Origin of the sequence: Dyadobacter sp. 22481 (assembly GCF_052044875.1) — a bacterium.
Classification (GTDB): domain Bacteria; phylum Bacteroidota; class Bacteroidia; order Cytophagales; family Spirosomataceae; genus Dyadobacter; species Dyadobacter endophyticus.
On sequence record NZ_JBQENV010000001.1, the window covers coordinates 807,400 to 865,070 of the forward strand.

Below are 57,671 nucleotides of genomic sequence, written 5' to 3' on the forward strand. Positions count from 1 at the left end.
TACTATTAAATGTAATTTTCCACGACCGCCCGAAACGGTACGAGGCACTCATCCCGAAATATGCGGTGGAGTAAGTGCGGTGATAGTAAATATTGGTCGCCCCCACGCTGTATTTGCCGTGAACATGGCTTTTGTGAAAAATGTCATTGGCCGTGAGCCTGATTTTCAATGTGTTCCTGAAAAAATCCTTCTCCACGCCAACGGTTACGGTCGATCGGCTGAAATCATGGTAAAGTCCCTGTGACCTCTCGCTGAGGTACCAGGCCACGAGTTGGATTTTGAAAAGATGATTTACATCAAAAGCATTATTGGTGTAAGCATAAACCTGAGGCCTGGGTTTGAGGATTTCAAAGCCGTATTCATTGTCAACCAGTTTGTTGCGGCTGATGGTTACCGTGTTGGTCGTGCTCCACCAGTTAATGTTGAATGTGGCCGAGGCGGTGAGGAAAAGGGAATGTTCCTTTGCGAGGTTAATACCTTTGAGAATGTAGCTGTTCGGCGAATCTCCGCGTAATGCGGCGCCGCTGATTTTGTCCTTCGTGTAGGTATAACCTCCGCGGACGTCGATTTGCTTGTACTGCACACCGGTTTCAAAAGTATGAATCTTCTCGGGCTGCATATTGGGATTGCCTTCGATCGTCGTAAAAGGGTCCTGGTAAATTACAAACGGATTGAGGGCCTGGTAACGTGGGCGGGTGATTTTGGAAGAGTAAGAAATGCGGCTTTGCAGGCCATTAGCGAAGCTTTTACTGATAAATACATTGGGAAAAACATTGAAATACTTGTCCCCGATATTCTGTCCGCCCCGGGCCGTAGTGTTGAGGGTGTAGGTAGTGTACTCGCCGCGCGCACCCGCACCGAATTGCACATTATCTTTCAAACTTCCCTGGTAATTCAAATAAGCCGCTGGGATTTTTTCCCGGTACCGGAAATTGCTGCTAAGAGTCGGATCGGGCAGGAAAGGGCCATCTTCTGTGGAAATCATAAAGCCGGTACCCGAGCCATTGTCGGCAAAGCTGAATTTCGCGCCGGTTTCCAGCTTATGGCCGTTGCGGAATGCTCTGGTGTAATCGAACTGGGTGCTTGAAATGCTGATGCGGACCAGCACGTCGTTCAGCAGGTTACGGAGGCCGGTACTGTCGCCGCTGAGGCTGGTTTCCGCAATTCTGTCGTGCTGGTCGGTTTTGAAACGGGCATACTGGCTGCCGACGAACAATGCGGAGCCCAGCGTGTCGAGCGCCCGATGGAAATTGAGGGTAAGGGCATGGTTCCAGCGTTCTTCATCTTTGGCAATACGGCTTTGGTAAAAACTGCTTCCCGAAACGTCGGTGAGCGCATTGCTGCTGTTTTGGCTGCCGCCCTGGCTGTTCAGGTTGCCTTTGTAGGTCAATGATAAATAGCTGTTTTCTTTCAAATTGAACTGCACGCCCGCACCGAAATTGGAGTAGTTGCGCATTTTGCGTTGCCAGTCGGTGGTGAGGTCTGAATGCAGGTATTCGGTGGGAGAGGGGCGGGTGCGCATCGTATGCAGCACTTCACGGTTGTTGCCGGTCTGCAGGGCGTAGTTAGCTTGGAGCGAGAGCCGGTTGTGCATATATTGAGCATCGGCAAGGGTATTGAGTTCGCTGCCCGCGAATTTGGTATAGGCGTATTGCTGGGTTACCGAGCCTGTCATGCCGGCATTAACGATCGGTTTTGTAACGATATTGATCACCGCCTTGCCCTCGGCATCGTACTTTGCCGACGGGTTGGGGATCACCTCCACGCGGGTGATACGGCTCACCGGGATGGCGGCCATTTGCTCGTAGCTGATGGCCTGCCCATTCAGGAAAATCAATGCTTCGCCGCGCCCTGCAACACCCGCGCGCCCTTCGGCGAAAATAATGCCCGGCGACCTTTCGAGCAGTTCTCTGGCCGACGTGCTGCCTGCCAGAATGCTGCCGGCAATCTGTACCTCAGTGGTTCCGTTCGTGCCTTGCCGCACGAGCGGCGCCTGCCCGCGGACGGTTACGTCCGCGAGCGCCTGTACGTGCTCATGCAGGAGGATTGTGCCGAGGTCAATATGCGTGCGGCCTTCCCGACGGATGACGATGAGCGTGTCGGTAAGACCAATGCCGCTGACTCTTAGTGCAACCGTTTCGTGGTCGATGCCGGTGAAAACAATGCGGCCGTCTTCGAACGGGGCGCCTTGCAAAAGCGCCGAATCGGGCAGCGCCAGCAGCCGGGCGTAAACGGCGACCTGCTGCCGGTTTGCCCCGACGGCGTTACCCGAAACCGAGTAGCGGCTTTGGGCAATGGAGTTTTTAGTAAAAAGAAAAACAATGAGGATAAGGATACCGGAAAACTTCATGGCGGATACGATGGATCTGATTTGAAGCAAAAATCCAAAGTCGGCCGTTGCCGGAGGTATGTAAAAGGCGAATCAGGAGTACGGATTTATAAATCAGTACTGTGTTAATCAGCAATCGGTTGATTGATAGTTTGTTGATAAGACGACGGCGTGGCTCCTTTAACCTTCTTGAATGCCGCAAAAAAGGTCGATTTGGAATTAAAACCCACCTCATAACCGATTGCTTCCAATGTAAGGTGTTGCTCCGTGGCGATCATTTTGCAAGCCTCGGCGATGCGCCACTCATTGATATACGTCGTGAAATTCTTACCCAGCCGGTCGTTCAGCAATGCCGAGAGCTGGTGGCCCGAAATCTGTATTTCCCGGGAAAGGTCGTGTAGTTTAAGGTCCGGGTTTTTGTAAACTGCTTTTTCTGTCATGACCTTTTCCAGCCTGTCGAGCCATATTCCGGCATCGCTTTCATTGAGCTTTTTCGCGGCCGGTTTATCAGGCAAAAGCAAAAACAGCTCGTCGGTCTTCTTTTTGTAAATCACCAGCGTGATCATCAGGTAAAGGATCAGCGAGAAGGCAATGGAGCCGCTGATGTACGACGCGAACGGCGCGTTGATCAGCGAAGAAAAGTACAAAAGGAATATCAGCACATTACCCAGGAAGATCATCGAAATCCAGGTCTCTGCGGGCTTCATGGTATAGGAGCGGCTGAATTGTTTTCGGAGCAAACCCCGGACCAGAATCCCCGAAGCCAGCAGAAAGCCAAACCATTGCACATATATCGCCCTGGCAATCACCTTGTTCCATAAGGCCGGGTACTGTTCGTAAGGCCACGCCATGCCCACACCCAGGGTAACTACTGCGAAGGCTATGAGCGTCCATATCCAGCTTTTAGGCAGTTTTTCCAGCGGCGTTACAGCCGAACGCACGAAATAGTACAAAAACGGTCCGATGAAAAAACAGGCGGAAAGGCCTATTTGCAAATAAATTTTAGGCAAGGCCCCATCGAAATACAGGCATACCGACTTGGCGATCCGGATGCTGGACGCCAGTAGCAAGCCACCTAGGAAGCTGTTGGCGAGGTATTTTTTTTGGGTGAAAAATAGCAGGAATATCCCTAGAAGAATGCCGTTGAAAGCACCCAGCGCACTGAAAAAGAACAGGATCTCTTTACCTATATTCATGATGCAAGACCGATTGTATTCCAAATGTAACTGTTTGGCAACCGGTTTTCAAGCCGTATCTGCCACTTGTCCGGTTTGATACCACGGATGTTCGGAATCGGACATGCAACCGGCAGTTTAAATTCACAAAAACACCGTTTTGAAGGCCTTGGAGGATATTTTTCAAATTTGGCACGGCATTTGCTCGACATAATCGGAATAAATACTTTTGGCCATGAAAAGAACATTTTTGGGTGAACTGGAAGAGGTTATACTGCTGACGGTCGCGGTGTTGGCGGAGGAAGCCTATGCCGTGACTGTCGCGCAGGAGCTTGACCAGAAAACCGGGCGCGCTGTCGGGTTTAGTACCGTGCACACAACCTTGCAGCGGCTGGAAGAAAAAGGGTACCTGTCGTCTGAAATGGGCGGGGCTACTGCCGAGCGGGGCGGCAGGCGCAAACGGTTTTTCCGCGTTACTGCGTTTGGCCGCAAGGCTTTGCGGGACGTGAAAGAAGCGAGGGAGACATTATGGAATGCGATGTCGCCGCAGACACTCCAATTAATGGGCAATTGATATGAACCCGAAGCAACATGCTGATCCGGGCCCCGCTGGGCCCCGCCCAGTCGGCCCGCCTCGCTGGGCTGCCTGGCTGCTATCGCGCTGGTCGCATCCCGATGCCCGGGAAGAATTACAGGGCGATATGCTCGAAATGTATGCCTGGTGGCTGCAAAGCCTGGGCAAACGTGCCGCCGACCGGAAATATGCACTTACGGCGCTCCGGCTTATGCGGCCCCTCGCCCGCCCGAAACGCGCAACCGACTATTCCGAAACCTATTCATTCAGCCCGGCCATGATCCATAATTATTTCAAAATCGCTTTCCGTAACCTGCTCAAAAGCAAAACTTTTTCTGCTATTAATGTCTTTGGCCTCGCGCTGGGGATGGCTTGCAGCCTGATGATCATGCTCTGGATCCGCGACGAACGAGCCGTCGATGCGTTTCATACGAACAAAGACCAGCTCTACCGAATTTACATGCGGGAGTATTTCAGCGGCAAGGTGCAGGCCGTAATCTGGACGCCCGGGCCGCTTGCCGAGGAATTGAAAAAGTCGGTGCCCGAAATCGAGATGACTACGCCATTTTCGTGGACCAACCAGCACACATTCTCTGTTGGCAGCAAGATCCATAAGCAGGCTGCAAACTGGGCAAGCAGCGATTTTTTCAAGATGTTTAGCTACAAGTTGTTGCAAGGCACTGCGGAAGGCGCATTGCGCGACCGCGGCAACATAGCCATCTCGCGGAAGATGGCCGGGGCGTTCTTCGGAACCCCGGAGGCCGCAATAGGGAAGGCCATCCGCTTCGATAACCGCAAGGAAATGACCGTGTCGGCCGTTTTTGAGGATATCGGGGCCAACAGCACGCTTCAATTCGACTGCCTGATGACCTGGGATGCCTATGTCGACGACAATGGCTGGGCCAAAGACTGGGGCAGTACCGATCCGCTCACTTTTTTCAAGCTACGGAAAGACGCCGATCCTGCGAAAGTGCAAGCCAAAATGCTCCACTTGCTCGACAAGACCAACCGCGACGGGGGCAAGCCGTATAAAACGCAGCTTGCCATGCAGCCTTTTCAGGAATATTATCTTAACGGCAACATCAAAGGTGACAAAATGGACGGTGGGCGCATCGAGTATGTGCAGTTGTTCACCTTCGTGGCGGTATTTATCCTGCTGATCGCCTGCATTAACTTCATGAACCTTGCGACCGCGCGTTCGGCGCGCCGGGCGAAGGAAGTGGGCGTCCGGAAGGTGGTGGGCGCGATGCGTTCGATGCTGGCCGGTCAGTTCATGGGCGAGGCGCTTTTGATCGCCGGACTTTCGGCCGTATTGGCCGTCCTGCTGGTGGCATTGCTGTTACCTGCATTCAACAGCCTCACCAGCAAGCAAATGGCACTACCTTGGTCGCAGCCGTCGTTTTGGGGAGTGATCGTGGGCTTGCTCGTTGCGACAGGCCTGCTGGCGGGCAGCTATCCGGCACTGTTCCTGTCGTCGCTCAATCCGGTGCGCATTCTCAAAGGCGCGTTAAAATTCGATTCCAGCTCGGTGTGGGTGCGGCAGGGGCTGGTGGTGTTCCAGTTCGGCTTGTCAGTGATCCTGATCGTCGGGATGATCATCATTTACAGGCAGGTAGGTTTTGTGCAAAGCAAAAACCTTGGATTCGACCGTGAAAACCTGGTCTATTTCCCGATCGAAGGGGAGCTTTTCAATAAATTTAATCTGTTGAAAGAACAATTGACACAAATTCCCGGGGTAAAGCAGGTTTCGCATATGACCGCCACGCCCGCTTCCAACGGCAACGGTACCGAAGGCATTACCTGGCCCGGCAGCGACCCGAATGACCAGGTGAGGTTCACGCCGGTGGGAATAGGGTATGATTTTACCAAAACAATGAACCTGAAAATGGCCGGCGGCCGTGATTTCTCCAAGGAATTTCCAACAGATTCATCGGGAGTGCTCGTCAACGAAACGGCCGTGAAAGTAATGGGGCTTAAAGAACCGGTCGGCCGGGAAATCAACTGGGGCAGATCGAAAGTCCGCATTGTAGGGGTTTTGAAGGACTTCCACTTCCAGTCGCTGCACAATGCTATTCGTCCGCTGATCGCCTACCTGGGTGCCCGCGAGCCGCAGGGAAGTGTCGTGATTCGCATCCAGGCTGGCAAAACACCCGAAACATTGGACGCTATCGAGCGCATTTGCAGGAAACTCAACCCGGCAGTGCCATTTACCTATGCATTTACGGACCAGGAGTATGCACGCCAATACCAGAGTGAGCAAATCGTCGGGAAGTTGGCGGGTTACTTTGCTTTTCTGGCGATATTTATTTCTTGCCTCGGGCTATTTGGGCTGGCCACATTCACCGCCGAGCAGCGTACCAGGGAAATCGGCGTGCGTAAAGTGCTGGGCGCGTCGGTGGCGGGTATTGTGGGTCTGCTTTCCAAAGATTTTCTGAAACTGGTGCTGATGGCGATCGTACTGGCCTCCCCGGTAGCCTGGTATATTATGAAACAATGGCTGCAAGGTTTTGCCTATCAGATCGATATCGAATGGTGGATGTTCGCGCTGGCCGGGGTTGTTGCGGTGCTGATCGCCGTGTTTACGATCAGCTTTCAGTCGGTTAAGGCAGCGATGATGAATCCGGTAAGGAGTTTGCGGAGTGAGTAGGCCGCGGCGCGGTTAGTCGGTGGTTAGCCATCGGCAGTATACTTTTGGATACCGGGTCGACGGCCCGATTCTGGAATCTATATTTGGTGTTGCTGGTTTGATAATTGGGTGGGTTTTAGTCCCGCACAAACGAAAATCAGCACTTAGCAAACATCATGGAAATAGGAATCAGTATGTTCGGGGATTTGGCTTTTAATGACGCCACCCGCTCTTTTCAGTCGCCGCAAGAACGCTTGCGGGATATGTTGGAAGAAATCAAACTGGCCGATGAGGTCGGGCTCGATGTGTTCGGAATAGGCGAGCACCATCGGCCGGATTTCGCCGTTTCGACGCCCGAGATCATTCTCGCGGCGGCGGCTTCGGTTACCAAAAACATCAAACTAACCAGCTCGGTGACGGTATTGAGCTCGGCGGACCCGGTACGCGTTTACCAGAATTTCTCGACCGTCGACCTCATTTCGGGCGGCCGTGCGGAGATCACGGTGGGCAGGGGTAGTTTCATCGAGTCGTTTCCGCTTTTTGGGTACGATTTGAACGATTACAATGGCCTGTTTTCCGAAAAGCTGCAATTGTTAAAGGAAATCAATGAAAATGACGTGATCACCTGGAAAGGGAAGTTCCGCGCGACGCTCGACAGGCAGGAGGTATTGCCCCGGGCCGTGAACAACAAACTGGAAATCTGGGTGGCAGTTGGTGGCACGCCGCAATCGGTAGTGCGCGCTGCAAGGCTCGGCCTGCCGCTGATTATCGCGATCATCGGTGGTATGCCGTCGCAATTCCAGCCGTTTTTTGAACTATATAAAACTGAATATCTGGAGGCCGGCCACGATCCGGCGAAAATGCAGGTAGCTACGCATTCGCACGGATTGGTAGGGCTGAATGGGAAGGCGTTGAGCGATACGTATTTTCCCTCTTATGCTGCGCAGATGGACCGGGTGGGCCGCAGCCGTGGCTGGGCCCCTTACACTCGTGCCCAGTTCGAAGGCGGACAAGGTCGCGACGGCGCATTGTTCGTAGGCGAGCCTAATGAGGTGGTGGATAAGATATTGTACCATCAGGAGATGTTTGGCCTCACGCGCTTTCTCATGCATACGGACGTGGGTGCGCCTGCGCACAAGGACCTTATGAAGTCGATCGAACTGCTCGGAACGCACGTTGCTCCGGCGGTAAAAAAGGCTCTGGCAGTTAATTCATGACGCTTTTTTGAGCGGGTGACGCAAATGCACCCGCTTTTTGTCGCAACAGGCATCGCTCCGTTTCCCGGAAACCCGGCAACTTTGTAACATCAATCATCAATAAAAAACACAAAGAGAAATGGAAGCGACAACACAACCTGTAACAGTACAAGCGAATATCAATGCACCGGTAGCGGACGTATGGAATAAATGGATTGCGCCGGAGCATATCACCCAATGGTGTTTCGCATCCGACGACTGGCATGCGCCTTTTGCTGAAAACGATGTGCGTGTAGATGGAGATTTCAAAACCACCATGGCAGCGAAGGATGGCAGTTTCAGCTTCGATTTTGGCGGTACTTATACCGAAGTGGAGGAAAATCGCTACCTGGCCTATACCATGGGCGACGGCCGCAAAGTGACGGTATCGTTCGAACAGCAAGGCGACGGAACCAAAGTTGTAGAAGTATTCGATCCTGAAAATACGCATCCGGTTGATTTTCAGCAGGCTGGCTGGCAGGCGATTCTTGACAACTTCAAGAAATATGCGGAACAGTAGATCTTCCGGATCTTAACAACTTATCAGGCCAGCGGCCCGGTCAGCACGACCGGGCCGCTGTTTTGTTTACCTAAATACAATACTTTTTGATCATATCCAGGTCGTACCCTTTCTCGCGCGCAAGGCGGTAGAGGAATGGGAGGAACGGGTTGATCAATGCCTTTGTGCCGGAAAGACGCATGTCGGAGATCATCAGGATTACGGATGCGCGCAGAAGATCGTCCCAGGTCCTTATTTCTGCCCTGCCGTCGTTAGCGAGGCCGTAAAGCATTCGTAATGAATATTCAAATCCTTTATGGCCCGGCTCGATCACGACGCGGAAGCGGATAGGCTTGCTGCCGGGGTTAGCGAAGTTGTGCGGCATGCCGATGGGTACCGTGTATTGTTCGCCGGGTTCGAGTAATAGTTTGTTTTTCCCAATCTGCACTTCGAGAGCACCTTCGATGGGAATGAATGTCTCCGTAAAATTCAAATGCTTGTGCAGGCCGTTGCCGCCACCGGGGCGCAGCTCGATCTCCATGTCTGTCAGTCGGTTACCGCTCTCGGCGGCTGTGGTGAGGAAAGTGACGGTGTATTCCGGATTGGCGATGATGCGTTGCAGTGCCTTCGTTTCGATGAGTTCCTGTTCGGTAAAAGTTTCCATGGCATTTTGACTAGTTTTGATTGATGATACAAAATAACCTGGGCCGCTGCCGGTAATCCGTGACATTTTGCGACAGGAATGTGACACTTTGCGCCAATTGCAGATTTAAGGAATGACCGAATGACTGAATGTTTTCAGGATTGCTCAGGCATTCAAAACTAATTTTCATATGTACGGGACTGTCCGTGTTTTGAGGTACATCGTTTATTCTGCCGTTGAAAAAGGCGCAGATCTGGGCCGGTTGTGTACTGCACTGGGCATCAGGCCGGGCGAGCTGAACGATGCGGAAAAGCGGATCGAAGGTCTCATGCCGATTATTGGCTTATGGACCGAGGCAATCGTCTCGACCGGCAACGCCGCATTTGGATTACATATCGGCCACACCAATAACCCGGCCATTTTCGGGGCGCTGGGTTACCTTATGCAAAGTTGCAGGAATATCAAGGATGCCTATTCCGAAGTGGTGAAATACCAGCAGACGGTTTCCGGCTGGATCTCCTATGATGTGGTATTCGGTAAAGAACTCGAACTGATCTTTAAAGTTCACCCGCTTTGGGAACAAGCGTCCCCTGAAACAGCCCGGCAAGGCGTTGAAATGGCTATCGGGGGCGTGTTGAACTACTTTTATATTCTCACTGGCACAAAAAGATACCCGTTGCGCGCCGAACTGGCTTATCAGAGCCCGTTGCCGCGAAGCGACTATGAGCAAATGCTGAAATGCCCCGTCAGTTTTGGAAAGGCACAAAACCGGGTGATTTTTGAGGGAGCTCTGGCGGAAATGCCGCTCATCAGTGCCGACGAATCTTTGTATGCCTCATTTGCCAAAATTCTGCGCGACAAATGCACATTGAGCGGGCAGTCCGCGCGGTTTAGCGAGCAGGTGAAAACAGTGATCACCCGCGATTTTGGAGGCAAAATACCTTCCCTTGAAATCATCGCCGCACATATGAACGTGAGCGACCGCTCGTTCCAGCGGCGGTTGCAGCAGGATGGGGAGAGTTACCGCTCGCTGGCGGCAGAAATGAAGAAAGAGCTCGCAGTTAACCTGTTGCAAAATACCGACGCCACGGTACACGCTATTTCGGAGGTTTTGGGCTACGCCGAAGCCAGCGCATTCCACCGGGCATTCAAGAATTGGACGCAGACAAGCCCGGTCCGGAGGAAGCATTCACTGGACTGACCAGAAAATAGTAGATCACAGTTAATGCTACTTTATTTACTTTTGATGTTCAGAATTCAAAAGTAAATGCAATCCCGAATAACATCCCGTCTTACCAACCGTCAAAAATGGGAACTTGGTCTGGGTCTCGCGGTCATATACGTGCCTATACGCATCTATATGAACGTTTTGCAGATCGATATGCCCACTTTCTGGCACCGGCTGCCGCTATGGACGATGGAAGTGCTGTTCAGCATTGCCTTTTTTATTCTCTGGATCAATGTGATCGAGTGGCTGCAATATTTCACTTCCCGCTTCCTGGGAGAGGATTTTCCGGAACGTCATCGTGTGGTGAACCAGGCCATTATGCTCATCGTCGCGATTGGCCTGGCCATGGTGTTCAACCATTGGTACCGCTACCTATGGCATTGGATGGAGGCGGTTTTCGATAAAAAGAGCTTTGATGTACTGCCCATTACCCTGAACAAAACCCCGGTGCTGAAACAGCGGGCGAATACGAGCATTACTGTTATGGCGCTGATGGCGGAATACTATCTTGCGGCCAACAAGCGCGTGTACGAGCGCCTGCAAAGGGTGGTGATCAACGAGGAGCGTTTGCAGAAGGAGAATGCAACGGCCCATTTCAATGCGTTGAAAAACCAGGTAAGCCCGCATTTCCTTTTCAACAATTTCAGCGTGCTCACTACGCTCGTGGAAACCAATCAGGAGCTTTCGGTCAAGTTCATCAACCAGCTTTCGAAGGCTTACAGGTATATTCTCGAGAAATCGGTTCACGATTCGATCAAACTGGCGACGGAAGTCGAGTTTCTGGAAACCTATATGTTCCTGCTGATGATCCGGTTCGAGAATAAGCTGCGTCTGGATGTCCGCATTTCCTGTCTGGAAAAAGAAAAATACTCGATCGTGCCGCTCACCTTGCAGTTGCTGGTCGAAAATGCGGTGAAGCATAACCGCATGTCGGCCAGCGCTCCACTGCTGATCACGATCGGCGTGGACGATGATTACCTGGTGATCAGCAACCCGCTGCAAGTCCGTGACCTGCCCGAATCTTCTACGCGCCTCGGGCTTCAGAATATTGTAAACCGCTATAAGTTGCTGATCGATAAGCCGGTAATGGTCGACAAAACCGATGGTTGTTTTACCGTTAAAGTGCCGTTGCTTTCATGAATGTGCTTATTATAGAGGACGAGTCGCTAAGCGCCAACCGGCTGGAAAGCCTTGTCGGGAAATACGATCCCAAAATTAGGGTGATGGCGAAACTGTCATCGGTGAGGGAAAGTATACAATGGCTGACCGACGCCGGCAATACACGACCGGACCTGATTTTCATGGATCTGCACCTGGAAGACGACCTCGCATTCAAGATCATCGAGGAGCTGAAACTGACTATCCCCATCATTTTTACGACAGCCTACTCGGAGTACACGCTTAAAGCATTCAAAGCGAACGGCATCGATTATTTGCTGAAACCGGTCGATAAGGCCGAACTTACGGCGGCGATCGACAAATTCGTTGCATTGCATGCCAAAGCAGCGGCTACTCCCGCACCCGATTTTGCCGCGTTGATGGCCATGTACCAATCGGGTAATGAAGAGGGTTACAAAGAGCGTTTCCTGGCATCGGCGGGCCCTAAACTTTTCAGTATCCGCACGAGCGAGATCGCCTATTTTACCATTGAGCAGAAAGCGACATTCCTCCGGACTTTCGATGGCCAGCATCTGGCGATGGATTACAGTCTCGACAAACTCGCTCAAATGCTCGATCCCAAAGAGTTTTTCCGCATCAACCGCTCGCTGATTATCGCATTGAACAGCATTCGCTCCATCTACACGGTTTCGGCTGGCAGGTTAAAGCTCGAACTTACCCCGGCGGCCGCGCAGGAGGTCTTCGTGAGCGGCGACCGAATGGCCGATTTCAAGCAGTGGCTCGGTAAATAGCCACCCCGGTTGCACTACGGCAACCGTTTGCGTTCTTCCTCTCAAAGCGGGCATTCGGCTCCGCAAATCCGGCATTGGGCACCTTTGATTTTTTGGTTCGGTTATCGGTAAACATCTTTGGCTACCGACTGTATGTTGTGAAACCATCAGTTAGTCAACCATAAACCTAAACCCAGTGTTTCGTGTACGCCAACGTAGGCGGAAGCGGTACAAAGGTGACTATTCCTAAACCCTTCTTCAACGTGATGAAAGAACTCAATATCGATCAGACCCTGAACCTGGTAAGCTGCGAAGCCCGAGAGCTCGAACAGTCTTCCCGCTACGGCGGCTTGTTTGGTATTGCATTTGTCACGGAAGGGGAGGGGGTATTATCCTGCGACGACGATTCCTGGCATTACGAAGAGCAGGCGATCTTTCTCCTATCCCCCGGCCATTCATTCCAATTCAAGTCCTTTTACAGGACAAACTTGCTTACTATCTTCTTTGATCCGTTCCGCATCGCCGGGGCGGCGGATCCTATCAACAGCTTTACAAACATGTTCCGCACCGTACGCGACCTGTTTTCGGTGCCGAGTTTCCTGCGCCAGAAGGAGCTTCGGAGCGAAACCGACCGCTTGGCCGTGACGCATCTCGTGCGCCTGATCGAAACGGAACTCGGCCATTTGCAGGATAGCAGCCGGGAGTTGGTTGCGAATTCGGTAACATTGCTGGTGAACCTCGTGAAACGCAACTTATCGGACAGCTTGCGTGCAGAGTCGGCAACGCATTATAGCGATGAAACCGACCGCGTGCTCAATAAAATCCGCAATACGTTGGAGCGGAACGAATACCTCACCATCCAGGAAGTAGCCGCGGCGATGAAGATGTCCCAGTACAACCTCAACAAAGCGGTGATCAAAGGTACCGGTGAGACGTTGAAGGCGATTATCACGCGGTACCGGGCAGAGCTGAGCAAAGCGAATCAGCTTGCTGGTGCTGGCGATCGGTCGTCAACTACCGCCTCTCAAAATCCCTTCATCCTTCATTAAAATCCGGCCCAGGGCTTCCAGCGCCTCAATCGCCGGCAGCGAACTCATTGCCCTTTCTGTGAGCGCATACATGACCCGCGGCGGTTTTTCCCGGAAAATGGTGCGGGTTACCATACCTTTCTTTTCGAGGTGGCGGAGCTGCGTGTTAAGCATCTTGTCGGTAATGTGCGCGATGGCGTTTTTGAGATCTCCGTAGCGCAGCGGCCCCTTGGCAAGGGCCAGGATCACCGGGATTTTCCAGGTTCCGCCGATGTACGACATCGCGAATTCTACCGGGCTGTAATAGACCCGTTTGTCGTGGATGAAATCTTGCATGGCGCAAATTAAACGAATCGGCGGTTAACCATCCGGTAGCTCGTTCTTTATCGTCAAAAAAGTATATAAAAGGAAATTCAAAATCCAATCCGCTAGGTTTGCCGACTGAACAAAAATCAGTTTTATGAACCAAAAAGATTGGACTACCGTGCCGGTATTACCCTGCAAAGCCATTGGGGAAACGCTATTATTTTGGGAGAATTTAGGTTTTACAATTACATACCGGCAGGACAGGCCTTACCAGTACGGTGTCGTCGAGCGGAACGGGCATCAGTTGCATTTTGTGCGCGTGAAAGGCGCCGAAACCGGCTATGCAGGCTGCCTGATCATGGTAGACGACGTAAAAAAGGTCCATTCCGATTTCTGTGAAGCATTGCGAACCCGGCTGGGGCGGGTACCGAATACCGGCGTTCCGAGAATTTCGAGAATGCGACCTGGCCAATCCCGCTTTACAATCACCGACGTCTCAGAAAACTCCGTCATCGTGTTCCAGATGGGCGAAAAGGATCAGGTCGAGTACGAAGACGCCGACCCGGCTACGCTGACGCCCTTGCGAAAGGCGATGTCGCTGGCATTGCGCCTGCGCGATTTTAAGGAGGATTATCCTGCCGCGTTAAAGGTTCTGGATACGGCTATCGGCAAAATGGGCGACGGCGAAACGGAGGCAGACCAGGCAAAAGCGGAGGGGATCCGGGATTCGTTAATTAATTTGATCGACTGACGGTTGATCATCGCCCCACGTTGCTAAAATCCGTCAATAAATGATTAAAACCCGACACGTTTTCATGGGGATTTTGGGCTAATTTTGGTGAAATCCAACCTTAATATCCTGAATCCTATGACGCATAACTACGTAAGGCGCTCGCGTTGGGCGGTTTTTCTTTTTTGCTGGATTGCAGCTTTTAGCGCAGCGGCGCAGTCTTCCAAATCGAAATTTGACCTATATGAACAAACCAGCGAGGTGGCCGGGCTGGTGATCCAGTATGCGCAGGATTATCGTGCGGTGGAATACTTTTACCGTCCTATGCCCACGGGCGGGCGCGGGCAGCAGGGGACGACCCTGAACTCGCCCGAGCAACGGAAAAGGTTGCGGGAAGTGGGTAATGATTACCTGGCAAAGCTCGCAAAGGTGGATTTTAATGCGATGAGCATTTACGGCAAAGTGGATTACCTGCTGCTCAAACGCAATATCAACGACGATTTGCTCACGCTCGCACAGGAGGAAAATGAGTATGGACAAATTGAAAAATACATTCCTTTCGCGGCAGGAATTTATGACCTTGAAAAAGGCCGTCGGCGAGGTGCTACCGTGGACGGCCAGGCGGTTGCAGCGAAGCTGAATGACTTGCAAAAGGAGGTTACCAAAGCCGGGGAGTCGTTCAAAAAGCTGGAATCGATTGACATGCCGTTGTCGCGTATGGGCGCGGAAGCAGTAGCCGGCCTGGAAGCGCGTTTGAAAAGTACGTTTGAGTTTTACAACGGTTACGATCCGCTGTTTAGCTGGTGGGTGCCGAAGCCTTACAAAACGCTCGACAGCACGCTGCTCGCCTATTCGAAACTGATCCGTAGCAAAGGAAAGCTCAATACGACGCAGAAGGAAGATGCCAGCGGAATTAAAGGGATTCCTATTGGCCGTGAGGAGCTGATCCGTCAGCTAGGTACGGAAATGATCAGTTACACGCCCGACGAACTGATCGAGCTGGCCAATAAGGAGTTTGCATGGTGCGACAAGGAGTTGTTGAAAGCTTCTGCGGAAATGGGTTTTGGCAATGATTGGAAAAAGGCGCAGGAAAAGGTCAAAAACAGCTATGTTCCAGCCGGTACCCAGCCTGAACTGATCCTGAAACTCTACAACGACGCGAAGGAATTTATCCTCAAAAACAACCTCATTGAATATCCCCAAATAGCGGACGAAACCTGGGGAATGCAGATGATGACGCCGGAAAGGCAGCTGGTGAACCCTTTTTTCCTGGGGGGCAGGGATATTATCATTTCCTACCCTACCAACACCATGGCCCATGACGATAAGCTGATGAGCATGCGGGGTAACAATCCGTATTTCTCGCGCTCTACCGTGCATCACGAGCTTGTGCCTGGCCACCATTTGCAATATTATATGAATAGCCGCTACAAATCCTACCGTGGAGACTTCCGCACGCCGTTCTGGACCGAGGGATGGGCATTGTATTGGGAGCTGCTATTGTATGATAAAGGTTTTGCCAAAACACCTGAGGAACGTATCGGAATGCTTTTCTGGCGTATGCACCGGTGCGCACGCATTATCTTCTCGCTGAACTACCATCTGGGGAAATGGACACCGCAAGAATGTATCGATTTCCTCGTCGATCGCGTAGGGCACGAGCGGGCGAATGCGGAAGGGGAAGTGAGAAGGTCGTTTGAGGGGAATTACAGTCCGCTGTATCAGGTAGCCTACCTCATTGGCGGCTTGCAGTTGTTCAGCCTTAAAAAAGAGCTTGTGGATAGCGGCAAAATGACTTTCAGGCAATTCCATGACGCGGTGATGAAAGAGAACAATATGCCGATCGAGATGGTACGCGCCACGCTGACCAACCAGCCACTAAAATCTGATTTTAAAACCCAGTGGAAGTTTTACAAGATACCATGAAATCTAAAAAAACACGGCGCTGGCTCTGCCTGCTGGCGTCGCATTGCCTGGTAGCTGGCGCAATAGCCCAAAAGTTGGAGCCTATACGGTTTACGGTGTCCATGCCCGAGCCGGCCAATCATACTTTTCACGTCACGATGGATTGGAAAGCCGGTAATGGTGACAGCACGCGCCTGAAACTACCGGATTGGCAACCCGGCTATTATCAGCTCATGGACTACGCTTCGAATATCGATAAGTTGGTTGTGAAAGACGAAAATGACAATGCGTTGCGCTGGGTGAAATCGGGCAGGAACGGTTGGGCCGTCGCGACCAAAGGCGTACGCAGCCTGCATGCGGAATATGATGTGAAGACCGCGCGCAAGTTCGTGGCGACCAGTTATCTGGATGAAGAGCACGGCTACATTACACCGGTAAGCATGTTCATGCACGAGGCGGGTAAACTCAAAATGCCGTCGGAAGTGACGATCAAGCCATACAATAGCTGGGACCGCGTTGCGACCGGGCTGGATTCAGTGGCCGGCAAGTCGTTTACTTATCGTGCCCCGGATTTTGACATATTGTATGACAGTCCGTTGCTCACCGGCAATCTGGAAGAGCTGCGGGCATTCGAGGTGAAAGGCATTCCGCACCGCTTTATTGGTTATAAGCTGGGTGATTTTGACAGAACCAGGTTGATGTCGGACATTCAGAAGATCGTCGAAAAGTCGTCTGCGCTCATTGGCGACATTCCTTACAAGCATTACACCTTCATCGCGATCGGCCCCGGGCAGGGCGGTATCGAGCATTTGAACTCGACTACGATCAGTTTCAGCGGAGATCAGTTGAATTCGCGCGGGTGGAATGGGATGCTGCGCTTCATTACCCACGAGTACTTCCATCATTACAACGTCAAGCGCATCCGTCCCGTTGAACTCGGGCCATTCGACTACGACAAAGGCAGCAGAACCAATATGCTATGGGTGTCCGAGGGGCTGACGGTTTACTACGAACCGTTGATCATGCGGGCAGCCGGCCTGATGGGTGAGCAGGAATTGCTTGATTTATTCAAAAAACAGATCGCTGATGTAGAAACCAAACCCGGCCGCTTCTTTCAAACGCTTGCCCAGGCCAGCGCCGAAACCTGGTCCGACGGCCCCTTTGGCCGCACCGGCGACGCAGTGAATAAAACCATTTCCTATTACCAGAAGGGCCCGGTGGTAGGCCTGCTCTTCGACCTCGCCATCCGGTACGAAACCAAAAACAAACGGTCACTGGACGATGTAATGCGGAAATTGTATCAGGATTTTTACATTAAAAAGAACCGCGGCTTTACCGAAGCGGAATTGCGATCGACAATAGAGGCAATCGCCGGAACGAAGTTGGATGAATTATTCAGCTACATCTACACCACCGCCGAGCCAGATTATAAGAAGTACCTGGGCTATGCCGGGCTGGATATTGATGTCACGACGGATACGCATTACGGGACGTTTGAGATTACGAAAATGGCGTCACCGAGTGCTTTGCAAAGGGAGATATTCAGGAGTTGGAGTCGGGGGGATTAGTGAGACTCCTCCCATTGAGGGAAGTTTAGTTTGGACAAGGCTTCATTCGCCTTCCGTAACTTTTCCGGAAAGTAAATACGCCCTTCCAAATGGCTCATATCTTTCACGACTATTGTGGATGATTTTGTCGATTTACTTTTGCCAGTTGTCGCCATAGTGCTTGTTGGTTTTCTTTTTTGGTCAGGAAAAATGCGTTGTACTCGTTTCCTGGAACAAATTCCTCCCAAATGAGATAGTTATTACTTCCAAAAATAACGAAATCTCTTTGGATTTCAATCAAATGTCGGTTGATTCCAATCCGATATAGCCTCGTTCTGGATTTAGTGCTTCCAGTGGCAAAAATGATTGCCTTCGGATACGCGGCGGTAAAATCGTATACCGTACTGGCAACGGTTGTCAATACTTTCATGCTGTCACCGTTGTTTGTAATCACAATATCATTAATGCATTTACTAGACTCGTCAAAATCACCGAAGCCAAGATTATATACATTGGCGAATTTGGTTCTGGTGAATTCAACCAGTTTTCTGATCCGTCCGTGAGGACCTTCGCTGAAAAATTCAAACAGGGACTTTGACTCGTTTCCTGTACATCTGTATTTAGGTAAATGCATTGTCTAGTAAAAGAGTGTGTGCTAAAATTATTGAAGAACCGACAAATTTAGCACATACTCTAAACTATTTTTACCCCCTCAATGCCTCCACATCCCGCACACTTTTCACCAGCTCTTTCCCAAGTATCCTATTACCATTCTCCGTTATCAAAAGGTCGTCCTCGATGCGAATGCCGGTGAAATCACGGAAGTGTTCCAGCTTTTCATAGTCGATGAACTGAGCGAGTTTCTTCTCGGCTTTCCAGCGGTCGATGAGGGTCGGGATGAGGTAGAGGCCGGGTTCGACGGTGACAACGAAGCCGGGTTCGAGGGCGCGGCCCAGGCGGAGGGATTTCCAGCCGAAGGCGGTGCCTTTTTGGAGGTCGTCGGTGTAGCCGACGTATTGCTCGCCCAGGTTTTCCATGTCGTGAACGTCCATGCCCATCATGTGGCCGAGACCGCATTGGAAGAACAGGGTGTGCACATCATGCTCGACCGCTTCGGCAGGGTCGCCTTTGACGACGCCCATTTGTTTCATGCCTTCGACAAGTTTGGTAGAAGCCAGCTTGTGCACATCTTTGAACAAGACCCCCGGTTTGCAGGCTTTGATGGCCGTTTCCTGGGCGTCAAGTACGATATCGTACATCTCTTTCTGAATGGTCGTGAACGCCTTGCCGACCGGAATGGTACGTGTGAGGTCGCCGCAGTAATGCATGGCGGTTTCGGCTCCGGCGTCGCAGAGCGCCATCTGGCCCTCGCGGAGCGCGAGGTCGCGCGCGTGGGTATGCAGGATTTCGCCATTGACGGTCAGGATGACAGGGTAGGAGATATCGCCGCCCTGCCCGATGGCCATGCTTTGGAGCCTGCCTGCGATTTCCTTCTCGGTCATGCCTGCGCGGGTGTCGCGCATGAAGGACAAATGCATGTCGACAGACGTGTCAACCGCCTTTTCAATTTCGGCGACTTCCTCCTCCGTTTTGTAAGAACGCATAGAAACAACTGCTTTAATGAGGCCGACAGATGCTTTTTGCGCCGCTTCGGAGGGATTAACATGCAGCCATTCCTGCAATTTCAGGTAGTGCTCGCCGCGGTAAGGAGGCAGGAAATGAATCGTTTGCCGGCGCGATAATGCGTCTTTCAAAAAGCTACCGACAGCGGAAGCCGGTTTCACCTCCGTTACGCCCACTTTGGCGGCTTTTTCAGCTATGGCTTCTTTCGGGCCGGTCCAGACGATGTCGTCGATAGTGAGCTCGTCGCCGAAAATGATTTCACGGTTGTTATCAATGTCGATAACGGCCGTGAGCGAGGCCTGGTCGATGCCGAAATAGTAAAGGAATGTACTATCCTGACGGAACGAATATACGTTATCGCGGTAGTTCATGCCGCTTTCCTCATTTCCGAGCAGGAGGATAAGGCCGCTGCCAAGTTTGGATTGAAGTGTTTGCCTGCGGTTTAAGTATGTTGATTTGGAAAACATGGGATAATATGGTTTTGGAATACAACAAAAAATTTGCCCACCGAAACAAATATACTTTGTCCGGTGAGCAAATGAGAACTACCTAACCCAAATTAATAAATGGTTCAGTAACCCGGGTTCTGTTTCAGATTGGGGTTTTTGTCGATTTCATTTTGCGGGATCGGGAAGAGTGCGCGCTGTACCGTTTGCGGACGGTGGTTGAACCACTTTTTGGTTTCGTATACCCCGAAACGGATCAGGTCCTGGCGGCGGTGTGCTTCCGCAGCGAATTCCCAGCCCAGTTCGTCGAGGAACCGCCCGAACTGGATATCGTCGCCACCCTGGCGCTCCGTAATGGTGCCGTCGGTAGCCTGGTAACCGTAGTTGTAGCGGCTTCCTTTCGCCAGATCGGCCGCAGTAACCGTCGCTTTAGCGGGCGTGCCTTTGAATGCCCGCTGACGCACCTGGGTAACCAGTTCCGCCGCTTCGGCGGCTTTACCCGTCCGTAGCAAGCCTTCGGCCTTGATCAGCAACACATCCGCATAGCGCAGGAATGGGAAGTCGTTGTCAAGGCTTCCGGTTGCATTAGGTTTAATTTTGTATTTACCAATCCGAAAACCATCCGACGATGCGGTTTTTTCCATACCCGGCACGGCCTTGTTGTAGGTGATTACCACTGCGCCGGTTGCGGCACTTTTCTGTGGGCCCATGATCCAGGTGTCGGCCAGGCGGCTATCCGCGGCGTCGTAGGTGTCGATAAACTGCGGAACGGCGCAGTTTCCGCCCCACGGGCCGGCGTTCATCGGGTACACTGAGCGGCTCAGCGGGTCGAGCGTTTTCATGTGGATCTGGTTGCCTGTTCCATAGATCTCATCGTAAGGAATGGCAAAGATGATTTCCTTGGAGTTGAAATTTGTCCAGGTGAATACGTCCGAATAGTTGGCGTCCAGCACATATTTACCGCTTTTGATCACGTCGTCAGCCTCCTGGATCGCCTTCGCCCATTCGGCCGTGCCGGTGTACACCTGCGCATTGAGGTATATTTTTGCCAAAAGCGTTTTCGCGCCCCATTTGTTCATCTGGCCGTAAGTTGTGGCGGCATTCTCGCTCAGGTTGGGGAGCGATTCTGTCAATTCTTTTACCACAAAATTATAGACCTCCTTGCGTGTGCTCTGTTTGGGAAGTGTAACGTCTTTAAAATCAGTTACAATGGGTACATTGCCGTGGTTATCCAGCAATAGGTAATAGGCAAATGCGCGCACGGCTCTGAGCTCGGCGATGGTAGCATCCTTGCCATTGGCAATGGGCAAATCACCGTCAGCGATCTGTGAAAGCACGCGGTTTACCGTTGTAATGCTGGCGAATGCCTGCCGCCAGGCGTTTTCGGGCTGCCATTGAAGCGAGGTCCAGGTGTGCTGGTGCATGCGGCGATAGGTCCCGCCATCGTCCCAGCCGTTGGGCCGCACGGGCGTGATGATCGCGTCAGCAGCTTCTTCCTGCAAATCGAAATAACCCTGCCAGCCGAGCATGAGCGAACGCAGCGACGAATATACGGGCGCTACGATGGCCGGAAGGTCTTTTTCGGTAGGTTGGTAGCTGCTGCCGAGTACCTCGGAATACACTTGTTCGTCGAGATCGGTGCAGGAGTAGAGCGGGGCCCCGGCGAGCAGAGCGGCCAGGATCGCGTATCTTATATTTTTAGTTTTCATTGTTTGCGAGAGTTGAATGATCAGAATGTGACGCTCAGGCCGGCAGTGAATGTCCGGGTGGTTGGGTACTTGTCGCGATAGTCGCTGCCCGGTGCGAAGCCGGTGAAACTTACCCCTTCCGGATCGATGCCGGTGTAGCCGGTGATGGTCGCCAGGTTGAGGCCCGAAACGAAAATGCGCAGATTTTTCACGCCTTTGAGGGTATTGGCTGGCAAAGTATAGCCGAGGGTCACGTTGTCGATTTTCCAGTAATCGCCTTTTTCGATATAATGCGAAACATACACGAGGTCGCTGGTCAACACCTTGCCGTCGATTGGATCATAGGCTGATTTGAGCATGTTGTAGGCCTTGTTTCGCGGGTTGCCGTAGAACATTTTCTGGAAGTTCAGAATGTCGAACCCGAATGCACCTCGCATGTTTACAGCGAGGTCGAACTGCTTGTAGCGGATGTTGTTGTTCCAGCCTACAATGTGTTTTGGAATACCATTACCATAATACTGGCGATCCTCCGGCACTGCGTCGGCGATAGGGATCACTTCGCCATCCTTGTTTTCAACGAGCCAGGCGCCCTTGTCGTCAACCCCTACGCTTTTCCAAACAAAGAACCGGCCGATGGGTTCGCCCACTTTCACGCGGTGGGTGCTCATCTGGATAGGCTCGCCCGTGTAACCGGCGTCAAAGAAGTCGTTGGCTGCCTGGAACTGATCGTTCGAAAGGCTCACGAGCTTGTTGCGGTTGGTGGAATAGGTAACCCCTGTGTTCCACTGGAAATCGCCCGTCTGGATCGGAACGATGTTCAATAACACTTCAACCCCTTTGTTTTCCATTACCCCCGCGTTGATGAACATGCTGCCTGTCAGGTAAGGCGGCACAGGCACCGGGAAGTTGTAGAGCAGGTCTTTCACCTTACGGCTGTAAAAGTCGATCGAACCATTGATGCGGTTTTTCATAAAACCAAAATCTACCCCGGCATTGTATTCTTCTTTTTTCTCCCAGCGCAGGTCGGGGTTGAAGTTGCGGGCAGGGACAAAGCCCGGTACCCATTTGCCGCCGATGAATGCACCTTGTCCGCGATCGAAATTATAGCTGATCTGTGACATGTACGGGTTGTTCGCGATCGTACCCGTTACGCCGATACCCGCGCGGAGCTTAATGTCCGAAGCCGCGCCGAGGCCGCCCATAAAGCGTTCCTTGCTGATGCGCCAGCCGATAGACGCTGCCGGGAATGTACCCCATTGGTTATTCACCCCGAACCGTGACGAACCCTCGCGGCGCACGCTGGCCATAAAGAGGTATTTTTCATTCAAACTATAAGTGACACGGCCAAAGAAACCCGCGAGCTGCCATTTGTTCTTCGTGCTGCTCATACCGGCCTGGCCTTTTTGCAATGCACCGCCAGCGCCCAGGTTGTTCCAGTCGTAGGCGTCGGTTGGGAAATCCCAGTTGTTGGCTGCAAATGCTTCATAGGTAGCATCCTGCCAGCTGTATCCGCCGAGTACCGAGAAACGGTGTTTGCCGATTGTTTTAGAGTAATTTCCTGTGAATTCGAGCAGGTTTTCGTTGTTGGCGTAGGTGTTCCGGAACGCCGTCGCATTCTGGTTGCTCAGGCGCGTAGCCGTGTGGTTAAATGTGGTAGAACCGCCTTCGAGGTTGCTGTTTTGAACATTCGATACCATCAGCTTGAAATTCAGATCATCGATAGGCGCATAGTCGAGGCTGCCGGCCATCCGCATTTCCTTGAACGAGCTTTCGAAATTCGATTCGTTGAGCAGCGAGACGGGGTTTTCATAGAAGTAGCCGTCGCGCTCCTGCCATTTTTTACCGTCATCGGTCCGCACACGGTCGGTCGGGTTGCGGATGATGGCCTGGCGGTAGGCATAGCCGTAGGCGGCATCGTCGTTCGCAGGCGAAACGGCCCCATTCGAACGGGTAATGCGATTGATGATTTGTAAGTTGGTTTTCAGTTTGTTTTTGAACATGGCGTGGTTCAGATCGGCGCGACCGGTGAAACGGTTCTGGCCCGATCTCAGGAATATTCCTTCCCAGTTGCGGTAATTGACCGATCCGGTAAAGTTGGTCGTGGTGTTGCCGCCGAAGAATGTGAGGTTGTGGTTGTGGCTCACAGGCTTTTGCATGATCTCCGAAAGCCAGTCGGTATTGCCACCGTAGTCGGTGTAATCGATGCCTTCCTTGATTTTCTGACGGTAATCATCGCCGGTCAGCAGCTGGGGGCGGCGTGCGATAGACTGGATGTTGACATAGTTGGAATACTCAACCGTAGCGCGTGAATTCGCCCGGTTTTTACGGGTTGTGATCAAAATGACCCCTCCGGTGGCGCGTGTGCCGTAGATAGCTGCCGCGGAGCCATCCTTCAACACGTCTACCGACTCGATGTCTTCCGGTGCAACGGTATTAAGCCCGCCCGGAATACCGTCGATCAGGATCAGCGGGTTGGTAGCACCTTCAATGGAGTTGATGCCCCGCAGGTTGATCTGCGTATTGGCGGTAGGGGAGCCGCTGGGCGTCGTAATGCGCAAACCGGCCACTTTTCCCTGTACCAGCTGGGCCGCATCGCGCACGGTTCCCTGCACGAAGTCCTCCCGTTTGATACTGGCCACAGAGCTCGTAACATCGCCCTTTTTCTGGGTACCGTACCCGATCACGACGACTTCCTGCAATTGTTTCTGGTCGGGTGCCAGCTCTACATTGATCTCGCTCTGGTTGCCCACAGTCAACTCCTGGCTCACGTAACCAATGTAGCTCAGAATCAGTACGGCGTCCTCAGGTACGCTCAGCTTGAACTTTCCGTCCGTATCGGTGGCAGTTCCTACTGTATTTTTTCCCTTCACGATGATGGTCACGCCGGGCAGTGGGTTCTTGTCCTCGGCGGACACTACTTTGCCGGAAATCTGTCGGTCGGCGGCGAGCGCCAGGGCATTTTCACTCAGGAAACAGGCAACCGCCGCCGCGAGGAGGCAAAAACGGTGCAGTTCCCGGATCAGGCGGGATAATGGTCTTTTCATACAATTGGAGTTAGATGGTTAAACTTATTTGAGGGTACTCACTGCACTTTCATAATACCGTTCATGATCCGCCAATGGCCGGGCACCGTGCACAGGAACGGGTAATCGCCGGGCTTGTCGGGCGCGATGAACACCAGTGTCGCATAGCCTTCGGGGCTTACGAGTTCCGTTGCATGCAGTACTTCCGGCATTTTGGGCACATAGTTGAGCGCGATCGCGTTGGCTTCCCGCGCCAGCAAGTCGGCCGCATTGCCGACTTTTTCCAAAGTTCCGGGTTTGATAATGAGCAGGTTGTGTTGCATAAAATCCGGGTTTGTAAACTGAATAGTCACTTTCTGTCCGGGTTTAACGGTGAATGTCTTCTGGTCGAACTTCATTTCATGCTCAATCACTTTCAGTTTCACGGTTGCCGGTGTCCCTTTTCCTTTTGGCACTTCTGCCGGTGCTGGTGTGGTGGCTGTCCTGGGCGTCTGGGGGGCCAGACCTCGAACGGCCTGGTTAAGGTGGAGGGTGCTCTTAAGGTCTAGCCAGCCGCGCAGTCTTGCATTATCGGCGTATTCGCCTACCTGGTTTCCGTCGCGTAAGTCGCGTCCCAAACGGATGTCGTCTGGCGTGAAAGGCTGGTGGAAAAGCCCTGCTGCATTACTGGTTACGGGTGTTTCGTCCTCGATGGCCAGCGTCATTTTGCCGCCTTCCGAAAGAGTGGCATAGGCATTAAAGCGTTCGTCGGGCAGTTTTCGTGTGGATGTGATTTGATAAGACTTGCCATCCTGGCGTACCAGCCAGTGCAATTTGCCGTCTTGCATGTACAGGCTGTATCCGTTCTGCCGGCTACCCTGTGATACCGCCACACCGGAAAGGTCCTCCTGTGCTTTGGTGATAATAGCCTTGATTTTAAGTTCTTTATGCGAAACATCAGGCGGGTAGATAGGCGGCGACCAGAGGTTCAGCATATAAGTTTCTTCAATCAGCCCGCGCTCGATCCGGGCGGTCAATGTCGAATCTTTGAGCTTCGCCGCCGCCGCTTTGAAGCCGTTTTCATGTTTGATAACCCCTGAAAAAATGGCTTGTGCCAGGTATTCATCGTCAGCATTCTGTGAATCCTGACCAGCCAGGTAAAGCATTCTGCCTATTTCTTCCGAAGCCGGCAGGTCGGTGAGCGCCTGGATGGTGGCGAGCCTTACTTTCAAATCGGGATCGTTCAGCGAGTTCGTCCATTTCAATGCGGAAAGTGTCTTGTCATTGCGGGGGAGCAGTTTTACGGCCGTCTTGCGCACGCCTGCCGCCGGGTGCCGCATGGCCCGTACCAGGGTGTGGTAAGCCTCTTCGTTTGGTCCATTGAACGCATTCAGGCCGTTGAGTGTCCATAATGCATGTACGGCCGGGCTGTTCAAACCAATTTCGTCTACCGTCTGGTCATTCACCATTTTGATCAGTTCCGGGATTACCGAAGTATTCTTCGACTCCACGATCAGCCGCTGGGCCGTGGTGCGCCAGAACATGTTGTCATTTTTCAAACCGGCTATCAGACTGGCTGCGTCGTTTTTGTCCAGTTTAGGATACGGGGCAGTTTTTGCATTCTTCCAAACGACCCTATATATACGTCCGTGCTGATTGTCGCGCAATGGGTTAATGTAGGCATTGCCTTTACCATTTTCGAAACCACGCGGGGTAGGGTTGTGCTGGATGATGAAACTGTACCAGTCGGCCACCCAAACCGCCCCATCAGGTCCCACTTCCGCGTGCACGGGAGAGAACCATTCGTCGGCGCTGGCTAGCAGGTTGAAACCATTCTTCTCTTTAAAACCCGCGCCTTTCGGTTTCAGCAATGCCTGGTAGAGCAAGCGCCCGGTGGGTTCGCAAACGAATGCGGTTGCATTCCAGTACGATTTCGGGAAGTTGCGGGCCGTGTAAAGGTTATGCCCCGCCGCAGCTGTAAACCCGCCGTGAAAATCTACCTGGCGCAATGCGGGTGTGAGGTAATTCATTTCATAATGCGAATCCAGTTTGTAAACCGTATTGCCCGAACCATCCGCTACCGAACGCTTTACATATTCAAGTGGCATGGCGAAGTGCCCGCTGTAATTCCCATTTGCTGTTGAAATAAACACTTCAAAATCCTCGGAAAAGCCCAATCCCCAGGTGTTGTTGGAGGTTCTGCCGATGTATTCGAGATTTTTGCCGTCGTTATCAAACCGGTAAATACCCTGGCTGAAATTCAGCTGCTTACCTGAATTCGTCCCGCGGAAACCTGCGTAGCCCAGTACGCCCCAGATTTTGTTGTCCAAGCCATATTTGAGGTTCGAAGGCCCGGCATGAGTATCACTTTTACCCCAGCCGGAAATGATATTTTCGCGGATATCGGCCTTGTCGTCGCCGTTGGTATCTTTCAGGAAAATGAAATGCGGTGCCTGCGCTACAATGAGCCCGCCATTAGCGAATACAAGGCTGGTCGGGATATTGAGGTTATCCGCAAAAACAGTGAACTTATCGGCTTTGCCATCGCCATCGGTGTCTTCGCAGATTTTAATGCGGTCTTTGCCCACACCGTCCTGGTCGCGGACTTCGTTGGGATAATCCTGTGTTTCAGCTACAAACAGCCTGCCGCGCTCGTCCCACGCCATCGCGATAGGTTTCACAATATCAGGCTCGGAGGCAAAGAGTTTCAGTTCAAAATCAACGGGTACCTGTGTCAGTTTCTGTGATTCGGCCGGGGATAATGGCTGCTGGAATTTCGGTGCCGGGTCGCGTTTTTCGTAGTTGGGTACGGCAGCGTCGGTGTAGGTGGGTTTGGTTAGATTGAATTTAGCTAACCGCGCTTTCGCGTCGTCGCTAACTGCCCACATAATACCGTTTGCTACCAGTTCCTGGAATGCAGGCTGTTTCCACGTGCGCTCGTCATGCCCGTAGGCGGTGTAGAACACACGTCCCTTGCCCTGTGTGCGCACCCACGTCCACGGCTCATGATGGTCGCCTTCCACGCGCTCTTGCAGCACAACAATATCCGGGTTCAGTTTCGAATGCACATAAGTTTCGTCCCAGGTTTCGAATGTTTTCCAGCCCTGCATGACCGGATGATCAGCCTTTACCACCGGTGCGGTGAATGTGCCATACTTGTGTGAACTGAACTGCCCGCCCACCGCTTTGACATACCAATCCGAATTCTGAAAGCAGAAAGACGCCGCATGGAGCGGAATGAGCGCCTTGCCGCCTTCTACAAATGTCTTTAAAGCCGATTCCTGCGCCGGGGTAATGGTGTTATGATTGGCATAAATCACCACGCCGTCGTATTGGGCCAGGTTTTCGGTATTCAATGCATTCGGGTCGGATGAGTAAGTGAGGTTAATGCCCTTCTGGAACAACGGCAGCGAGAGCATCGGAAAGTATTTCTCCGAAAAGTGGTGCCGGCTGTCGTGACCGAGGAACAAAAGCTCAATGCGGCGGCCGGCGCTTTCAGCCGACGCGGCTGGAAGTTGTGCCGGCTTTCGCTTCTGAGCGCATCCGTGCATCAGTATGGCCGCGAAAATTAATAGTAATGCTTTTTTCATTGGATCCGGGTTAGAGTAGCATTGAGTGCCTTTTTCTGGGCTGAATTTTTAGTTTTATAAAAAATAGTGACATAGCAATCCTTGTCGAGCAAAACCTGCTCAATGCGCTGTTTTCAATCTTTTAATCTACTCCCCGGTCTTAAGACCGGGGCAAGGGCTCTGCCTTTTACTGCTTTTGCAGTTTTTATTTTCCCAGCGTTGTTAGTGCCGGGGCGGATACCTTGTTTCTGTTCGGAGGATTTACACCTAAAAGCTTCTGTACAAAAAAGTCCCTTTTCTTGCGGCGTCCGTAAATGCCGCCATCGCTATGGCCCATGCCGGGAACAACGAGCAGGTCAAACTCCTTGTTGGCCTTGATCAACGCGTCGGCTACGCGGTAGGTGCTTTCGGGCGGCACGTTGGTATCCACCTCGCCTACGATCAGCAGCAAATCTCCCTGCAATTTGGCTGCATTGGTCACATTCGACTGCTCGTCGTAATGCTTGCCCACCGGGTAACCCATCCATTGCTCGTTCCACCATTGCTTGTCGACGCGGTTGTCGTGGCAGCCGCATGCCGAAACCGCCGCGTCGTAAAAGCCCGGGTGGAAGAGCAATGCACCCAGCGAGTTCTGCCCGCCGGCGGAGGTCCCGTAAACGCCCACGCGGGTCGAGTCCACCTGAGGATATTTTTCGGCCAGGGCCTTCATCCACGCAATGCGGTCGGGGAAACCGGCATCGGCCAGGTTCTTCCAGCAAACGTCGTGGAATGCCTTAGAGCGGTTATAGGTGCCCATCCCATCCATTTGAACTACAATAAAGCCTAGTTCGGCCATGCTCTGCATTTCACCGTAATGGCGGAATGCCTTGGGAACAAACGAATCCTGCGGACCTGCATAAATGTTTTCTATGATCGGGTATTTCTTTTTCGGATCGAAATTGCTCGGGCGGTACACGATGCCCCAGATGTCGGTTTGGCCGTCCCGGCCTTTGGCTTTGAAGATTTCAGGCAGCTTGAAGCCCAAGGCAAGGTATTGTGAAATATCGGCTGTTTCGAGCTTCATGACGAGCGAGGCATCGGCGGTTTTCCGCAATTCCGAAACGGGCGCGCTCGTCATGGTCGAGTAGGTATCGATGTAAAAAGCCCGGTCGGGCGAGAATGTGAGCTGGTGCGTTGCTTTTGCGTGGTCGGTAAGCTTCACCAGACCCGTTCCGTCGAACTTAATACGGTAATAATGAATGTGGTATGGATCCTCGTTCGCATTCATCCCACTGGCTTTGAACCACACCTCGCGTTTTTGTGTATCGACGCTGTCGATGTCGCGTACCACCCATTCGCCCTTGGTGACCTGGTTCTTGATCTTGCCGGTTTGCTCGTCGACCAGGTAAATGTGCCGCCAGCCGTCTTTTTCCGAAACCCAGATAATTTCATGATTGTCAGGCTGGTAATGCGTGTAGATCATGTTCTGGTAAATGAACGTATCCGTTTTTTCGTCGATAATATGCTTGGTCGCGCCACTGGTAGCGTCCACCTCGATCACCCGGAACCGTTGATGCCCCCGGTCTGCTTTTTCGTAAGTAAAATGCGTGGCATCGCCTTTCCGCCAGCGGATCACCGGCGCATTGAAAAAGTCGATCAGCTCGGATTGTACTTTCACGGATTTGCCTGTCTGCACATCGATCACATGCATTTCGTAGCTGGTAAATTCATCGCCCGGCTGCGCGTAACCGCGTGTTTTGACCTCCCCGCGGGTGGTATTGGGCAGCGAGGAAAATATAATGCTTACCTGACGCTCGTCACGCTCATCGATGCGATAGCACACGAGGTACCGGCCGTCGGGCGACCAGCTCAGTTCACCGTAAGGTTTGAGCGGATTGCCGTCGTAGGTCAGTTGTTTGCCGTCTTTACCATCTTTTTTACCTAAGTAAATATTGCCGTTGCGGACAAATGCCTTCGTCTGCCGGTCGGGCGAGACGCTATCAGCGCGGAAACGGCCCCAGCGGCTGAGCTGCCTGGTCCAACCGGTTTCTTTGGGTTTCGGCAGATCCGGTTTCGCGATTTTCTGCGCCGTGCCGGCCTCGGTATCGTAAGCAAACCATTTCCCTTTGCTTTGAAGGATAATGCTGTGTTTTTCGGGTTCGAAGTGAATATCGCTGATCCAGAGCTTCGTGGCCGAGAACGTCGAATCGTAAGCCTTGGACAGCGCCGCCGCTACTTTTGCATTGTCGAACGCCGGAGTCCTTTTGTTTTCGCCCGGTTTTACAACCAAATATTCAGTCAAACTATCCTTTAATACATTCCTGTACCAGAATGACTGCCCGTCGGCGAGCCAGTTGGGCTGTACCTGGGCTTTTAGCACGCTGCCTTTTGTCAGCGAATCCATCAATGTCATCCTTTTATACGAAGCTGCCAGCTCAGCCGGATTCGGCTGGTAAGCAGGCAATGACCGTTGCGCAATGAGCGGCGTGGCCAGGCATAAGGCGCTGATTGTGTGCAAGTAAAGTTTTTTACAAAGGCTTGGGTTAGGGATTTTCATAGCTGCTTTATTGAATATAAGGGCAATAAAATTCTTGCCGCCTGTTGTACAGGTAGTTGGGCCAGTGTGCCGCCGGGGCGACCGGTTTTGAAAATTATCTATTTGTAAAATTAGCAGGTCGGAAAACCAAAAACTTGATGTGAATTAGCGGCTTTTTTACCGATATTAACTTATTTCTTTCCGAAATTCCGCAAAACTGTGAATTTGGGTGATTTTATTTGGCCAATCCTTCAAAATGGAGAATAATGGCTTGTTTGGGGCTCGGCGACGGGCTATTTGGCCGGGAAAGTACACTGAGTTAATATTGTAGCGTAAAAATATGGATATGAACACCGCACTGATACTGGAAACAATGGGCTGGTTGGGCGTGGTTGCATACGTGCTCGCATACCTGCTGCTCACGATAGGGGTGCTAAAACCCAATGGCTACCCGTTTCACATCCTCAATATGGTTGGTGCGGCAAACCTCATTGCTTATTCCCTCGAATATGGCGACAAGCCGAACGTCGCCGTCAATGTGATCTGGCTGATGATCGGAATCGGGGCCGTGGCCCGCAGGCTGAAGCGGAAATCATCCGGCCACCTCTGACAGTTCCTGTAAATGAAGGATCGACAATGCCTGCTGCCGGTATTTGGCCAGGCGCTGCTCGTATTCGGCTTTGTCGGACACCAGGCTGAGGTAGAAATAGGCGCCGTCGATGAGTACGAAAATATTATCCGCTACCGTTTCCACATCGGTCACATCCAGTACGCCGTCGGCACGGCACTGCTCAATATGCCCGATAAGCATTTCCCTAAGCGAATCCAGCAGCTTTTTATAAAGGTCCCGCACCTTGTCGTCATGGAATGTCATGGCATAGCAGCCGTAAAACAGGCCGTCGTCGAAGAGCGTATTCCACTTTTTGGAAAAGATATTGCCGATGATTTCGAGCAGCGCCTTTCTTGAGTCGGTCGCGTTGGCCGCGCTTACCTTATAAATAAGCTTGTATTTATCGAGAATATAGTCGACCAGCCCGGACACGAGATCTTCGCGCGTCTGGAAATAATGGATAATGAGGCTGGGATTGATCTCCATCTTCGCCGCGATCTTGGCGATGGAGGTGTTTTCGAGGCCGTTCTTCTTGGCCAGGCTGTAAAACACTTTAATGATTTCTTTTTTGCGGGCTTCTTTAAGGCTTTTTCTTCCCATCGGCGGTTCAGGGTGTAACAGATAGGCAATATACGGTTTTTTGCGGAAACCGGAAGTGTGTTAGTTATTTAAAAATTAATTGAACATTCATTCAATTTATAATCACAATCAGGTAACTATTTTTTAATATTGGCGTAACTTTTGATTAGGACATTTGCATTCCGAAAATGCCTCAAAAGTTGTTAACCTTTAACTTTTACTTATGATGAAAAATGTACCTAGACCTTACAGTACCAGGTGGCTACGGTGTGCCTTGCTGGCTGTATTGATGACTTGGGCGTGGCTCGTGCCGGCCTATGCGCAAACCCTGCGGGTGACCGGAACCGTGACGGACGGAAAGGATCTTCTGCCTGGCGTGAATGTGGTGATTAAGGGCTCCATGAAAGGGACAATCACTGATCAGAACGGGAAATATAATCTCGACGGCGTTTCGGGGAACGATATTCTCGTGTTCTCCTACATTGGCTACAAATCGCAGGAGGAGCTTGTAAAAGGCCGGAGCGAGATCTTCGTAACCATCCAGGCTGATCCTGGCAACCTCGAAGAAGTGGTCGTGATCGGCTACGGTGTCGAGAAGAAGGTGAATATCACCGGTGCCGTGGACCAGATTTCGGGCAAGCAGTTCGAGGCGCGGCCGGTTGCGAACGTGATGCAGGGCTTGCAGGGGGTAAGCCCGGGGCTTAACATTACCTACCAGAGCGGTTCGCCCGGAACGGTGCCGAACTTCAACATCCGTGGTTTTACGTCTATTAATGGTGGTGAGCCGCTGTTCGTGATCGATGGTATCGCCGCGGCCAGCAGCCAGGATCTCCTCCGCTTAAACCCTTCCGATATTGCCACCTTCTCGGTATTGCGCGATGCAGCCTCGGCGGCTATTTACGGCGCGCGGGCGGCGTTCGGTGTGGTGCTGATCACCACCAAGCAGGGAGGACGGGGCAAACAATCCATTACCTACAACAACTTTTTCTCCTGGGGCCAGCCAACGGTGCTTCCCAAGCCAGTAACCGACCCATACATTTTCTCCCGTGTGCTCGAAACGTCTACCGATAACACGCCCTGGGATTATGTAAACTACTCAGATGAGTATTACGCCTGGGCCAAGGAACGTTCGGATAATCCTTCCACGCCCGACACGCGCCTCGACCCGTCCGACCCTACCAAATGGGCCTACATGGGCAGCAACAACTGGTACGATTACTTTTTTACCAAAAGAAGTTTCTCTCAGAACCACAGCATCGCTTTCACGGGAAGTGCCAAAACGGCCAATGAACGGACGGTAGGTTACTATATTTCGGCAGATTATAACCGCGAAGGTGGTCTGAACAAACTGACCGACGATTACTGGAACCGCTATTCTTCCCGCGCTAGGCTGGACTTTTCGCCTTTGAAATGGCTGAAACTGGATAACAACCTGTCGATTTACCGCACGGAGCGTGCTGTTCCGACTGCCGACATTACCGACATTTATACCCTGCAACCCACACAGGTTGCAGTGAACCCGGATGGTACCTGGGCGAATACGGGAGCGGGCCGCCTTGCTGCAAAACTTAGGGACGGTGGTAAGAAGAGCGAAGAAATGTTTGGCTTTCAGGATATTTTCCGAGGGATCATTACCGCTTTGAATGGCGATCTGCAAGTGACCGGATCGGCGAGTTTCAAAAGGGAACAATGGAAGTACCACCAGGATGAGCTGATTTATGAAATCGGTTATGGTCCGGGCGATATCCGGAAAAGCGACGGCACCGGTTTCGTGTTGGACAAGTCCGGAACCCTGGTCAACAATGTCCTGGACCTGTTCGGAAATTATACCAAAACCCTCGGAACGCACCGGATCAGCCTTCTCGCCGGGTACAACCAGGAGTATTACGGATATAATACGACCCAGGCGCAGAAAACGGGTGTTATTTCATCCACATTGCCCTATCTCAGTGTGACGAGCGGCGGTGCGAAGGCTTTTGGCGGGGACAGCAGTTATGCTACCCGAAGCTATTTCGGCCGGATCAACTATACTTTCAAAGATCGCTACATTATCGAGGCAAATGGCCGTTACGACGGGTCTTCACGGTTCCCTTCCAGCAATCGCTGGGGCTTTTTTCCATCGATATCGGGGGCCTGGATCGCCAGTTCCGAATCTTTTGTGAAAGAAACATTGCCCTTTATCCCCACCTTGAAATTCCGGGCATCGTATGGGCAGCTCGGTAACCAGAATGTGGCCTATTACGGTTTTCGCCAGGCATTGCCTACGGGACTGTCGGGGTATCTGATCGATGGTGACAAACAGCCTGTTATTACCGGTTCGCCCCTTCTGGAAATCAACCCGGCGAACTATACCTGGGAACGTGTATCGACTCTTAACTTCGGTGCAGACCTGGGTGTGCTGAAAGATCGCGTGACATTGGGTTTCGATTATTATATCCGTAATACAACCAAAATGCTTACCGGAGGGCAGGAGTTGCCCGGTGTCCTTGGAACGACGGTGCCCAAGCAAAATGCGGCTGATCTGCAAACCAAAGGCTGGGAGCTAACGCTGGGCTTTAACGACGCTTACACAGTGGCGGCCAAGCCATTGTCGCTTAGCGCAAAACTGATTCTGTCCGATTCCCGCTCAGTTATCACCCGTTTCAAGAATGACCAGGAGACGTTTACTGCGAACTATCGTCAGGGTCAGGAGGTCGGCGAAATCTGGGGACTTACGAACGACGGACTTTTCAAGAATACCGATGAGATCGCGAAGCTGGACGAGAAGGACCTTATTCCATGGGGAGCACTTTCAATAGTACCCGGCTGGCCTAAATACAAAGACCTTGACGGAGATGGCCGCATTATGCGCGGAGCAACAGCCAAAGATCCGAAAGATTTGAAGGTCATAGGCAATACAACACCACGTTTCCGCATTGGTTTCAACCTGAGCGCCGATTGGAACGGATTTGATTTCTCGGCAGTGCTGCAAGGCGTTTTAAAAGGAGATTATTACCCGCAGCATTACCTGTACTGGGGTCCGTATCAGCAGCCTTATGCCAATGTGTACCCCTGGAATCTCGACTTTTACCGCGGTCAGGCGGACTCGGACCAGCAGCGTGCCAAGCATTCGCAGTCGTATATCGCAGCAGGCCTGGCCGATGCCAACACCGATGCAAATTACCCGGTGCTGCAATCGTGGCTTGCGGATAACAATTATTCGCCGAGCTCAGGTCTCGATATTCCGCAAACCAAGTACCTGTTGAATGCTGCTTACCTCCGCGTAAAGAATCTTACGATCGGTTATTCATTACCTACCGCACTGTTGAGAAAGCACAATATCAGCCGGGTAAGGGTGTTTGCGAGCGGTGAGAATATTTTTGAATTCTCTCAACTTAAAAAGTATTTCGACCCGGAAGTGATCGCGGGCAGTGATACATTCAAGAGCTCGAAGGGCTTTTCTTACCCATTCCAGCGCAAGTTCGCATTCGGTGTGAACGTCGAGTTTTGATCTCTATCTAAATCCGTATTACAGATGAAAAAACATATTTTATTGCTGTCCTTGCTCATTGCAGCTAGTTCTTGCAACGACGACTTTCTGGACAGGTACTCGCAGACAAAAGTTTCCCCGGAAGTATTCTTTAACAATCAGCAGGACCTGGCACTTTATGTCAACGGCCTGCTGAATATGCCGGGAATCGGTTCTTATCTCAACGATCAGGACACGGACAATGCAACCACTACCGGTGCTGTGGAAATGAAAGTGGTGATGACGGGTTCGCCCAGTTCGCAGACGATCAGCGGTGGCTGGGATTGGAGCCGGCTTCGGAATATCAACTATTTCCTCGACAATTATCATAAGGCACAGGTGGCAGCGGACATCAAAGCGCATTATGCCGGTCTGGCCCGCTACTACCGCGCGCAGTTTTACCTGGATAAGGTTGCCCGGTTCTCCGATGTGCCCTGGTATTCTAAAACATTGACTGACAACGACGAGGATTTATACAAACCGCAGGACCCACGTACCTTGGTCATGGACAGTGTTATGGCTGACCTTGCCTATGCCGCAGCGAATGTAGGCGATTCCAAAGAGCTGGTTCCCTCAGGCACACCCAACAAGTGGGCCGTGATGACCCAATATGCACGTACCGCCCTTTTTGAGGGCACTTATCGCAAGTATCATCCCGAACTCAACTTGCAGGCGACAGCAGGCAAGTTTCTGGAGACCGCCGCGAGCGTATCGGCAGACATTATGGCTTCCCAAAAATTCAATATCTCCAATTCGAACAAGCCTAATACCGATTATGCTGCGCTGTTCAATAGCCTGGACCTGAGCCAGAACAAAGAAGTGATTTTGGTGAATGAGTATGATCAGGCGCAACAGGCCGGAGGTAATGTCAACAGCACCGTTTTCGGCGATTACGAGCAGGCACCCTCGCGTGACCTCGTGCAAACCTACCTCATGAAGGACGGTTCCCGTTTCACCGATATTGCGGGTTACCAGCAGTTTGGCTTTGTCAAAGAATTTGAGAACCGCGATCCGCGCCTGGCTCAAACCCTCGTGTACCCGGGCTGGGTGCGTGTGCCCGACGCCACGCCCTACATCCAGCGGTTGAACAAGAACTTCACAGGGTATCACCAGTTGAAGGGGTATATGAATACTACTGATAACAACGCCCTGAATGGCGCCGATTTCCCGGTTTATCGCTACGCCGAAGTGCTTCTTACTTATGCCGAGGCCAAAGCTGAACTCGGGACGCTGACGCAGGCTGACCTGGATAAATCAGTGAAGCTGATCCGTACGCGGGTAGGGCTGCCGGATTTACTGCTGGCGGAAGCCAATGCTAAACCGGATGCTTTTCTGGCCGCCAAATACCCGAATGTAACGGGCGCCAACCGCGGGGTGATCCTGGAAATCCGCCGCGAAAGAAGGGTGGAATTTGCATTCGAAAACCTCCGTTTCGACGACGTAATGCGCTGGCAGGCCGGCAAGTTGCTGACCGTGATCCCGGAAGGGATGTACTTCGCCGGCCTGGGCAAATATGACCTGACAGGCGACGGCGTGGAGGACATTATCCTGATCGACAAGTCGAAAACGATCCCGACCGAGAAGGACAAGGAAAAGAACAGCCTCGGCGTGGCTCTGATCTACTACCGCGCCGGCTCCATCGGCGAGGACGTAACCGTATACCTCAAAAACGGCAATGCCGGTGGTACTATGGTGACCGAAACAGCGGCCCGCAAATTTGAAGACCCGAAATATTATTACCGACCTATCCCTCAGAAAGAAATGCTGCTGAACCCCAAGTTGAAGCAGGTTTTTGGGTGGAATTAATTTAAAATCAATACAATGAACAGACGTTCCTGGATCCGTAACACCGGATTGCTCACGGCTGCTTCGATAACTGGCCCGGCTACCAATGCCGGGCATGTTGCCGATAAGCCGGTACTGAAAATCGCACACATTACCGACGTGCATATCCGCGAAGGCGACGACGCGCCGAACCGTTTCAAAAAGTGCCTCGCCGACGTTTTGAAACATAAACCCGATTTCTTCCTCAATGGCGGCGACTCCATCCACGCCGCAGATTATAAGGATGTTACCCGTGACACCATGCTCGGCTACTGGAAGTTATGGGACGAATGCACGGCAAATCTGAAAGGTTACGAGATCCACAGCTGCATCGGCAACCACGATCCCTGGTGGGCGGCGCCTTCGAAGGAGGATGAAATGTACGGCAAGAACTATGTGGTCAAAAGGCTCAAAACGCCGGGCCGCTATTACAGTTTTACCAAAAAGAACTGGCATTTTGTGATCCTTGACGGGAACAACGAGCACGTTTCACTGGACGACGAACAATACCAATGGCTGGAAGCGGACCTGGCGAAACTCGCACCGGAAACATTTGTGCTCCTGATGTCGCATTACCCGATCCTGGGCGCTACGCCTATGCTCGCGGGCGGGGGAGGGCATTCGGATTACAAGAAGCTGAAAAATCTTTTTTACAAGCATCGCGACAAGGTTCGCATTTGCCTCAGCGGGCACCAGCATTTGCAGGACCATACCGAGTACAATGGTATACAATATTGCTGCAATGGCGCGATGAGCGGCTTTTGGTGGGGGAAAGGGGACGCCGAATCGGCTGCACCGAATTACTACCAGGAAACGCCGCCGGGCTTTGCCATGCTCGAATTGTATGCGGACGGGAAGGTCACAAATGCCTATTACCCACACGCTTACTAAGCATAATGGTCCATTAAAAATCCTGTCGGCACTTCACAGTTTTTTGCGAAGAATGCCGGCAGGCTTCTTTTTTGCATAAACTATCTCGATTTTGACCTAATTTGCGGGCCAGATTAACGATTCCTGACCCGATGCCCTTGTTCTACCGCTTTTATGCCGCGCTTTGCGGCGCGTTACTGCTTCTCAGTCATTCCCAAGCCCAAACGGTTTCAGTCGCCGACGCGGGCATTCGCCCCGATACTTACGAAAACATCACCGCCCGCGTTCAGCAGGTGATTGACGAGGCGATCCGCACCGGAAAGACAACCGTGACGTTCCCGAAAGGCCGTTATGATTTCTGGCCGGATGGTGCTATCCGTGAAAGGTATTTCATTTCAAATACGGCTACCGAAGCCGAGGATTCGCTTAAAATCCGCATCATCGGCATGCTGTTCAGGAACGCCCGTAACCTGACGATCGAAGGCAGCGGCGCGCTGTTTGTCTTTCATGGCAAAATGACGACGATCGTGCTGGATCGCTGCGAAAATGTGAAGCTGCAAAATATCCACGTCGATTTCGAACGGCCGACGATGTCGGAAATGCGGTACGCGAAGGTTGCCAATGGCGAAGTCGAGCTGGACATTCAGCGCGATGCACGTTATGCGATCCGAGACGGCAGACTGGAATGGTTTGGAGAAGGCTGGAAAACGACGCATTTCCACGCCGTAGAGTTTGATACTACCCTGAAAACCATGCGTTACAGCGACTGGAAGCCTTTTGCGAACGCGCAGGCGACAGAAATCAGTCCCGGCCGCGTGCGTTTCAAAACCCGTGTTACGCCCAAACCTGGTAATATCCTCACCGTCCGCGACATCATACGCGACCAGGTTGGGATGCATATCCGCGAATGCAGAAATGTGACGCTCGAAGACGTAGGCATGCATTATATGCACGGCCTGGGCATTGTGAGCCAATACACCGAAAACATCACCATGCGCCGCGTTACCTGTGCGCCGCGACCGGAAACAGGCCGCATGATAGCCTCGTCCGCCGATTTTATGCACTTTTCGGGTTGTCGGGGAAAGGTTACCGTCGAAGATTGCCGGTTCTCAGGCGCGCATGACGACCCGATCAACGTGCTCGGCACCAACCTCCCCATTGTGGGAAGGCCCGATGTAAACGCGCTCAAAGTGCGGTTTATGCACGGCCAGAGCTATGGTTTCAATGCATTCTTCCCGGGCGATACGGTAGCATTCGTGCATTCGGCTTCCATGGAGCGGTTTGCCCATGGTTTGGTTAAAGCAGTTAGCCGGCTCAACGACCGTGAGGTGCTGCTAACCTTTGAAAAGCCTGTTCCGGCGGGCCTGGAAGAGCACGATTGTGTAGAGAACATGACCTGGACGCCGGAAGTACTCATCCGCGGCAATCATTTTACCCGCACCAATACCCGGGGCATACTTCTCACAACTCCACGAAAGGCCGTGATCGAAAACAATACATTCTTCCGCACCGGTATGAGCGCCGTGCTTATCGAGGCGGACGCGGAAGGCTGGTATGAATCGGGCCCGGTGCGCGACGTCACGATCCGAAACAACGAGTTCATCGATTGCGCTTACCAGGGCGGCCCGGGCAATGCCGTCATCGCCATTAACCCGTCGAACAAAGTGGTGGACGCCAGGAGGCCCGTTCATTTCAATATCCGGATCGAAGGCAATACTTTCAAAACATTTGATTACCCTGTTTTGTACGCAAAAAGTACCCGAGGATTGTTTTTTGGCAATAACAGGATCATACGCACAAACGACCTTGATCCGCAATCGGGCAATCATCATATGTTCTGGTTCAATGGCTGTACGAATGTCGAGGTTTCGGATTTGAAGCTGGAAGGAGAGGTGCTGGGCAAGAATATCCGGTTGGAAAACATGCCCAAAAGCAACATAAAACTGAGCGGCTCACCCAAACTGATTTTTGAATAATTTTACCATTATTTGCCAAAAAATTATTGATGAAAACATTTCTAGGCCCGCTAATTTGCGCTATTGCCGCATTCAACCCGCTGCGAGCGCAGCCAAACCCCAATCCCCAACCCGCGCCTTTGTCGCTATGGTACCAACAACCGGCCAAAGAATGGATGACCCAGGCATTGCCGATTGGTAATGGTCATGTGGGCGCGATGTTTTTCGGCGGAACGGACGAAGAACGGATCCAATTTTCGGAAGGCAGCCTTTGGACGGGCGGCAAGGGAGCGAATGCAGACTATAATTTTGGTTTAAAAAAAGAAGCCTACAAACATTTGCCCCAGGTACGCGAACTACTCGCAGCCGGGAAAATGAAAGAAGCGCACGCACTTGCCAACAAGGAGCTGACAGGCGTTATTCATGAAAAAAAGGAAAATACCCCTTCTTCCGATTTTGGTGCGCAGCAAACAGTGGGCGATATTTTCGTGAAAGTGCCCTCCAAAGGCGTCGCACAGAACTACCGCCGCGAATTGAATATCTCCGATGCACTGGGCAAAGTGAGCTACGACGCCGGCGGGAGCCATTTTGAAAGGACATTCTTCGGGAATTATCCTTCCAAGGTAATGGTGTACAAATTCACTTCCTCGACGCCGGAAACGTATTCCATCCGTTTTGTAACACCGCATGCGAAAGACCATGAGCATTTTGACAAAAAACAATACACATTCGGCGGGCATTTAAAAGACAACCACCAGGAGTTCGAAACCGTTTACCGCATCGATACCGACGGTAAAACGGCTTTCAGCAATGGCGTGCTAACCGTGACCGGCGCAAAATCCATTGTGCTGATCCACACCGTGGCGACCGATTACCTTATGAAATTCCCTGATTATAAGGGTAACGACTACAAAAAGGCCAATGCCGCTACCATGGCCAAAGTGGCCGGAAAGACCTACGCCGCATTGCTCGCCGAGCAGCAAAAGGATTACCACAATTTATACGACCGCGTCGCATTGAAACTGGGTAATGCAACCGCGCCGGCCATTCCTACCGACCAGCGTCAGAAAGCCTATGCGGCGGGACAGCCCGATACCCGTTTGGAAGAGCTTTATTTCCAGTACGGCCGCTATCTGATGATCTCGTCCACACGCCCCGGCACCATGCCGATGAGCTTGCAAGGGAAATGGAACGACAGTACCAACCCGCCGTGGGCGAACGACTATCATACCAATATCAACGTGCAGATGCTCTACTGGCCTGCCGAGGCGACCAATCTTTCGGAATGCCATTTACCGCTGATGGATTTTACCCGGTCCATTGTAGAACCGGGACGTCTGGCGGCGAAAGAATTTTTCAATGCCAAAGGTTGGATCGTCAATACGATGCTGAACGCCTATGGTTATACCTCGCCGGGATGGGATTTCCCCTGGGGCTTTTTCCCGGGTGGTGCCGCTTGGCTTTGCCAGCATATGTGGGAGCATTATGCATTTACCAATGACAAGGTATTCCTGAAAAATACGGCCTATCCGGTCATGAAGGAGGCTTCGGAGTTCTGGATGGATTACCTGACCGGCGACGGCAAAGGCCGGCTCGTTTCATCGCCATCGTACTCGCCGGAGCATGGCGGTATTTCCAGCGGTGCCACCATGGACCACGAAATGGCCTGGGACGTGCTCAACAACACGGCCGAAGCCGCAGCCGTGCTGGGTATCGATGCCGATTTCGCACAGAAGGCCCGGGCTACCCGCGACAAGATATTGCCTTTGCAGATCGGCCGTTGGAAACAGTTGCAGGAATGGCGAGAGGATGTCGACGACTCTACCAGTCACCACCGGCACGTATCACACTTGTATGCATTGCACCCTGGCAAGCAAATTTCGATTACCCAAACCCCGGCCGAAGCGGAAGCCGCGCGCGTGAGCCTCAATGCCCGTGGCGACGAAGGTACCGGCTGGTCGCTGGCCTGGAAAGTCAACTTCTGGGCGCGTTTGCAGGATGGTAACCGTGCGCACAAACTTTTCAAAAGCGTGCTCCGGCCCGTAGCCGACCAGGGTACCAACATGGCCGACGGCGGCGGCTCATACGCCAACCTCCTTTGCGCCCACCCGCCATTTCAGCTAGACGGCAATATGGGCTCCACCGCTGGAGTAGCCGAAATGCTCCTCCAATCGCAAACCGGCGTGATCGAACTATTGCCCGCATTACCTGATGCATGGGCGACCGGTTCGGTGAAAGGTTTGAAAGCGCGCGGTAATGTGACGGTAGATGAAGTTTGGGAAAATGGTAAATTGAAATCCGTGACGCTCGTCTCACCCAATGCACAGAAACGGGTATTGAAATACGGAAACAAAACGATCAATGCAGAGATAGGTGCGGGAAGGGAAAAGACGTGGAACGTAGTTGATTTTAAATAATCTAAAATCAAAATGCGGTAGTCATACCGTAGCGATGTAATATTGGTAGCGGTCAAGCCGTCTCCCATATACCGGGAAATGCCGTCAGGCATGTAACAGCAAAGCATTGTTGTTGCATGCCTGACGGCATTTTTAACTAAGCCAATCCGCCATATTACTACCAATATTACATGCCTGACGGCATTCGCCCGCCACTCATTTCTGACCATACCTGACCACCACTTGACCACCCCCGATTACTGCCTGACCATTCCTGATACTTTCCAACCGGTAAATCACACACCTACCTCCCTTTTCAATACATAATCACCGAACTGAACGACGATGGACATCGACCACGACGCTACTCCGCCCGACGCCGAAAACGAAGCCCGGCGTTTTTTTCTGAAACAATCCATGTTCATCGCCGGGCTTTCGATGGCGCCGGCGGACCTTCTGCAAGCAGCACTGGCACCTGAGGACGGGCCGGTAGGTAATGCGGCTAAGGTGAAAATATCGCTGACTGTCAATGGAAAACGCAGACGCATTTCCATTGATCCGCGCATGACATTGCTGGGTTTGCTGCGGGAAAATCTCGGATTGACAGGAACCAAAAAAGGTTGTGATTTCGGGCAATGCGGGGCTTGCACCGTGCATGTCGACGGACGTCGGACCTTGTCTTGCCTGACGTTCGCTGCCATGCAGCATGGCTCGAAAATCACCACCATTGAAGGATTGTCGAGTGGGGACAACCTGCACCCGTTGCAGGAAGCGTTTATCAAACACGACGGGTTTCAATGCGGCTACTGCACGCCTGGGCAGGTGATGTCGGGGGTTGCGTGTATACGTGAGGGGTGCGCGGGCTCAGCAGAGGAGGTGCGGGAATATATGAGCGGCAATCTATGCCGTTGCGGAGCTTACCCGAACATTGTGGATGCCATTCTCGAAGTAAAAATGGAGGGCTTGAAAGTATGAAACCATTTCAATATCTCCGTCCGAAAACAATCGCGGAAGCCATTAGCATGGCCGCCGACGACCCCGAAGCGCGTTACATTGCAGGAGGGACCAATCTGGTCGACCTCATGAAGCGGGGCATCGCGTCGCCCACAAAGCTGATCGATATCAATCACCTTCCGTTAAAGAAAATAGAACACCGGTACGACCGCCTACGCATCGGCGCATTGGCGCTGAACAGTGAGGTTGCGAAACATAAGGCTGTTGTGACCCGCCAGCCGTTACTCGCACAGGCATTGCTCGCGGGCGCGTCGGGGCAGTTGCGCAATATGGCCACGGTGGGCGGTAACCTTTTGCAGCGCACGCGTTGCAGCTACTTTTACGATCTTGCATTGCCTTGTAACAAGCGCAAGCCGGGCTCCGGCTGTGGCGCGGAAGGAGGCATTAATCGCACACACGCCATCTTTTTTGCGGGAAACGGCTTTGGCGGGATCGAAAAGTCGTCGTGCTTGGCCGTTCACCCCAGTGATATGTGCGTGGCACTTACTGCCGTGGATACGGTAGTGGTGGTCAATGGCCCGGACGGGGAGCGGAGGATACAAATGAAGGACTTTCTTCGCCTGTCTACCCAGCAGCCCGAGCTGGATACCAACCTCGGCCCCGGCGAGCTCGTGACGGCCATTGAGGTGCTGGATAATGCATTTGCCAAACACAGCCATTACCTGAAAGTGCGCGACCGGGCTTCCTATGCCTTTGCATTGGTGTCGGTGGCAGTGGCGCTGCAAATGGACGGCGGCCGGATATGGGATGCGCGGCTCGCACTCGGTGGTGTGGCCCATAAGCCCTGGCGCTACTGGGCTATCGATCTCATGTTGAGGGGAAAAGCTCCGTCGGAGCAGCTTTTCAGGGAAGTCGCGGAGCATGAAATGGAAAGTGCAAAGGCTCTGGAAGGTAATGCGTATAAGATTAAATTGACATCCAATGCAATGGTTGCTGCATTGAAAACCGCCGCGGGCATTTCCTGATCGGGCTATGAAAAAACAATTGTTGGATAATGCATCGGACACCTCGCTCGACCGCGTCGACGGGGCTGTAAAAGTGACCGGCACTGCGACCTACTCCGCCGAGTACCTCGTACCGGGACTTGTACACGCCGTATTGGTAACGAGTACTATCGCCAAAGGCAGTATCACGGCCATCGAATCGCGCGAAGCGGAAGCCGTTCCTGGCGTGCTAGCGGTCATCAGCCATCTCAATGCGATTACTGTGCCTGGCTGGCCGGAGCGAAAGCAACCTGCTGAGCGGGTACCAGTGGGCACGGCACTCCGGGTGTTTTATGATCCGCTGATCTATTTCGATGGCCAGCCTGTGGCGATGGTCGTGGCAGGCACGCGTGAGCAGGCAGTGCACGCGGCGTCGCTCGTGCGTGTGACTTATCAGCAGGAAACCCATCAAACCCATTTTGAAAAAAATATAGGTAAAGCAGGTGTTGCATTGAATGTCCAGCGCTCCAAAAATTCACCTTTTCAGGACTATCAGCGCGGCGAGGCAGCTAAGTCAGAAAATACCGAAGTCAGGATCGAAGCCGAATACACCATTCCAACCCAGCACCATCAGCCGCTGGAACCGCATGCGATCATTGCGGTATGGGAAGCGGACGACAAGCTGACAGTTTACGATAAAAACCAGGGTGTTAAATCCGCGCAGGGACAATTGGCGCAGGCATTCAAACTGCCCCGGGAAAATGTGCAGGTAATATCAAAGTACATTGGCGGCGCTTTCGGGTCGGGAATTCGCGTCTGGCCGCATACAATGGCGGCGGTAATGGCGGCAAAGCAGTTGAAGCGGCCGGTGAAATTGGTACTGGGGCGGGAGCAGATGTTTACCTCTGTCGGTTACCGGCCCTATACCGTCCAGAAAATCAATATCGGTGCTACCAAAGATGGCCGGCTGATTGGCATTGTGCATGAAGGGACGGGGCAGACGTCGATGTACGAAGAACATTTGGAGCGCACCGTTCTCGCGTCGCGTACGCTGTACGCCTGCCCGCATGTAGCCACGCGCTACCGCCTGCTCCCGCTCGATGTGAACACGCCCACCTGGATGCGCGGGCCGGGCGACGCCACGGGCATGTTTGCATTGGAATCGGCTATGGACGAACTGGCATTTGCATTAAAAATGGATCCGCTGGAATTTCGGTTGAAAAACTACGCCGAATCCGATCCCGAGCGGAATTTGCCCTGGTCGGCGAAATCGCTGCGGGAATGCTATGAGCTGGGTGCGGAAAAGTTTCGCTGGAACAACAGGATGCAGGCGCCGCGATCGGTGACCCAGAACGGCCTGCTAATGGGGTACGGTATGGCATCGAGCCTGTATGGTTTCCACCGGCACCCCTCGAAAGTGAGGGCGGTTATACAGGCCGACGGCTCTGTGATCGTCCAAAGCGCGACGATGGACATAGGCCCCGGTACCGGCACGGCTATGACGCGCATTGCAGCCAAAGTTTTAGGTGTGAATGCAAAAAAGATCCGATTCGAACTGGGGCACTCGGCGTTGCCCGATGCTCCCGGCCAGAATGGTTCGGCCACGATCCCGAGCGTAGGCTCGGCGGTGCACGTGGCTTGTGAGGCGTTGAAGACCAGGTTGGTTGCGCTGGCGCGGGAAATGTCAGAACGGTTTAAGTCAGGGGGCCAGGTGGTGGTCAGAAATGGTCAGGTCTATGGTTCGGTTGACGACAAGGACGGGGTGAGTTATGCGGATATTTTGAAATACCATCATTTAAATGAACTCGAAGTAACGGAAGAGTCGAAATCGGGCGCGGAGCGTGACCAGTATTCGATGTATTCATTTGGCTGCCATTTCGTGGAGGTGCTGGTGAGCCCGCTTACGGGTGAGGTGCGCGTTACGCGGGTGGTCACGTGCGCGGATGTAGGTGCGATCATCAATTACAAAACCGCCCGCAGCCAGTCGATCGGCGGCGTTGTGGGAGGGATCGGAATGGCATTGATGGAGCATTCGGAAATGGACCACCGCTTTGGCCGCTATGTTACCACCGATTTTGCCGGTTATCATATTCCCGTGCATGCCGATATTCCGCCCATTGAAGTATATTACATCGACAAGCCGGACGTGCACGTCAACCCGATCGGCTCCAAAGGCCTTGGCGAAATTGCCATCGTGGGGGTCGCCGCGGCTATTGCCAACGCGGTTTTCCACGCTACCGGCAAGCGGGTGAGGGAACTGCCGATCACGCCCGATAAGTTGGTTTAATCGTAGCGTTTTGTTTCGAATCAATCATTTTAAATACAAATCATTTTGAAAAAGTACACACCGGTCATCGCTTTTGTCGCGATTGTAATCGCCTCAACCCTTGCATTATACAGTTTTCGTAGTGGCGGGCCCGGCGGTAGCATGAAATGGAAGCCGGGTGTTGCATTGTATTCTTTCAACCGTTTTTCTTTTGAAGATGCGCTTGATAAAGCCGACAGTATCAATGCAACGTATGTCGAAGGTTTCTTTTTTCACAAATTGGGCGATGCGTTCAATGGCCACTCCATTCCCAGACTGACCGACGAGGAGATCAAAAAAATGAAAGGTATGCTCGACAAGCGGGACCTGAAAATGAAGTCGCTTTACGCCGACGGTAAAAATGAGGACGATTGGAAAGCTAATTTTGAATTTGCCCAAAAAATGGGCCTTGAGTTCCTGACCGCCGAGCCGCAGAAGCAGCATTGGGACGCGATCGAGAAAATGGCAGAGCACTATAAGGTCAGGGTGGCTATTCACGAACACGCCAAAGGTTCGAGCTATTTCTGGCATCCCGATTCCGTGGCAATGGCTATGCAGGGCCGCCCGCATTTCCGCGCCTGCGCCGACATCGGTCACTGGGTACGCAGCGGCCTCGATCCTGTGAAATGCCTTCAAACCCTGCAAGGGAAGATTATATGCCTGCATATCAAAGACCTCGACGCCGCGGGGAACCTCAAAGCAAATGACGTAATGGTAGGGACTGGCGTGATCGACTATCCGGCCGTCATCGCCGAGCTTAAACGCCAGCGCTTTGACGGCTACGTTTACATCGAACGCGAAGGAAATTGGAACAAAAACCTGCCGGACGTTGATCACGCTTTGAAGTATCTTGATCGGCTGAACCGGTAGTGGGTGGCTGCTGACCGCTTCTGGCTATCCTGACTGCTTCTGTCATCCTTGACGTACGACCATCCGGCCACGTCCGATAATACCGACTAACCTTTAACCCACTTGACAATCAAATTAGCGACTAGTAGTATTTGAAAGGCCGCGAATGTGACAACGGCCATCATGAAGCGCGTGTTTAGATCCTCCCAGTCCTGATATTGTTGCGGCGACATCGGTTTCCAGGTATCAACCGCATTGTTGGGCGGGTAGCCCGTCGCGCTGATTATGTACAGGGCGATGCCGATTGTTGCGAGTACGTGTGCGGCAGTCAGTTGCGGAAAGCCGGTGCGGCTCCGGGTAAGCCAATACAGGAGGCTGGTAATCAGTATGATCGTGATCAGGAACTCGGCGATCAGGTCGATCCGAAGGATGTAATAGGTGTCGTAAAGCTGCACATCCACTGCGTAACTGCGCCTTAGCCAGGCCACGATGGCCAGAATAGGGCAGGAAAGGAGGAGTACAATGTGGGGTTTGGTGTGGATGAAGCTCTTGCGCATTGACCTTTTGATTTGTAAGGCAAATTAATGGATAAATATTTGCCCGGCTTTGCTTTTGTGTTAAATGTCATCGATTTCAAAATGTCTGTTAGTAATGAGCCTGACGCTTAAAACCTTGAAAATACTGCTCGGCATGCTCGTCGGCTCCTCCACCGCCTTTGCCCAAACCCCTCCCGACCAAATGGACCTCTATCTCCTTGTCGGACAGTCCAATATGGCAGGGCGAGGGGCGACGGATGCCGCTTCAAAGCCTAATTCTCCCAAAATATGGGCCATTAACCGCCATAATGAATGGACAATGGCTACCGACCCGCTTCATGAGGACAAGCCCGCGGTAGTAGGGGTAGGTCCCGGCCTGACCTTCGCGCAGGAAGTGCTCAAAGAATATCCCGACCGCCCGATAGGCCTCATTCCCTGCGCAGTAGGCGGCAGCGGCATCGACGACTGGCTGCCGGGCGTTCGGCATGAGCAAACCGGCATTTACGCCTACGACGAAATGCTCGCCCGTGTGAAAGAGGCACAGAAGCGCGGGACGATCAAAGGGATTATCTGGCATCAGGGCGAATCCGACAGCTCACCTGAGAAAAAAGATGCTTACGCCGCCAAGCTGGCCGATTTTTTCAAACGCCTGCGCAGGGATACGCATACCGAAGATGTACCGCTGGTCGTAGGCACACTGGGAGACTTTTATGTTGCCAAAAACCCTGCGGCAGCATTCGTTAACGATGTAATTGCTGATTATGCCAAAGATACCAAACGCGTTTACCTGGCTTCGGCGTCGGGCCTGACACACAAGGGCGATGACACGCATTTCGATGCCCCTTCGGCGCGGGAGCTGGGGAAGCGGTATGCGGAGGCGTTTTTGAAAGCGAAGGAATAGCGGTTGTAAAAACGAGGATGTAGAACCGGCGCATTAGGGTAAATGGCCAGGTTCCTCGTCAATTAAATATCGGCGCAAGGCTGGCCCGGCGCTTTTTACATTAACCGCAAAAACTCAAAAACCTGATCACCATTTATTCATGAAAATCAAACATTTAACGCTCCTGGCGGCATTGGCTTGCGGATATTCGGCCTCTGCCCAGAAAGGAAAGCCGCTGTTCCCCGATCAGCCGGGGATAGTTTCATACACATTCCGGACAAGTCTCTCGAAAGATGCTGCCGCGACATTGGACACAATCAAAGCGTTGAAAATTACGGACATGGAGTTTTCCAGCCTGTTTGGTAAGACTGCCGCGGAGCTCCGCAAGTTGCTGGACGAGCGTGGTATCAAATGTTCGTCGTTCGGGGTAGGATATGCCGACGCGCTAAACAAGACGCAGGAAGTAGGCAATAATGCCAAAACGCTGGGCGCGAGCTTCGTGCGTGTGGCGTGGGTGCCGCATAAAGGACCATTTACGCTCGAAGCGGCTCAACAGACGGTAGCTGATTTCAACAAAATAGGTAAGCAACTCAAAGAAGAATTCGGCCTTACATTCTGCTACCATAACCACGGCTACGAGTTCGAAAAGCACGGCGACGGTACGCTCATGGATTATATTATCCAGAACACTGACCCGAAATATGTCAGCTTCGAACTCGATATGCTTTGGACCTTTTTCCCCGGACAGGACCCGGCTGCGCTCATCAGCAAGTATCCCGACCGTTTCAAACTCATGCACATGAAGGATCTGAAAAAAGGGGTGACGGGCAATATGTCGGGCGGCACGCCGGTCGAGAACGACGTTGCATTAGGCACGGGTCAGATCGACATTCCGGCCGTTCTGAAAGCTGCGCGGAAAGCGGGACTTAAGCATTACTATATCGAGGATGAAAGCCCTAGCTACGCAAAACAAGTACCGCAGTCGATCGCTTATTTGAAGAGTTTGAAATACTAATTCTTATTGAAATAACTGCTTTGGTAGCCGCATCCGCATTTTACCGGCGGGTGCGGCTATTGTTGTTTTGTGCCCTCGAATTCAGGCTATAATGGATAAAACAGTCCGGTGAAGGATGCCATGATCAGGGCTGTAACTATTGCGCCGGCTCCTAAAATCAACAACGCCTCCCTCCTGAAGCCTGCGCTTGCATCCGGCCCCGATGCAACCCGCGCGAGCTCCACCCTGCGTGCGTAATGCGCGCACGCTATATGCGTGAAGGCGCAAAGCACTGAAAGCGTATAGTAGGGGATAAAAAACAGCTTTTCAGGATAATGGACTGCTACTCCCGATGCGAAATAAAAATCTGTTTCGATATGCCAGTCGTACCGTGCCAGCAGTACCGCTGTGACATGGTTGATCAGGAATAACGAAAGGTAAACTCCGCTGACCGCCTGTGCTATCACATACAGTGGCTGCCTTCTGAACCCTTTTGTGAAAACCAGCCGCAGGCCGCTAATAATCTGGATTGTAACGCACAGCAGTAATAATACCTCCACCGGCGGAAACCGGTACACCATCCGGAAATATTTCATGACCGTAATGTGCAGCGCCGGTCCGCCGAGGGCAAAAAGGTGGTTGGAAAGGTGTAAAACGAGAAACGCCGCGATGGCGACCCCGGAAATTCTGTGTAATTGTTTCAACTTCATTGGTATATTGCCTTGCTCTTTGTGCCGGTTTGGATTATTTCTTGGTTGTTGGGGCTGGATATTCGGGCGTGTATGCGTTGCGGCCGTCCTTGATCAGAAACAGCAGCAGCACACGCGTGGGGCGGTCGCGAAGCGGGTTGGCTGCGAGCGAATGAAGGACGTTTCTTTTCTCGAAAAACATCTGGCCGGTTTTGTACGCAACCGGAGCCGCATGGTCCAGGCCAATTTGCACCTCGCCTTCGAGGACATAGCCGAATAGATCGCAGTCGTGGCGGTGGCTTACGGTATCCGTTGCGCCCGGGGCGATCGTCATAACCGACGATTCGAGTTTGTAGCCTTTCAGGTCGGCGTCGGTGAGCCATTCGCTGCGCACGGCTTGAAATTGGAACGGATCGGCCGTAACACCGGCTTTGGTATGCTCGTGTTGCGCAATGGATGGGATGGAGGCGAAAGCCAGCAGTAGGAAAATAATAGTTCGCATTGTTCTTCAGGGTTTTGGTGATCAGGCAAATATAAATGCGCCTTACACATGCCGGATAGTCCAATGACCATATAGTTGCTAGTCCAGAATTAAACCATTGGAAATGATTGAGCTCGGTAGCCTGATCAGGGTTTGCAGGCAGGGAGATTTGCCGTTATACATTCAAATCGTTGAACAAATCAGCACGCTGATCCGGGAAGGTGTCTTGTGCCCGGGTGTGCAAATCCAGCCAAGCCGGGAGCTGGCCCGCTCGCTGAAACTTCACCGGAATACTGTCGTAGCGGCATATGAAGAGCTGGAAGCTCAGGGGTGGATCCTGGTTAAGCCGAGGAAGGGGTGTTTTGTTTCGCCTCGGATGCCGGGAACCGTACCTGCCCCGCTGGCGCAGCCGGGGCAGGTACGCGAAGCAGGCTATCCCGTTTCAACCGGTTACGATATTGACTATGAAATGCGGGAGGAGTTGCAGGTCAAATATCCGTCGGGAGCATTTAAATATGTGTTCAATGAGGGTTTCCCGGACGTAAGACTAACCCCTCTGAACGAGCTCCTGCGGGAGTACCGCGTGATAGGCAAGCGGAAATTTGCCCGGGATTACCTTTCCTACACAGCTAAGGAGGGCTCGCCACGTCTGCGGGGTGAGGTTGTTCGCATGCTCCGGCAGACGAGAGGGCTGAATATCGGCATCGAGCACGTATTTATTTCCAAAGGCGCACAGATGGGCATGTACCTGGCGGCATCGCTGCTGCTGAAACCGGGCGATTCGGTGATCGTGGGTGATCCCGGTTTTTTTGTAGTGACCCAAATGTTCATCCGGCTGGGCGTTAACGTATGCCGCGTGCCGGTGGACGGGGAGGGGATCGACGTCGACGCCGTGGAAGCAATTTGCCGGAGCACGCCCGTGAGGCTCATTTATGTCATCCCGCACCACCATCATCCTACCACGGTTACCTTGTCGGCCCCGCGAAGGCTCCGGCTGCTCGAACTCGCCAAAACCTACCGGATCGCAATCATTGAGGATGATTTTGATTTTGACATTCACTATGAGAGCCATCCCACATTGCCGATGGCCAGCCGCGACGCGAACGGGAGCGTTATATATGTCGGCACGTTGACGAAAATTCTTGCTCCTGCCATTCGGCTCGGTTTCATCGTCGCTCCGGCCAAACTCATTGCCTTGCTGGGCCAGCACCGGTATGTGGTCGACTTGCAGGGCGATAACCTCCTGGAAGAGGCGGCGGCGGAACTGCTGCGCAATGGGGCCGTCGAACGGCATCTGAACAAGATCAGAAATTTATACAAAGAACGCCGGGATCTGCTGTGCGCCATGCTCGCCGAGCGCCTGCCGGGCATTGTCTCGTTTACGGTACCAACGGGCGGTATGTGCCTTTGGGTGCGGTTCAACGGGGTCGATACTGCGGGTGTTGCCCTGGAAGCACAGCGGCGGGGTCTTTTTATCAGGGATGGAAAACGGCATAACCCGCCGGGTGCGGACTTGAACGCAATGTGCATCGGGTTTGCGTCGCTTGGTTTGGAAGAACTCAGGGAGGCCACTACGCTTTTAATCGACGCAACATTGCACACGATTTCGGCTAATGTTCAGATTGTCCAGCTAAACCGGCAAATTGTATAAGCGTAACTGTCGCCAGACGGCTACTTTTGCGACATTATTTAGAATAAGTCTACTTATTAATAAAAGCCAAGGGACTTATTCCCTCGCAGTTTGCTGCGCCGGAGCGCATTACCTATAAACGCTGAAACATTTAAAGCAATGCAAATTAATACAATTCTGCATACAGGGCTTCTTTGTGCCTTGTCGTTGGTCGCCTTTGCCCAGCAGGCCGATGTTATCCTCACAGGACAGGTCAGGTCGGAGGATGGTGAGACGCTTCCCGGCGCTTCGGTGAGCCTGAAAGGGACTTCGCACGGCACATTCACCAGCGCCAACGGAACGTATACGCTCGAACACGTCCGCCCTGGTTCCTATAAGCTGCTGGTTTCGTTTATGGGTTACCAGACTCAGACCAAAGACATTACCCTTAAAGCCGGTGAACATTTCAAACACAATGCCAGACTGGTTTCGGAAACCCGCGAACTGGAATCGGTTTCGGTGATAGGCCGGACGGAGACGAAGGAAATTAACCGCCAGGCTTATAATGTGACGGCTATTGATGCCAAAAAGCTCCAAAATTCCACACTCGACCTTTCCCATGCGCTCGACCGCGTGTCGGGGGTGCGTGTACGGGAGAGCGGGGGCGTGGGCTCCAACATGAATTTCTCGCTGAACGGCTTCACGGGCCGGCAGGTCAAGTTTTTCCTCGACGGCGTGCCTATGGATAACTTCGGTTCTTCATTTCAGCTTAATAACATTCCGATTAACCTTGCCGAGCGCGTGGAGGTGTATAAAGGCGTGGTGCCGATTTGGCTCGGCTCCGATGCATTGGGGGGCGCGGTGAATATCGTGACGAACACGCGGCAGAACAGCTACCTGGACGCTTCCTATTCCTACGGCTCATTCAACACCCACCGCACGACGATCAATGCGGGTTACACGGGTAAAAATGGTTTTACGGCCCAATTGAATGCATTTCAGAATTATTCGGACAACAATTATTGGATCACCGTCGATGTCGCGGACGTGAACACCGGCGAGTATTTCCGTAACCAGCGCCTCCGCAGGTTTCACGATACTTACCATAATGAAACCGTGATCGCAAATGTGGGTGTAGTGGGCAAGAAGTTCGCCGACAAACTTTTGCTGGGGATCACATTAGGGAAGAACAAGGCCGAAATCCAGACGGGCGCACGGATGGTGAGTGTCTTCGGGCAATGGCACCGCAAGGGCAACATTGTAATGCCGAGTTTGAAATACCAGAAGAAAGATTTGTTTGTGAAGGGTTTGAATGTAAATATCTCGGCCAATTACAACCTCGGCCAGGAGCAGAATGTGGATACGGTATACCGCCGCTACAACTGGTTCCAGCAATTCAAACAATACGAAGGGAAAGGTAGCGAACGGGAGCGGTCGCTGTACAAATTCCGGAACAACAACGGGCTGGCAACGGCGAATGTGACCTATCAGATCGATCCGCGGCATTCGATTACGATCAATAATGTATTCAACACATTTAACCGCAAAGGCCAGGACGAGCTTTTCCCTGAATCGGCGAAGTATGAGCAGCCGCGCGTCAACAAGAAGAATGTGCTGGGATTAGGCTACAAATTCGATTACAGCGAGCGTTGGAATACCTCTCTATTTCTCAAACATTTCTCGCAAAACAACAAGTTTTCAGTCTCTTACAACCCCACGGGCAACTGGGGCGATGAAGCGTTTTTAGTTCAAAAGAATGGTTTTGAAAAACTGGGATATGGTATCGCTTCCACCTATTTTCTTTTCAGGAATTTCCAGTTAAAAGGTTCATTTGAAAAGAGTTACCGTCTGCCCGAAACCGACGAGCTCTTCGGCGACCTGCTGAACCTGGAAGGCAACATCGAACTCGATCCGGAAACGAGCTACAATTACAACCTCGGTTTCAGCTACAATGGTGCGATCAACCGCATGCACCGGTTCAGCGTGGACGCCAATGTGCTCTACCGCGACGCCCAGGGCTTTATCCGGCCGCGCTTGAACGCCAACCAGACCAAACAGGTAATGGATAACCTGGCCGACGTGACCAACTTCGGCATCGATGGCGAAGTGCGCTACTCGTTCCGGCAGCTGCTCACGGCGGGCGTCAACCTTACTTACCAGAACCTGCGCAACAATACGCGCTTCGAGGAAGGTTACACCACTGAAAGCCCGCTCTATCGCGACCGTATCCCTAACATGCCGTTCCTGTTCGGCAATGCCGATGCTGCCGTTTTCTTCAAAGACCTTGGCAAGAAAGGCAACACGCTTACCCTTGGCTACAACCTGCTTTATGTACACGCCTATTACCTCTACTGGCCGAGCCTCGGCAGCGACAAGCTGGACATTCCGCAGCAGCTGAGCCACGATGTGAATCTGGTGTACGCCCTAGCCGACGGCAGATACAATGTCTCGTTGGAATGCAAAAACCTGCTCGACGCAAAGCTGTTCGATAATTTCAGCTTGCAGAAGCCTAGTAGGGGTTTTTACGTCAAATTTCGCTATTTCATCAGTAAATAATCTTTAATAATTCAATAATCCAATCAAAGTAAGAAAATGAAAAAGTCATATTTGAAATGGTTTTTCGCAGTGGGAGTGGGCGTCGCTTTGGGCGCGTGCAGCAGTGACGACGATACGACCAACCCGACGCCGGAACCGAGTACCGGTAGCCAGTCACGTTACGTGGTAGCTTCGGCACCAATCGGCTCCCAGGGCGTTGCCGATTATCTTCTGACCACGGGCGATCTTTCGCAGGGAACGATCAGCACGGTAGGGCAGGGTATCGAGCAGGATGGTTCTTACCGCTACTACCTAACGCATAAGGGCAAGTTTTTCAGCTTGCTATACGGCCAGGGAAACCCAGGTGCTGTCACCACATATGCATTGGATGAAAAAGGCGGGTTGGTGAAAACCTCCGATTTTCAGAGTGAAACTGTCCAGGTTTTTGCACCTGCGGGCGACGATATTCTCACTATCAAAGTTCCGAGAAGCGGTAACGAAAGCGCTTCATGGTTCCGCATTAATGCCGACCAGTCGAAAATCGTAGGCGAAGCCCAGGTGAACATCGTGAAACTCGCGGGCAATGGCGAGCGTGCGCACTTCACATGGGCCACGCAGGTAGGCGACAAGGTTTTTGCGCCTTACATGAGCATCAAAGGCGCTGCTCCCGACGTGTTCGGCACCGCATATCCCGACAGCAGCTGGATCGCCGTGTTCAATTACCCGGCGATGACGCTCGATAAGGTGATCAAAGACAACCGTACGAGCTTCATCGGTTCGTATTTCAACAATGGCTTGTCCGTGGATGAAAACGGAGATGTGTATGGTTTTTCTCCGGCATCGGCCACCAACAGTGGCGTAGCTACTACCACCAAGCCTTCGGCGTTTGTACGTATCAAGAAAGGAACGACGGATTTCGACAAGAGTTACTTCTTTAATGTGCAGGAAAAATCGGGTGGCTACAAAATCGCCAATCAGACCTATCTGGGGGGCGGCAAGTTCCTGCTCTATATGTATGGAGATCTGGGCAAGGCATCGGGAAGCAAGAAACTGGCCATCGCGGATGCTTACAATCAGAGATTTGCATGGGTAACCGGTGCACCGGACGCAATCGCTTCTTCGTCGGCTTCTTACAATAATAATACGGTCAGCGATGACAAAAAGAGCGTCTTTGTAGGCATCAATACCGATGCGGGAAGCTGGGTGTACACAGTGGATATTGCCACTGCGGCCGCCAGGCAGGGCCTCAAAGTCGAAGGCGGGGCCATTACCGCCATTGTCAAGGTCAAATAGTTTGGGTTTTAGGAGTACTACAAACCCCGCCGCAGCTGATTGGCCGGCGGGGTTTGTGTTTTGGAGGATGTGCGGCGGCTGCCGATATTTGAGGTCGCAAAGCGGGCAAAAAAGTGGGAAAGGGATATGGATTACACAGGTAGCAAGTCGATAGAGGAGCAGCATCACCAACAGCAGCGCACGGAATTTCCCCTGCACGACATGGGGGATGCCTTTTTTGCGATGGCTACCATCGAGGAAGGCGACGAACATTTTTTTAACGGCATTCACCGTCACGATTTTTATGAAATGTTGTGGTTCACCGACGTGGGGCCCGGACAGGCGCATTACATCGATTTCAATCGGTTCACTATCGAGCGCAATCAGGTTTTCCTGCTGCTGCCCGACCAGGTCCACAGTATGGACCGGCGCGACAAATGCGGTTTTCTGATCGCTATTTCCAAAGACTTTTTCGAGCGCCTCATCGGCAACGACATCTTCAAATTATTTAAATACTCCACCAATTTCTCCGTCACTATACCCGATTGCCGCCTGCCCGTTCTGAACGCCCTGCTGGACCTCATCCGCATTGAATATGAAGATGCCCAACGTCCGGCGATCCTGGAATCCTATCTCCGGAGCTGGTTTCTGCATTGCATTGAACTGCAAAAGGAGGGCGACGGCCTCTCTGCGGGTGATCCGCGGCTGCAAATGCTGCTGGAATCCATCGAAACCAACTACCGCAAGCAGCGCAAGGCTGATTTCTACGCCAACCAGCTCTCATTGAGCGCCAAACGCCTCAACGAACTTACCCGCGCCTCATTCGGGAAGACTGTCAGCCAGATGATCAACGAGCGTCTCATCCTCGAAGCCAAACGCGAAATCGGGTACCTGCGCAAGCCTATCAAAGAGATCAGCTACGAACTGGGCTTTTCGGAACCTGCCTATTTTACGAGGTTTTTCGGGAAACAGACAGGGTTTACGCCCGAGGAATTTCGTAGGCGGAATGTGGCGTTGATGTGAGGAGTGACAAAGCCACTTGCTTTTCCAGTATTATTTTATATATTCGAATATTCTTTGCAGTAGCAAGGAACCTACAAAGGTCTCAAACGCTGAACCCGTAATCAGCGTTTTTTTGTTTTTGCGGCTGTGGCGTGAATCAAAAATCAGAGTTGGTCCAGTCCGGGCTATTTTGAATAATTTGAATGGTCCGCTGGGACTGGATTTCATAAGCGGTAATAAATTTCGCCTTCAGATATCCCGTAAACCGGATCACAACAACGTA

42 protein-coding genes (2 of these 42 only partly in view) are annotated in these 57,671 nt (G+C 52.3%); 27 read left to right on the top strand and 15 right to left on the bottom strand.

Translation table 11 applies throughout. The annotated features are described in order from the left end of the window. Positions 1-2,350, bottom strand: partial view of an outer membrane beta-barrel family protein gene (locus ACTJJJ_RS02935; protein WP_188930836.1) — the 5' portion only. The gene continues 38 nt to the left of window position 1, outside the view; only the first 2,350 of its 2,388 coding nucleotides appear in the window; the start codon lies at positions 2,348-2,350; its stop codon lies off the left edge, out of view. A 104-nt stretch (positions 2,351-2,454) separates the two neighbouring features. Next, positions 2,455-3,525, bottom strand: coding sequence for a helix-turn-helix domain-containing protein (locus tag ACTJJJ_RS02940; protein ID WP_188930834.1), 1,071 nt, complete (start codon positions 3,523-3,525; stop codon positions 2,455-2,457). 214 nt (positions 3,526-3,739) lie between these two features. Here ACTJJJ_RS02940 and ACTJJJ_RS02945 point away from each other — a divergent pair, with 214 nt between their 5' ends. The 4 genes from ACTJJJ_RS02945 (at position 3,740) to ACTJJJ_RS02960 (ending at position 8,459) form a co-directional block, all read left to right on the top strand. Then, positions 3,740-4,078 (top strand): PadR family transcriptional regulator, encoded by a 339-nt coding sequence (locus ACTJJJ_RS02945; RefSeq protein ID WP_188930832.1) that lies wholly within the window; start codon positions 3,740-3,742, stop codon positions 4,076-4,078. 1 nt (position 4,079) lies between these two features. Beyond that, positions 4,080-6,725 carry an ABC transporter permease gene (locus ACTJJJ_RS02950; protein WP_229221698.1) on the top strand — a complete coding sequence of 882 codons (2,646 nt, stop codon included), beginning with the start codon at positions 4,080-4,082 and terminating at the stop codon, positions 6,723-6,725. A gap of 155 nt (positions 6,726-6,880) precedes the next feature. Further along, positions 6,881-7,921, top strand: coding sequence for an LLM class flavin-dependent oxidoreductase (locus ACTJJJ_RS02955; protein WP_188930830.1), 1,041 nt, complete (start codon positions 6,881-6,883; stop codon positions 7,919-7,921). Positions 7,922-8,039: 118 nt separating this feature from the next. After that, a complete protein-coding gene (locus tag ACTJJJ_RS02960) occupies positions 8,040-8,459 on the top strand; it encodes an SRPBCC family protein (protein ID WP_188930828.1) in 420 nt (139 codons plus the stop codon). A gap of 70 nt (positions 8,460-8,529) precedes the next feature. Here ACTJJJ_RS02960 and ACTJJJ_RS02965 read toward each other — a convergent pair whose 3' ends face one another. Continuing rightward, positions 8,530-9,102 (bottom strand): cupin domain-containing protein, encoded by a 573-nt coding sequence (locus tag ACTJJJ_RS02965; protein WP_188930826.1) that lies wholly within the window; start codon positions 9,100-9,102, stop codon positions 8,530-8,532. Between the two features lie 169 nt (positions 9,103-9,271). Here ACTJJJ_RS02965 and ACTJJJ_RS02970 point away from each other — a divergent pair, with 169 nt between their 5' ends. The 4 genes from ACTJJJ_RS02970 to ACTJJJ_RS02985 all read left to right on the top strand — a co-directional run bounded on the left by ACTJJJ_RS02970 (position 9,272) and on the right by ACTJJJ_RS02985 (position 13,247). Continuing rightward, positions 9,272-10,282: an AraC family transcriptional regulator gene (locus tag ACTJJJ_RS02970; RefSeq protein WP_188930824.1), complete on the top strand. Its 1,011-nt coding sequence runs from the start codon at positions 9,272-9,274 to the stop codon at positions 10,280-10,282. Positions 10,283-10,348: 66 nt separating this feature from the next. Beyond that, entirely contained in the window at positions 10,349-11,449 is a 1,101-nt protein-coding gene (locus ACTJJJ_RS02975; RefSeq protein ID WP_188930822.1) for a sensor histidine kinase, read from the top strand. Further along, on the top strand, positions 11,446-12,219 hold the full coding sequence (locus ACTJJJ_RS02980; RefSeq protein ID WP_188930820.1) for a LytR/AlgR family response regulator transcription factor: 774 nt from the start codon (positions 11,446-11,448) through the stop codon (positions 12,217-12,219). Before ACTJJJ_RS02975 ends, ACTJJJ_RS02980 begins: the two co-directional genes overlap by 4 nt. Before the next feature lie 182 nt (positions 12,220-12,401). After that, positions 12,402-13,247 (top strand): AraC family transcriptional regulator, encoded by an 846-nt coding sequence (locus ACTJJJ_RS02985; protein WP_229221686.1) that lies wholly within the window; start codon positions 12,402-12,404, stop codon positions 13,245-13,247. On the opposite strand, the gene ACTJJJ_RS02990 is transcribed toward ACTJJJ_RS02985, so the two are convergent. Next, a complete protein-coding gene (locus tag ACTJJJ_RS02990; protein ID WP_188930818.1) occupies positions 13,209-13,562 on the bottom strand; it encodes a winged helix-turn-helix transcriptional regulator in 354 nt (117 codons plus the stop codon). The two genes, ACTJJJ_RS02985 and ACTJJJ_RS02990, sit on opposite strands and share 39 nt — an antisense overlap. 124 nt (positions 13,563-13,686) lie before the next feature. On the opposite strand from ACTJJJ_RS02990, the gene ACTJJJ_RS02995 reads away from it, so the two are divergent. The 3 genes from ACTJJJ_RS02995 to ACTJJJ_RS03005 all read left to right on the top strand — a co-directional run bounded on the left by ACTJJJ_RS02995 (position 13,687) and on the right by ACTJJJ_RS03005 (position 17,735). Then, on the top strand, positions 13,687-14,283 hold the full coding sequence (locus tag ACTJJJ_RS02995; RefSeq protein ID WP_188930816.1) for a hypothetical protein: 597 nt from the start codon (positions 13,687-13,689) through the stop codon (positions 14,281-14,283). Between the two features lie 117 nt (positions 14,284-14,400). Then, positions 14,401-16,188 (top strand): DUF885 family protein, encoded by a 1,788-nt coding sequence (locus ACTJJJ_RS03000; RefSeq protein WP_188930814.1) that lies wholly within the window; start codon positions 14,401-14,403, stop codon positions 16,186-16,188. Further along, positions 16,185-17,735, top strand: a complete 1,551-nt coding sequence (locus tag ACTJJJ_RS03005; protein ID WP_440701420.1) for a M61 family metallopeptidase — start codon at positions 16,185-16,187, stop codon at positions 17,733-17,735. The genes ACTJJJ_RS03000 and ACTJJJ_RS03005 overlap by 4 nt, the downstream gene beginning before the upstream one ends. Positions 17,736-17,844: 109 nt before the next feature. Here the strand turns inward: ACTJJJ_RS03005 and ACTJJJ_RS03010 are convergent, their stop codons facing one another. The 6 genes from ACTJJJ_RS03010 to ACTJJJ_RS03035 form a co-directional block, all read right to left on the bottom strand. Beyond that, positions 17,845-18,348 (bottom strand): DUF6934 family protein, encoded by a 504-nt coding sequence (locus ACTJJJ_RS03010; RefSeq protein ID WP_188930810.1) that lies wholly within the window; start codon positions 18,346-18,348, stop codon positions 17,845-17,847. Positions 18,349-18,418: 70 nt separating this feature from the next. Further along, the gene (locus ACTJJJ_RS03015; protein ID WP_188930808.1) at positions 18,419-19,804 is read right to left on the bottom strand and encodes an aminopeptidase P family protein; all 1,386 of its coding nucleotides are present in this window, start codon (positions 19,802-19,804) and stop codon (positions 18,419-18,421) included. A gap of 104 nt (positions 19,805-19,908) precedes the next feature. Continuing rightward, a complete protein-coding gene (locus ACTJJJ_RS03020) occupies positions 19,909-21,492 on the bottom strand; it encodes a RagB/SusD family nutrient uptake outer membrane protein (RefSeq protein ID WP_188930806.1) in 1,584 nt (527 codons plus the stop codon). 20 nt (positions 21,493-21,512) lie between these two features. After that, on the bottom strand, positions 21,513-24,515 hold the full coding sequence (locus ACTJJJ_RS03025) for a SusC/RagA family TonB-linked outer membrane protein (RefSeq protein WP_188930799.1): 3,003 nt from the start codon (positions 24,513-24,515) through the stop codon (positions 21,513-21,515). A 38-nt stretch (positions 24,516-24,553) separates the two neighbouring features. After that, positions 24,554-28,063, bottom strand: a complete 3,510-nt coding sequence (locus tag ACTJJJ_RS03030; RefSeq protein WP_440701421.1) for a PVC-type heme-binding CxxCH protein — start codon at positions 28,061-28,063, stop codon at positions 24,554-24,556. Between the two features lie 184 nt (positions 28,064-28,247). Then, complete coding sequence (locus ACTJJJ_RS03035) at positions 28,248-30,578, bottom strand: S9 family peptidase (protein ID WP_188930790.1); 2,331 nt, start codon at positions 30,576-30,578, stop codon at positions 28,248-28,250. A 325-nt stretch (positions 30,579-30,903) separates the two neighbouring features. Here ACTJJJ_RS03035 and ACTJJJ_RS03040 point away from each other — a divergent pair, with 325 nt between their 5' ends. Next, positions 30,904-31,167, top strand: coding sequence for a CBU_0592 family membrane protein (locus tag ACTJJJ_RS03040; protein ID WP_188930788.1), 264 nt, complete (start codon positions 30,904-30,906; stop codon positions 31,165-31,167). Here ACTJJJ_RS03040 and ACTJJJ_RS03045 read toward each other — a convergent pair. Next, complete coding sequence (locus ACTJJJ_RS03045; protein ID WP_188930786.1) at positions 31,150-31,767, bottom strand: TetR family transcriptional regulator; 618 nt, start codon at positions 31,765-31,767, stop codon at positions 31,150-31,152. The genes ACTJJJ_RS03040 and ACTJJJ_RS03045 overlap by 18 nt on opposite strands. A 202-nt stretch (positions 31,768-31,969) precedes the next feature. On the opposite strand from ACTJJJ_RS03045, the gene ACTJJJ_RS03050 reads away from it, so the two are divergent. From ACTJJJ_RS03050 to ACTJJJ_RS03090, 9 genes are all read left to right on the top strand, one after another. Further along, the gene (locus tag ACTJJJ_RS03050) at positions 31,970-35,236 is read left to right on the top strand and encodes a SusC/RagA family TonB-linked outer membrane protein (RefSeq protein ID WP_188930784.1); all 3,267 of its coding nucleotides are present in this window, start codon (positions 31,970-31,972) and stop codon (positions 35,234-35,236) included. Between the two features lie 24 nt (positions 35,237-35,260). Then, positions 35,261-37,060: a RagB/SusD family nutrient uptake outer membrane protein gene (locus ACTJJJ_RS03055; RefSeq protein ID WP_188930782.1), complete on the top strand. Its 1,800-nt coding sequence runs from the start codon at positions 35,261-35,263 to the stop codon at positions 37,058-37,060. Between the two features lie 15 nt (positions 37,061-37,075). After that, a complete protein-coding gene (locus tag ACTJJJ_RS03060) occupies positions 37,076-37,969 on the top strand; it encodes a metallophosphoesterase family protein (RefSeq protein WP_188930780.1) in 894 nt (297 codons plus the stop codon). 131 nt (positions 37,970-38,100) lie between these two features. Further along, positions 38,101-39,924, top strand: coding sequence for an alpha-1,3-galactosidase-related protein (locus ACTJJJ_RS03065; RefSeq protein WP_440701422.1), 1,824 nt, complete (start codon positions 38,101-38,103; stop codon positions 39,922-39,924). A 29-nt stretch (positions 39,925-39,953) separates the two neighbouring features. Further along, positions 39,954-42,320, top strand: a complete 2,367-nt coding sequence (locus ACTJJJ_RS03070; protein WP_188930775.1) for a glycoside hydrolase family 95 protein — start codon at positions 39,954-39,956, stop codon at positions 42,318-42,320. A 324-nt stretch (positions 42,321-42,644) separates the two neighbouring features. Continuing rightward, positions 42,645-43,274 (top strand): (2Fe-2S)-binding protein, encoded by a 630-nt coding sequence (locus tag ACTJJJ_RS03075; RefSeq protein ID WP_188930773.1) that lies wholly within the window; start codon positions 42,645-42,647, stop codon positions 43,272-43,274. Further along, on the top strand, positions 43,271-44,278 hold the full coding sequence (locus tag ACTJJJ_RS03080; protein WP_188930771.1) for an FAD binding domain-containing protein: 1,008 nt from the start codon (positions 43,271-43,273) through the stop codon (positions 44,276-44,278). Before ACTJJJ_RS03075 ends, ACTJJJ_RS03080 begins: the two co-directional genes overlap by 4 nt. A gap of 7 nt (positions 44,279-44,285) precedes the next feature. Beyond that, a complete protein-coding gene (locus ACTJJJ_RS03085) occupies positions 44,286-46,523 on the top strand; it encodes a xanthine dehydrogenase family protein molybdopterin-binding subunit (RefSeq protein WP_188930769.1) in 2,238 nt (745 codons plus the stop codon). A gap of 45 nt (positions 46,524-46,568) precedes the next feature. Then, positions 46,569-47,411 (top strand): sugar phosphate isomerase/epimerase family protein, encoded by an 843-nt coding sequence (locus tag ACTJJJ_RS03090; RefSeq protein ID WP_188930768.1) that lies wholly within the window; start codon positions 46,569-46,571, stop codon positions 47,409-47,411. Positions 47,412-47,497: 86 nt separating this feature from the next. Here the strand turns inward: ACTJJJ_RS03090 and ACTJJJ_RS03095 are convergent, their stop codons facing one another. Then, positions 47,498-47,947, bottom strand: a complete 450-nt coding sequence (locus ACTJJJ_RS03095; RefSeq protein ID WP_188930766.1) for a hypothetical protein — start codon at positions 47,945-47,947, stop codon at positions 47,498-47,500. A gap of 94 nt (positions 47,948-48,041) precedes the next feature. Between ACTJJJ_RS03095 and ACTJJJ_RS03100 the strand changes: the two genes are divergently transcribed. After that, positions 48,042-48,827 (top strand): sialate O-acetylesterase, encoded by a 786-nt coding sequence (locus ACTJJJ_RS03100; protein ID WP_229221683.1) that lies wholly within the window; start codon positions 48,042-48,044, stop codon positions 48,825-48,827. A 139-nt stretch (positions 48,828-48,966) separates the two neighbouring features. Then, entirely contained in the window at positions 48,967-49,821 is an 855-nt protein-coding gene (locus ACTJJJ_RS03105) for a sugar phosphate isomerase/epimerase family protein (protein WP_188930764.1), read from the top strand. Between the two features lie 86 nt (positions 49,822-49,907). On the opposite strand, the gene ACTJJJ_RS03110 is transcribed toward ACTJJJ_RS03105, so the two are convergent. Next, positions 49,908-50,504 (bottom strand): hypothetical protein, encoded by a 597-nt coding sequence (locus ACTJJJ_RS03110; RefSeq protein ID WP_229221681.1) that lies wholly within the window; start codon positions 50,502-50,504, stop codon positions 49,908-49,910. A 40-nt stretch (positions 50,505-50,544) separates the two neighbouring features. Further along, a complete protein-coding gene (locus ACTJJJ_RS03115) occupies positions 50,545-50,991 on the bottom strand; it encodes a cupin domain-containing protein (protein ID WP_188930760.1) in 447 nt (148 codons plus the stop codon). Positions 50,992-51,094: 103 nt separating this feature from the next. On the opposite strand from ACTJJJ_RS03115, the gene ACTJJJ_RS03120 reads away from it, so the two are divergent. From ACTJJJ_RS03120 to ACTJJJ_RS03135, 4 genes are all read left to right on the top strand, one after another. Continuing rightward, positions 51,095-52,621: an aminotransferase-like domain-containing protein gene (locus ACTJJJ_RS03120; protein WP_188930759.1), complete on the top strand. Its 1,527-nt coding sequence runs from the start codon at positions 51,095-51,097 to the stop codon at positions 52,619-52,621. Between the two features lie 138 nt (positions 52,622-52,759). Beyond that, complete coding sequence (locus ACTJJJ_RS03125; RefSeq protein ID WP_188930757.1) at positions 52,760-55,135, top strand: TonB-dependent receptor; 2,376 nt, start codon at positions 52,760-52,762, stop codon at positions 55,133-55,135. Positions 55,136-55,171: 36 nt separating this feature from the next. Further along, on the top strand, positions 55,172-56,407 hold the full coding sequence (locus tag ACTJJJ_RS03130) for a DUF4374 domain-containing protein (RefSeq protein ID WP_188930755.1): 1,236 nt from the start codon (positions 55,172-55,174) through the stop codon (positions 56,405-56,407). A gap of 126 nt (positions 56,408-56,533) precedes the next feature. Next, positions 56,534-57,409 carry a helix-turn-helix domain-containing protein gene (locus ACTJJJ_RS03135; RefSeq protein ID WP_188930752.1) on the top strand — a complete coding sequence of 292 codons (876 nt, stop codon included), beginning with the start codon at positions 56,534-56,536 and terminating at the stop codon, positions 57,407-57,409. Positions 57,410-57,545: 136 nt separating this feature from the next. Here the strand turns inward: ACTJJJ_RS03135 and ACTJJJ_RS03140 are convergent, their stop codons facing one another. Next, positions 57,546-57,671, bottom strand: the final stretch of a protein-coding gene (locus ACTJJJ_RS03140; protein ID WP_188930750.1) for a hypothetical protein. 327 nt of this gene lie beyond the right edge of the window; 126 of the gene's 453 nt are visible here — the last part of the coding sequence; the start codon falls outside the window, past its right edge — the gene reads right to left on this strand; its stop codon occupies positions 57,546-57,548.

What these genes read in the sequence shown, in the direction of transcription:
- ACTJJJ_RS02940 (WP_188930834.1), bottom strand. Translation starts at nt 3,525, where the DNA reads ATGAATATAGGTAAAGAGATCCTGTTCTTTTTCAGTGCGCTGGGTGCT.
- ACTJJJ_RS02945 (WP_188930832.1), top strand. Translation starts at nt 3,740, where the DNA reads ATGAAAAGAACATTTTTGGGTGAACTGGAAGAGGTTATACTGCTGACG.
- ACTJJJ_RS02950 (WP_229221698.1), top strand. Translation starts at nt 4,080, where the DNA reads ATGAACCCGAAGCAACATGCTGATCCGGGCCCCGCTGGGCCCCGCCCA.
- ACTJJJ_RS02955 (WP_188930830.1), top strand. Translation starts at nt 6,881, where the DNA reads ATGGAAATAGGAATCAGTATGTTCGGGGATTTGGCTTTTAATGACGCC.
- ACTJJJ_RS02960 (WP_188930828.1), top strand. Translation starts at nt 8,040, where the DNA reads ATGGAAGCGACAACACAACCTGTAACAGTACAAGCGAATATCAATGCA.
- ACTJJJ_RS02965 (WP_188930826.1), bottom strand. Translation starts at nt 9,102, where the DNA reads ATGGAAACTTTTACCGAACAGGAACTCATCGAAACGAAGGCACTGCAA.
- ACTJJJ_RS02970 (WP_188930824.1), top strand. Translation starts at nt 9,272, where the DNA reads ATGTACGGGACTGTCCGTGTTTTGAGGTACATCGTTTATTCTGCCGTT.
- ACTJJJ_RS02975 (WP_188930822.1), top strand. Translation starts at nt 10,349, where the DNA reads ATGCAATCCCGAATAACATCCCGTCTTACCAACCGTCAAAAATGGGAA.
- ACTJJJ_RS02980 (WP_188930820.1), top strand. Translation starts at nt 11,446, where the DNA reads ATGAATGTGCTTATTATAGAGGACGAGTCGCTAAGCGCCAACCGGCTG.
- ACTJJJ_RS02990 (WP_188930818.1), bottom strand. Translation starts at nt 13,562, where the DNA reads ATGCAAGATTTCATCCACGACAAACGGGTCTATTACAGCCCGGTAGAA.
- ACTJJJ_RS02995 (WP_188930816.1), top strand. Translation starts at nt 13,687, where the DNA reads ATGAACCAAAAAGATTGGACTACCGTGCCGGTATTACCCTGCAAAGCC.
- ACTJJJ_RS03000 (WP_188930814.1), top strand. Translation starts at nt 14,401, where the DNA reads ATGACGCATAACTACGTAAGGCGCTCGCGTTGGGCGGTTTTTCTTTTT.
- ACTJJJ_RS03005 (WP_440701420.1), top strand. Translation starts at nt 16,185, where the DNA reads ATGAAATCTAAAAAAACACGGCGCTGGCTCTGCCTGCTGGCGTCGCAT.
- ACTJJJ_RS03010 (WP_188930810.1), bottom strand. Translation starts at nt 18,348, where the DNA reads ATGCATTTACCTAAATACAGATGTACAGGAAACGAGTCAAAGTCCCTG.
- ACTJJJ_RS03015 (WP_188930808.1), bottom strand. Translation starts at nt 19,804, where the DNA reads ATGTTTTCCAAATCAACATACTTAAACCGCAGGCAAACACTTCAATCC.
- ACTJJJ_RS03020 (WP_188930806.1), bottom strand. Translation starts at nt 21,492, where the DNA reads ATGAAAACTAAAAATATAAGATACGCGATCCTGGCCGCTCTGCTCGCC.
- ACTJJJ_RS03025 (WP_188930799.1), bottom strand. Translation starts at nt 24,515, where the DNA reads ATGAAAAGACCATTATCCCGCCTGATCCGGGAACTGCACCGTTTTTGC.
- ACTJJJ_RS03030 (WP_440701421.1), bottom strand. Translation starts at nt 28,063, where the DNA reads ATGAAAAAAGCATTACTATTAATTTTCGCGGCCATACTGATGCACGGA.
- ACTJJJ_RS03035 (WP_188930790.1), bottom strand. Translation starts at nt 30,578, where the DNA reads ATGAAAATCCCTAACCCAAGCCTTTGTAAAAAACTTTACTTGCACACA.
- ACTJJJ_RS03040 (WP_188930788.1), top strand. Translation starts at nt 30,904, where the DNA reads ATGAACACCGCACTGATACTGGAAACAATGGGCTGGTTGGGCGTGGTT.
- ACTJJJ_RS03045 (WP_188930786.1), bottom strand. Translation starts at nt 31,767, where the DNA reads ATGGGAAGAAAAAGCCTTAAAGAAGCCCGCAAAAAAGAAATCATTAAA.
- ACTJJJ_RS03050 (WP_188930784.1), top strand. Translation starts at nt 31,970, where the DNA reads ATGATGAAAAATGTACCTAGACCTTACAGTACCAGGTGGCTACGGTGT.
- ACTJJJ_RS03055 (WP_188930782.1), top strand. Translation starts at nt 35,261, where the DNA reads ATGAAAAAACATATTTTATTGCTGTCCTTGCTCATTGCAGCTAGTTCT.
- ACTJJJ_RS03060 (WP_188930780.1), top strand. Translation starts at nt 37,076, where the DNA reads ATGAACAGACGTTCCTGGATCCGTAACACCGGATTGCTCACGGCTGCT.
- ACTJJJ_RS03065 (WP_440701422.1), top strand. Translation starts at nt 38,101, where the DNA reads ATGCCCTTGTTCTACCGCTTTTATGCCGCGCTTTGCGGCGCGTTACTG.
- ACTJJJ_RS03070 (WP_188930775.1), top strand. Translation starts at nt 39,954, where the DNA reads ATGAAAACATTTCTAGGCCCGCTAATTTGCGCTATTGCCGCATTCAAC.
- ACTJJJ_RS03075 (WP_188930773.1), top strand. Translation starts at nt 42,645, where the DNA reads ATGGACATCGACCACGACGCTACTCCGCCCGACGCCGAAAACGAAGCC.
- ACTJJJ_RS03080 (WP_188930771.1), top strand. Translation starts at nt 43,271, where the DNA reads ATGAAACCATTTCAATATCTCCGTCCGAAAACAATCGCGGAAGCCATT.
- ACTJJJ_RS03085 (WP_188930769.1), top strand. Translation starts at nt 44,286, where the DNA reads ATGAAAAAACAATTGTTGGATAATGCATCGGACACCTCGCTCGACCGC.
- ACTJJJ_RS03095 (WP_188930766.1), bottom strand. Translation starts at nt 47,947, where the DNA reads ATGCGCAAGAGCTTCATCCACACCAAACCCCACATTGTACTCCTCCTT.
- ACTJJJ_RS03100 (WP_229221683.1), top strand. Translation starts at nt 48,042, where the DNA reads ATGAGCCTGACGCTTAAAACCTTGAAAATACTGCTCGGCATGCTCGTC.
- ACTJJJ_RS03105 (WP_188930764.1), top strand. Translation starts at nt 48,967, where the DNA reads ATGAAAATCAAACATTTAACGCTCCTGGCGGCATTGGCTTGCGGATAT.
- ACTJJJ_RS03115 (WP_188930760.1), bottom strand. Translation starts at nt 50,991, where the DNA reads ATGCGAACTATTATTTTCCTACTGCTGGCTTTCGCCTCCATCCCATCC.
- ACTJJJ_RS03120 (WP_188930759.1), top strand. Translation starts at nt 51,095, where the DNA reads ATGATTGAGCTCGGTAGCCTGATCAGGGTTTGCAGGCAGGGAGATTTG.
- ACTJJJ_RS03125 (WP_188930757.1), top strand. Translation starts at nt 52,760, where the DNA reads ATGCAAATTAATACAATTCTGCATACAGGGCTTCTTTGTGCCTTGTCG.
- ACTJJJ_RS03130 (WP_188930755.1), top strand. Translation starts at nt 55,172, where the DNA reads ATGAAAAAGTCATATTTGAAATGGTTTTTCGCAGTGGGAGTGGGCGTC.
- ACTJJJ_RS03135 (WP_188930752.1), top strand. Translation starts at nt 56,534, where the DNA reads ATGGATTACACAGGTAGCAAGTCGATAGAGGAGCAGCATCACCAACAG.